Here is a 45366-nt window from a genome sequence, read left to right on the forward strand (position 1 = left end):
GGTGTTGGTGTTCGGCCGGTCTGTCGGTCTGTCGGTCCGGCGTGGGGAGCGGCTGGTCAGCCGGGTTCTACGGGGTAGCGTCGGAGTGGCCGGCGAGGATGCCGAGGCACGCGTGGTTCGCGTCGACCTCGGCCTCGGGGTCGGCCTCCCGTTGCCGGAGGACGAGGATCCCGGTCGCGGCGCCGTTCCCTCCCCGCCGGGGTCAGTAGTCGGTGTCGATGAACGAGCTGGCGTAGATGCTGAAGCAGGGGAAGTGGTAGGCCTCTTCGGTGTCCTGTTCGGTCTGGAGTTCCAGCTGTTGGAGGGCGAGGATCTCGGTCATGGGTGGGTCCCTTCGCTTTCGTGTGGGCGGGCGGGTTCCAGGGTGAACCAGTCGTCACCCGGGCCGTGGAGGGCTCGGTGCAGCGCCAGCAGGATCCCGGCGCTTCCGCCGGCCACGTCGGCGCTGTAGCGCAGCGAGCCCGTGCCGAGCCAGCGGACGTCGTCGCCGTGCGGGACGGCGTACTTGAGGAGCCCGGTCGCGAGCCGGACCGCGTTGTGGCGGTCGGCCTCGTCCTGGGTGGAGTCGGCGTGTTCGGCGAGCAGGTAGACCAGTCCGGCGTAGCCGTCGTGCAGGCCGGCCTGTACCGCGCTGACCTTGCGGGCGTCGGCCAGGACGCGGGGCAGGGCGGTGGTGCAGCGCTCGTCCGCGGTGGTGCCGGCGCCGGCGGCGGCGTAGCGCAGCAGGACGGTTCCGATCCCGGCGGACCCGGAGGCGAGGTAGGGCATGACCCGCCGGTTCACGGCGTTGTCGGCGAAGGAGAGGGAGCCGTCGGGCAGCGCCACGGCGCGGTCCAGTTCCTCGTGGAGCAGGGAGCGTCCCGCTGACAGGTAGCGCTGGTCCCCGCTCTCGCGGGCGAGGTGGTGGAGGAAGAGCGCCAGTCCGCTGCGGCCGTGGAACAGGCCGCGGGCGTCGTGTGCCCCCAGGGTCGGCCCCAGGTCCGCGCCGTGGTGCAGGATCGCGTCGCCGGCGGCGGCCGCCCGTTCCAGGTGGCGCGGGTCGCGGGTGCGCCGGTGCAGGGCGAGCCAGGCCAGGCCGACGCCGGCCCGTCCGCCGGCCAGCGTGGTCGTGGCGGCCGTCAGCGGATGGCCGTCGGCTGCGCGCAGCAGGTCGGTCGCCTCGTCGAGGTGCCCGGCCTCCGCCAGTGCCCGTGCGACGCCGGCCGAGCCGACGGCCAGTCCGGGGGGCAGCGCGTCCGCGGCGGCGAGCGCGTCCTTGCGCAGCCGCTTGCGGACGTCGTCGGGGACGGGGAGTCCGGCCCTGCCCAGGGCGTGCACCACGCCGGCCGTTCCGTACGCCATGCACACCGTGTTGGTGCGCAGTGCCTGGGGCGAGGGCGGGAACGCCCAGTCGGCCCGGTCGGTGTCGGCCAGGGCGAGCAGCCCCGAGGCGGTCTGCTCGGCGAGCCGTGTCAGGCAGCCCAGCGGATCGGCGTCGACTTCCTCGGGGGTGGGCAGCGTGGACGCCCGGTCCTTGCGGGGGCGTTGGAAGGCGGTGGCCCGCTGCCACAGGTCGCGCGGCAGCGGCGCCGTCGCCGCCAGGTCGCGTCGCAGCAGGGCGAAGTTGGCCGGCGTCAGCTGGGGCGCGTTGTGGAAGGGCGCCAGCAGGGTGAGTGCGAGGGCGGACAGGCCGTAGCGGTCGGCGAGGAGCGGGTCGGCGGGGTGGTCGGCGGCCAGGCCCGGGGGCGGTGCGAAGCCCGGGGTGCCCATCCGGGCGGGGCGGTCGTCCAGCCGGGTCGCGGACTCGAAGTCGACGAGCCTGGCGTCCCCGGCGGGGGTGACGATGACGTTTCCGGGGCTGACGTCGCCGAACCGCAGCCCCAGCGCGTGGAGCCGGCCCAGGGCCGCGTCCAGCGCGGCGAGGATGCGGCGGCAGTCGGCGTGGTACCGGTCGTAGTCCGCGGCGGGCCGGTCGGCCAGCAGGACGGGCGACGAGCGGTTGATCCACTTCACCAGCGGGAGTCCCTCGACGTGCTCCATGACGAGGAAGTCGTGCTCCCACTCGGTGAAGTGCTCCAGCGGCTCGGGACACGTGCCCGGAGCCGCCGCGTGCACGGCGGCCAGGGTGCCGTACTCCCGGCGCAGCCGCTTCCGGGCGCTCGCGCCGTCCCAGGTGTAGCCGTTGTGCGGGCGTGCCTCCTTGATGAGGACCAGGCGTCCGGTGCGGGTGTCGCGGGCCTGGTAGGCGCCGCCGGCGTTGCTCGGCTGCAGCACCTTGACGATCTCGTAGTCGCGGATGCGGATCGAGCCCTGGTGTGGGGCCGGCTCCTGGGCCACGAAGGGGTCGCTGACGCCCTCGGGCAGGACGAAGTACGCCAGCCGAAGGTCCGGCACGTCGTGTCCGCGGCCGTCGGTCAGCAGCGGTTCCGCGGTGCCGTCGGGCAGCAGGCGGCTGCGGCGGCCGAACGCGCCGTAGCGGTAGTGGACCGTCCGGGAGTCCCGGTAGCGGCGGTCGCTGAGGACGTAGGCGCCCTCCTCGCCGCGCAGGGCGTCGGCGAGGAGGGCGAGGAGCCGTTCGGCGGCCGGGGTGTCCGGCGGGTACACGGCGCAGAACTTGCCCGCCTGGGAGCGGGCGCCGTGCTTGTGGTGGAGGGCGAGGAAGAACAGGTGCGCCGACACGTGCTTGAACGGCGCTCCCTCGGCGAAGCACGTGTCCGCCACCGTGTCGAGGACGTGCTGGGCCCGCTCCAGGCGTGCCGACACGTGGATCTTCCAGCCCTGTTCGGTACGGCGCGCCCCGGGGCCGCTCCACGCCGTCCAGATGTCCCGATCGCCTGCGCGCCAGCCGGCCGCGACCCGGGCGGGCGCGAAGCGCCGACCGGGGTCGGCCATCGTGCCGAGCGGCGCGTAGAACTGCTCGTCGGCGAGGGCATCGGACATCGCGTCGAACAAGGGGTCTCCTCCACATGGTCGTGCGCCGCGATCCCGGGGCCGTCATCGGGCCGTGGGCCGGTAGCGGCCCGAGGTCCGTGTTCCCGCTGAGCGGGCCGCCGGTGCGCGACGAGCCGTTCAACGGGCATCCCCGGTCCGTCCGCACTCCCCGGAACGGCCATCGCCCCGACGGACAGGACGCTAGGCGCGGCGGGTTCGACAACGGTTCGGCCGCGGTATGGGAGCGCCTGTCCGGCCGGGGCTGCCGCTCGGCCTAAAAGAGGGCGCCCGGGTGTGCGGCGGAGCGGGTCCTGAAGACCGATCAGGAATCGAGAAGCCCCGGCTGCCGTGCAGCGCCTAGCGTGATGGTCATGGCAACCACCGCTTCTCCCGCAGCCCCCGCCGCCCTCGCGTCCGTCACCCTTGAGGTGGCCGACCCCGAGGCCGCCCGCCGCTTCTACAGCGCCTTCGGCGTGGACGCGCACGTGGGCCTGCGGTCCTCCGCGGCCCCCTCCACCGGCTTCCGCGGCTTCACCCTGGCCCTGACGGTGTCCGGCCCGGCCACCGTCGACGCCTTCGTCGCCGCTGCCACCGACGCCGGTGCCACGGTCCTGAAGCCCGCCGCGAAGTCACTGTGGGGCTACGGCGGCGTCGTCCAGGCCCCGGACGGCACGATCTGGAAGATCGCGACCTCCGCGAAGAAGGACACCGGCCCCGCCACCCGCGAGATCGACGAGGTCGTCCTGCTGATCGGCGTCGAGGACGTGAAGGCCACCCGGCAGTACTACGCCGACCGGGGCCTGACCGTGGCCAAGAGCTTCGGCGGCAAGTACGCCGAGTTCGCGCCCGGCCGCCCCGGCGCGGTCAAGCTCGCCCTCTACAAGCGCCGCGCCCTCGCCAAGGACCTCGGCGTCCCCGCCGACGGCACCGGCTCGCACCGTATCGTCCTCGCCGGCACCGCCGATGCCTTCACCGACCCGGATGGGTTCGCCTGGGAGGCTGCCCCCTCGCTCGCCCCCACGCCGTCCTGACCCCGGCGCCGCATTCCTCCTCCCGGCCCGGTACGAGAGGGGGCACGGGGGCCCGTCGCGGCGTATCCGGCGATCCGCAGGCGGCCGCCGCCCGGTGGCCGCCGACGCCCAGGGCAACGACCCCGGCCGCGGCCTCCCGCAAGACCGGCGAGCACCGTGCTCGCGACCGGCGAACACAGGCTCCGGGCTGACGTCCGGGACCTTCCCGGCCTGGCCGGGCACATGACCACCCGTCAACCGCACAACCACCCATGTACAAGGAGTACGACATGAAGGCGCACGTCAGCTCGATCCTCCTCGGTGTCCGGGACATGGACCGGGCCAAGGAGTTCTACACCGAAGGACTCGGCTGGAAGATCCAGAACGACTTCGGCGTCTCGGTGTTCTTCGCATCGGACGGCGCCTCGCCGGTCGGCTTCTACAGCCGTGAGGGCCTGGCCGCCCAGGTGGGCACGGACCAGGAGGGCAGCGGCTTCAGCGGGCTGGTGCTGACCTACGTCGTCCGCAGTGAGGCACGGGTCGACGAGATCATGGCGCAGGCCCAGAAGGCCGGGGCCACGGTCCTCAAGCCCGCCGGCGCTCTGCCGTGGGGCGGCTACGGCGGCGCGTTCGCCGACCCGGAGGGCTACATCTGGAGCCTCGGCTACAGCGCCCAGGGAACCGACCAGCCCTACGCCGAGTAGCCGCGCTCCTCCTCACACGCCGCGTCGGGGACGGCGGGGGAAATCCGGCGGTGGCTGAAGTAGCTGTTTCCCGGGCTGACGCCGATCAGCAGGTGGTCGCCGCGCCGCCAGATCCGGCGGCAGCGGTCGGAGAACGGCAGTGCCTCGAATTCCACGGGTGCGGGCGGTTCCGGGGTGGTGTCGGCGTGGTTCTCGCCGAGGGGGGTTCTGCGCATGATGGCCTCCGCGGTGCGGCCGGGTTCACCCGGCCGCACCGGATGTCTGTGGGGGGAGGCGGAGTTCGGCAGGGGAGGACGGCCGGGCAGCGTCGGCCGGGTCCGACCCCTGCCCTCGCCGATACGCTCGGTGCGGCCGGCGCGGGCTGCGGGGCCGGCGGGAGCTGCCTTGGGTCGCGGCGCGGACGGTGCGCTGCCGATCGGCCTCGCGGCGCAGGTCGGCCTCGCGGAGCTTGTGGAACGCGTGGTGCAGCATGACGGAGGTCCTTCAGGAGGTGGGGGTTCGTCCTGCCCCCTCAGGGTGGTGCGGCGGACCGCCCGGACGCATGGGGCACCGGCCCCGTTCCCGTCCTGGTTGCGGGGGGACCCGCCGCCGTCGGGCACGGGTCGCGATCGAGGGCGGGAGCCGCCCGGCGGCGCGGAGCGGGGGGCCTCGGTCCACGTCCCGGCCGAGGCTTCGCTCCGTCCCCGCACGGGAACCCCGTTCTCCGGAGGCCCTCTGACGCGGTGTCCGCTCGCGGCGGGCGGATCGGGTCCGGCCGGTGCCCCTTCGGCCCGGTGCGGACTGCCCGTTCGGTCGCGTGCGGACGGGCCCTGCGGCAGCTGTCGGCCGGTCCGGGAAGCGGTCTGCTGTACCGTCTTCGTCCAGGCGTCGTTCGTACGCCGGTTCGAGAGCAGTCGGGACGCCCGTCCCGGACGGCCGGATCGATTCTCCGGCCGTGTCCGTCGGCATAAGGGGATCAGTGACCGATCTGGGTCGGGGCTACGGCCCCCAGGGCTCCGAGTGGGATCCCGGCGATCCCGGGTACGGCGGTCAGCAGCAGATCCCCGGTCGGCAGGACGGACCGTGGCAGCAGCACCCGCCGTACGGCGGAGCCGACCAGGGCCGCCCGGCGCATTGGGCCCCGCAGGCCGTTCCGCCGCAGGGCATGCCGGCGCAGGGCATGCCGGCACAGGGCATCCCGCCACAGGCCGGCAGCGGGCACGGGTTAGCCGGCGGCCCGCAGCAAGTGCCCTGGGACGTGCCGGGCGGGCACGCGCCGCCGCAGCAGCACCTGCCACCACAGCAGCAGTACGCGCCGCCGCAGGCCGGAGCCGCGCAGGGCGGACCGTGGCAGCAGGAGGCACCCGCGCCCGTGCAGGTGGCCGGTCCCGGCCCGGACGGCATCGACTGGGAGGCCGAGGCCGCCGCGCTGGAGGCCGGTGGACACCCGGCCGACATCCGGCCCGGGTACGCCGACGAGCCCGGGGGAGCGGGCCCCGAGGAGGACGAGGCCGCGGCCGGCCAGGACGCGTCCGGCGAGCGGGACGGGCTCTTCGGCGACGGGGACCGCTCGCGCGAGGCCAGGCGCAGGAGCCAGGCGAAGGGCCAGAAGTCGAGGCGCCGCAACGGCGGTGCGTGCCTGGTGGTCGCGCTGGTGCTGATCGGCGCCACGGGCGGTGCCTGCTGGTGGGGCTACGGCGTCTACCAGGACCGCTTCGGCCCGGCGCCGGACTTCGTCGGGCAGGGCAGCGGCTCGGCCAGGGTGGAGATCAAGAAGGGCGCCGTCGGCAGCCAGATGGGCGCGGCGCTGAAGGAGGCCGGGGTGGTGAAGAGCGTCAAGGCCTTCACCGACGCGTGCGCGAAGAACCCCAAGTGCACCACCATCCAGCCGGGCACGTACCGCATGCCCAAGGAGATGTCGGCCGAGGCCGCCGTCGCGAACCTCGTGGAGGCCAACGGCGGGGAGAAGCTGATCATCCAGGAGGGGCTGACCTCCACCGCCACCTACGCGAAGATCGACGAGAAGCTGCAGTTGCCCAAGGGCACCACGGCCGCCGCCGCCAAGGCCCGGATCGGCGACCTCGGCCTGCCCGCGTACGCCAGGGGCAACATCGAGGGCTTCCTCTGGCCGGCCCGCTACTCGATCTCCGAGGGCATGAAGCCCGAGGAACTGCTCAAGGACATGGTCAAGAACGCCGTCGACCGCTACGCGGGCCTGGATGCGGAAGCCGCCAGGATCGGGCTCAAGTCCGGCTACGAGGTGGTCATCGAGGCGAGCATCCTCCAGGCCGAGGGCGACAACCCGGCGGACTTCGCCAAGATGGCCCGGACCATCCAGAACCGGCTGGCCGACAAGGGCAAGATCAACGGCAAGCTCGGCATGGACACCACGCTGCAGTACGCGCTGGGCCGCAAGGTGCTCAGCAGCAAGGACATCCACGACGCGTCCAACAAGTACAACACCTACTACAACCCGGGCCTGCCGCCGGGGCCGATCTCCAACCCCGGCGAAGACGCCATCAAGGCGACGCTGAACCCGGCGGACGGCAAGTGGCTGTACTTCATCGCGATGCCGCCGAACGGCACCAAGTTCGCCGAGACGGACGCCGAACACGCCGCCAACGTCGAGGCGTACTGCACGGCGAAGGGCCAGAAGTTCGACAAGGTGGCCATTCACTGCACGGCGAAGTGACCGCCGCCCGCCAGGGTCTGCGACCAGGTCAAGGGCTGGACCGGCCGACCGCGCCGGTGCGCTGAGGTCCGGGTCCGGGTCCGGGGCCGGAGAACGGTGGCGGTGGGCTCCCGTCGCGTGCGGCGAGGGCCACCACCGCCGGATCTCCGGGCGGCTTCCTGCGGGTATCGAAGGTGCCGACGGGTGCTGCGGTTGACGCACTGTCCGTGGGGCGCCGGGCGGCCCGGCATGCCGACGGCGACCGCGCCTACAGCGGGAGTTTGAACCCGTCGTGGCTGCGGGCGAAGCCCAGTGCTGCGTAGAAGCGGTGCGCGGCCTCCCGGCGCTTGTTGCTGGTGAGCTGCACCAGTCCGCAGCCACGCGAGCGCGCCCGTGCGATCGCGAGCACCATCAGGGTCCGGCCCAGCCCGTCCTCGCGCCGGTCCGCGCGGATCCGCACCGCCTCGACCAGCGCCCGTTCGGCACCGCCCTGGCCGAGCCCCGGAATGTAGGTCGCCTGGAGGCACCCGACCACCGTGCCGTCGCCGGCCACCAGGACCAGCAGTTCGTTGCGCGGGTCCGTGTCGATCGCCGTGAAGGCGCGTTCGTACGCCTCCGTCACCACCACCGTGGCCGGATCCACCACCGCGTCCTCGTCGGCGAGCAGCGCCAGGACCGCCGACAGGTCGGCACGGGTCGCGGGGCGCAGGGTGTGGGCGGGCGGCAGGTCGGTGACGGCAGACATGACACAGACCCTAACCGGTGCCCGCTCCGATGGACTTGGGGTGCCGTCCCGTGATCACTGCGGCCGATGCCGGTGGCCGTTCGAGGGCGGACAAGCTGATCGGTGGCACCGGCTCGGTCGAGGTCACCGTCCGGCTACTACCGGTACCAGGACGGCGACGCGTGGAAGGTGGCCGACGTCTCGCGCCAGAACCTTTCGATGCTGTTCGGCGCCGGCGGCATGATCTCCACCACCCGGGACCTGCACATCTTCGTCTCCGCGCTGAACAGCGGCCGGCTCCTGCCGCCGCCGCTCCTCGCCGAGATGCGCACGCCGCACGGGGAACTCGGCTACGGCCTCGGCCTGTTCGTCCAGGACCTGGGCCCCGACGGCGGAGGCACCGTCTACCACCACAACGGCGGCGCGCCGGGCGGCTACGGGGCGCTGATGTACAGCACCCCGGACGGCCGCAGGACCCTGACCGCCGGGCTGACCACCGGCGACGCCGCCGTCGACCCGGCCCAGGTGTTCCCGCAAGCGCTGGACAGGCTCCTCCGGCAGGTGCTCGGCAGCCGGCACCACGCGGGCTGACGGCCTCGGGCGCGGCGGACCACGGACCGCGGACCGCGGACCGCGGACCACGGACCACGGACCGCGGACCACGGACCGCAGACCACGGACCGCGGACCGCGGACCGCGGACCGCGGACCGCAGACCACGGACCACGGTCCGCGAGGGAATTCGGAAATCTTTGCCCGGGAGCGATGAGTTTCGGCGCCGCGCCCGGTCTGACCCTACGAAAGAACGCAACACCCCGATCAGTACAACGACAAGGGAGCACCCCATGCGCAAGATCACCGCCGGACTGTTCATCGCCGCCGACGGTGTGGTGGAGAGCCCGGACCAGTGGCACTTCCCCTACTTCAACGACGAGATGGGTGCGGCCGTCGGCGCCCAGGTGGCCGCGGCCGACACGCTGCTGCTGGGCCGGGTCACCTACGACAGCTTCGCCGGGGCCTGGCCGGCCCGGGAAACGGCCGGCGGCGAGGACGCCCCGATGGCCAAGGCGCTCGGCGACGCCCGCAAGATCGTCGTCTCGAACTCGGACCTGCAGTTCACCTGGCGCAACTCCGAGCGCCTCGACGGCGACCTGGTCGAGGCCGTCACCGCGCTGAAGCAGGAAGCGGGCGGCCCGATCGGGATCTCCGGATCGGTCTCGGTCGTGCGTGCGCTGCTCGCCGCCGCACTGATCGACGAACTGCACCTGCTCGTCCACCCGATCGTCGTCGGCCGCGGCACCCGCCTCTTCGACGAGGGAGCGCACCCGATCAACCTCAAGCTCCTGAGCAGCACCGTCTTCACCACCGGCGTCCTCCACACCGTCTACGGCCCCGCCGACAAGTGACGAGGAGCGCGCACACCTGACGGGCCGGAGCGGCACTGCGCTGCTCCGGCCCGTCCCTGCTTCCGCCCGGGTCGCCCTGACCGGCAGTCGGGTCGAGGGCGCTGCTCCGGCAGCATCGCGACGGCACCCGGCGTGCGCGGTACCCGTTCCGCTGCGCGGCGTCATACCCGGGTCGTACCGGCGGGTTGGCTCGCCGGTATGACGCCCGCACGCCACTGCGGCCCCTACGGTTCGGGTACGGAGCCGGCCGATGGCGGCGGGCCGATCAGGACGGGGAGCGCGAAGGCCATGCACAAGCGGGGACAGCGACAGGGACGGGGACAGGGACACGGACGGGGCCGAGGCCGGGGCGTGCGGACGGGGCTGGCCGCCGTCCTGGTGGCAGCAGCCGTGCTGGGGACGGCGGCGGTGCCCGCCGCGACGGCGGCACCTGCGGTCGCGGAGCGCCGCGCACAGGCCGGGCTGACCCAGCCCACCGGGCCCCACGCGGTCGGCACCACCTCGCTGCGGCTCACCGACGCCGCGCGGCGCGACCCCTGGCGGCCCGAGCAGTCCCGCGAGGTGATGATCAGCATCTGGTACCCGGCCGCCCCGGCCCGCGGTGAGCGCGCCCGCTACATGGAGCCGGCAGCCGCCGAACACTTCGGCGGCGCGAACGGCGCCGGCGTCTTCAACTACCGTACGGAACCCGGCAGTACCGACTGGTCACAGGTGCGCACGCACGCCCGACGGGACGCTCCCGCGCTGCCCGGAACGGCACCGCGCCCCGTCCTGCTCTACTCGGCCGGACTCGGCGACCCCAGGACCTGGGGCACCGACCTGGTCGAGGACCTCGCCTCCCGCGGCTACGTCGTGGTCACCGTCGACCACACCTACGAGGCCTCCGAAGTCGCCTTCCCGGACGGCCGTCTGGCCACCACCGTCCTTCCCGAACTCGGCTCCCAACCCGGCACCGACATCGGCGCACTGCTCCGCAAGGCGATGCAGGCCCGCGTCGACGACACCCGCTTCGTGCTGGACGAGCTGAGCGCGCTGCGCACCGACGGACGGCTGCCGGCCGCCCTGGCAGGCTCCCTCGACCCGACCCGGATCGGCATGGTCGGCCACTCCGCGGGTGGGTTCACCGCCGCCCAGACCATGCACGACGACCCCCGGATCAAGGCCGGGGTCAACCTCGACGGCCAGATGCACTACCCGGGCCCCGACGGCAGCGGCGTCCACCTGAGCAGCGTCGCCGAGGACGGCCTCGACCGGCCGTTCCTGCTGATGGGCACCGAGGGCGCGGACTCCGGCGACCACCGCAACCGGCCCGGCTGGGCCGCGTTCTGGCAGCACACCCGGGGCTGGAAGGGCGACGTCACCCTGACCGGCTCCCGGCACGGCTCCTACACCGACGCGCAGGCCCTGCTGCCGCAACTGGCCCGCCAGGGCGCCGTCTCCCCGGAGGCCCTGCGTGCGGACGTCGGCGACGTACGGCCCGAACGCGCGGTGGCCGCCACCCGGGCCTATGTGGCCTCCTTCTTCGACCGCTGGCTGCGCGGCTGTGACGACCACCTGCTGGACGGACCCTCGCGGCGCTTCCCGGAGATGCGCTTCACGGGGTGACCACCTGGGGCGCCCCGTGCGGCGCGCCGGCGATCAGGCCGACGGCTGGTCGAGGGGCGCGCGTGCGGGTACGGCGTACGGGCGCAGGGTCATGAGGCCGTCCTCCACCGTCGCCACCATGGCGAAGGGGAAGCGGTCGAGTTCGAGGCAGAGTGCCGCGTCGTCGGGGTGGGCCCCCTGCCGCACGCCCTGAGCGAGTTCGGCGGCGGCGCGCGAGTCGGCGGCGCGGCGGAGGAATTCGGTTGGATCCGTGGCGGCCCCGGTGGCCCTGCGGGCGATGTACTGGGCGCACGCCAAGTCCTCGTCGGCCTGCCCGTCCTCGCCGGTGATCACGAACGTGACGCTGTCGCGCCGGCGTTCGCGCAGGAGGCGAGCCGTCGCCTCCGCGACCACGAAGCCGGTGCACAGCACCAGCGACGCGTCCTTGACGGCGAGGGCGCCGACGGTGCCCGCCGTGGTCTTCTGCACGACGGTCCGGCCCCCGAGGTCGTGGGAGCGCAGCAGCCCCGGCGAGTTGACGGCGTCGAACCCGGGCGCGGGCGAACCGTCCTTGAGCGCCACCCAGTCCGGATGGCGGGCCTTGAGCGCGAGGGCCTCGTCCAGCGATCCGGCGAGAACGATCCTCTCCGCGCCCCGGTCGAAGGCCCACGCAGCCACCGTGTAGGCGCGCATGACATCGACCACGACCGCCACGGACGGGGTTTCGGTGAGCTCGGGTATACCGAGGAATTGGGCGTCCATCAGGTCATGGTCGCGGATGCCCGACCCGCACCGCTCGGGATTCTGCGCGCGCCACCGCGCGGGGTGACCAGCCATGGCCTGGTCGTAGCCCGCAATGACCGCGTCGGCAAGCTCGGTGCGATGGTCGTACGTGTCGCCTTGGTTGGGGATCTCCGGCTTGCCGTCGTCGGTGCACTGGGTGCTGCGGTCCGGGATGCCGGTGTTGGCCTGGTAGGAGTCGGTCACGACGGCGACCGTCGCCCCGCACAGGTCGTTGGTGATCTGTGCGCACTCCTCCGGGTCGAGGTCGGGACCCGGTCGGATCTGTACGAGCAGTCCGGTTCGGCTGTCGAGTTTGGTCATGTCGCGCGTCCCTTCCGCGCCCCTGCCCGCTTCTTCACCGGCCCACCATCGCCCCCTCTAGCCATCATTGTCCCGAATGCCCGGCTTGGCACCGGCTTCGGCGGACGGATTTCGCGGCCGATCCGGTTCTCCGCCCGTACCGCCGGGTCGGTGCGGCAACGCGAACGGTGGTCGCCTTTCCGGGACCGCGCGCACGAGCCCTCCGGACCAGGCCCTCGCGCTCGTCCGGCGCCGCTTGGCCGAGGTATCGACGGAGTCCGCAGCCGAGCCGGGTGCCCGTGGCGATCGCTCCGCATGTGTCCGTCGGGAGCGTCGCACCCGTCACCAACAGCCGCCGGGCGCGCGTCCTCGCGTCCGCAAGGACGGTGCCGCCGGGTCGGCCCGTCGGCCCGACCGTAGCAGCACTTTGCCGGCCCCGGTCGCCAGAAGCCGTTCCGACAAGTTCAGCTGACGGCGATTCCGCTGGCGGCGGATCTCTATGGACCGGGCCGTCCGGACTGTGGATGGTGGTCGGTATGCGACTTCTCATGCTCGGTGGGTCCGGATTCGTCGGACGCGCCATTGTCAACGAGGCCCTGTCCCGCGACTGGGACGTGACCCTTCTCCACCGTGGCAGCCGCCGTCCGCCGGCCGGTGCCACCGCTCTGCAGGGCGACCGGACCGCGCCGGACGGCCTGGCCGCCCTCGAAGGCGGCGATTGGGACCTGGTGGTGGACACCTGGTCCGCGCGGCCGTCGGCCGTCCGTGACGCGGCGGCGGCGCTGGCCGGGCGGGTCGGCCGGTACGTGTACATATCCAGCGGCTCGGTCTACGCCGACCCGGTCGACCACAGTGCGGCCGAGAACGGCGTCCTGCTCGACGGTTCGCCCGACGACGGCGACGTCCCCTACCCGCAGGCCAAGCGCGGCGGCGAACTCGCCGTCACCGGCGCGTTCGGTGAGGACCGTTCGCTGCTGGTGCGGGCCGGGCTGATCCTCGGCCCCGGCGAGGACGTCGGCCGCCTGACCTGGTGGCTGGGCCGGATCGCCCGGGGCGGGGACGTGCTCGCCCCCGGCCCCCGCGACCTGCCGCTCCAGTACGTCGACACCCGGGACCTCGCGACCTGGACGCTGGACGCCGCCGAGCGCGGCCTGTCGGGCCCGTACAACCTGGTCAGCCGCCCGGGCCACGCCACCATGGGCGAGCTCCTGGAGGCGTGCGTCGCCGCGACCGGTTCGGACGCGAAGCTGCGCTGGACCGATCCCGAGCGGATCGCCGCCGCGGGGATCGCGCCGTGGACGGAGCTGCCGATCTGGGCGCCGCCGGGCGAACTCCACGAGTACCTGTACAGCGCCGAGACCGGCAAGGCGTTCGCGCAGGGACTGCAGTGCCGGCCGGTCGCCGAGACCGTCGCCGACACCTGGGAGTGGCTGAAGGGACTGGACGTCACGCCGCAGCGCTCCGACCGCCCGGTCCTCGGGCTGTCCGCCGAGGCCGAGGCCGCCGCGCTGCGCGGCTGACGGTGCCGCCGGTGCTGCCGGGGACTCCCGGCAGCACCGGCACCTGACCCCTCTCCGCCCGTCCGGTCCCTCCGCCCGTCCGGCCCCTCCGCCCGTCCGGCCCCCTCCGCGCGGCCCCGCGCCGACGCTCCGCACACCACCACCGGGAGCACCACCATGCCCACCTTCACCGCGCCCGACGGCACCGAACTCGCCTACCGCATCCTCGGGGACCCGAGCGGCACCCCCGTGGTCTGCCTGCCGGGCGGACCGGTGCGGGACTCCGTGTACCTCGGCGACCTCGGGGGCCTTCCCGCGCACCGGCAGCTGATCGTGGCCGACCAGCGGGGCGCCGGACTGTCCGCGATACCCGAGGACCCGGCCGGCTACCGCTGTGACCGCCTGGTCGCCGATGTCGAGGCGCTGCGCACCCATCTCGGCCTCGACCGCATGGACCTGCTGGCGCACTCCGCCGCCGCGAACCTCGCGGTGCGCTACGCCGAGCACCACCCGCACCGCGTCTCGCGGCTGGTCCTCGTCACACCCGGCAGCGACGCCGTCGGCCAGGGCGTCACCATGGAGGACCGGCGCGAGGTCGTCCGGCTGCGCAGCGGCGAGCCCTGGTTCGCGGCGGCGTCGGCGGCCTTCGACGCCATCGCCGCCGGCACCCCCGAGGACGAGGACTGGCTGACCATCGCCCCGTTCCTCTACGGCCGTTGGGACGCCACCGCGCAGGCCCACCGGGCGGGGGAGGAGTCGCAGTGGAACTCCTCGGCGGCCGAGGTCTTCGGTGCCGAGGGCGCCTACGACCCGCCCGCCACGCGGGCCGCCCTCCGCGCGTTCGCCGCACCCGTCCTCGTCCTCGCCGGCCAGGTCGACCTGGCCTCGCCCCCGCACGTGGTGGCCCGCCTCGCCGAGCTGTTCCCGCACGCCGAGTTCGTCCTCCAGTCGGCCGCGGGCCACTACCCGTGGCTGGACGACGCCCACGCCTTCCTGGCGACCGTCGTGGACTTCCTGGACCGGCCTGCCGACCCCCGGTAGTCGGGTGTCGGGCCCGCGGGGGCCGGGTGGTTGATCGCCGCCGCCCGGGAGCCGGCGGGTCCACCGCACGGCCGGGCCGACCGGGCCGTCCGGGCCAGTCAGGCGCGGGCCGCGAGCAGCTCGGGCGGCAGGACGGGCAGGTTGCCCTGGGTCCAGGCGATGTGCAGGTCGGCCCGGGTCAGCCGCCAGCCGTCGGGGGTGCGCACCAGCTCGTTGACGGTCCGGCCGCCGGACAGGAACACGGTGTCGTCGTCGGCGAGGACGTGGGTGCTGAGCTGGTTGCCGTGGAGGGTGGCGCGATCGCCTTCCACCGCGATGACGTAGTTGGAGCCGAAGTGCACCGTGCGGTGGAAGAGCGCCAGCGCCGTACGGACGTTGCCGAGGATCGCCGCGCGCCCCCGGACCCGCCCGGCCGGGGTCTCGGTGGCTGCGTCGTCGGTGAAGAACGCCGCGGCCCACGCCTCGTCGAACTGCCGGTCGTCGAGGGAGCGCAGATAGCGGTCGAACAGGTCGGTGATCTCGGCGCGGTCGGTCAAGGCCCGGATTTCGCTGCTCAGCAGCTGTTCGGTGGTCATGCGAACGATACTCGCCGTTGAAGCTGACTTGAAGTCAAGGGGCCTTTTCGGCAGCCGGTTACCGGTCTGTGCCGACCGAACCCGGGAACCCGGCGGCCGCCCCGGGGCGTCCTGTCCCCGGGGTGGGCGGACGGCCCGCCGGGGGTGCGGACGACGACGGGGGCGGGGGCATGGACCCGGACATCCGCCGGGCGCTCATCAAGGCGCTCGGCATCCTGGGGGCGGGACTCGCCCTGTGCGCGATCGGCGTGTGGGGCACGGTCGCGGCGGGCTCCAACTTCGCGCTGACGGCCGGGATTTCCGGTACACCGGGACAGCTGTTCGCGCAGTTCTGCCCGCCTCCGCCGGAAGAGCCGACCGGGACCCTCTACTGCCAGGGCACCTTCCGCCCGGACGGGGACGCCCCGCCGGTCGAGGGGGTCAAGGTGTCGCGGCGCGTGGCCATCGACGAGGCGAGCGCGGTGCGCTGCGACGGCAGGGAGTGCCACGTGATCGACACGCCGACCGCCGTGGTCTGGGCGAGTCTGACGTTCGCCGCGCTCGCGGCGTTCGCCGGCGGCGGACGGCTGCTGCTCGGCCTCGCCCGCCCGGTGACCGGCACCCGGCGCCCGGAACGCCTCGCCCTGGGGACGGCGGTGGCCCTGGCCGGCTGCGCGCTGCTCGCCCTGTTCGCCGGTGTGGGCGTTGGGATCGCGGGCCTGTGAGCCGGGTGCTGCGGGCCGGACTGAAGGGCGCCTGGACGCTGCTCCTGACCCTCCTCGCCGCCGCCTGCCTGACCGGGGCCGGGGCGCTCGCCCTCTCGGCGGGCGAGGAAGTGGTGTACACGGTGCGGTTGGCCGGTACGCCCGGGCTGTTCGCCGTGGAGAGCTGCGAGGAGGGGGTACCGGACAACCCGGCGGCGCGGTGCGAGGGCAGCTTCCGCTCCGACGACGGGCGCGTCGAGAGCCGGCCCGCCTCCATCGACCTCAAGGCGGACCCGGGCAGCCGGGTGCCGGTGCAGTGCGAGGAGGGCGCGTGCCACCGGGTGGGCCTGGGCGCCACCCTCTGGGCGCTGACGCTGCCCACCCTCGCCCTGCTCGGCGCGGGCGGTGCCGGGTGGCTGCTCGTGGCGGCCTTCCGCGACTCGGGCCGGCTCCAGCTGATCGGCGCGACCGTCGGCCTGCTCGGCACCCTGGTGGGAATCGTCGGCCCGGTCGCGTTCGGCGGGCTGGCCGCGCTCGCCCTCCATCTGGGCTGGTGATCCCGCCCCGCAGGCCCGCCGGCCGCGGCCCGCTCCTAAACCGGATGAGCCGAGGGCCGGCCCGGGATACGCTGCATCCCGTCCATGGCTCCCGACGGCGCACCGCACTGGCGGCGCACCGTTCTGCCGCCGCCGAGCGGCCGTCCACCGGTCCGGTTCGTACCGGAGGCCTGTGCACAGGAGCCGCTCAGCAGCACATGTCCGCACGCGCGGGCACGGGGGAGTACCCACACGATGACCTTTGAGGAACCCGAGGACCTGACGGTCGAGAGCGTGCTGACGGCGGACGAGGCCGCGGAGATGGCCGACCTCATGTCCGACCTGCTCGGCATGATGCTGTCCGTGACGGTGGAGGGTGACCCGGCAACCGCCGGGCGCGCCGAGGACCTCGCCCTGCGGATCCGCACCGCGCTCGACGAGACGGACTGCCGGATCCAGGTGGAGGACGGTGGCCGCTCCGCCGTCCTCGGCCCCACCCGGCTGGACGCCCACGACCCGCAGGCCGCGCTCGACCGGGCCACCGCCGCCCTCGGTGGCACCGCCTGGACGGCACCCGTCACCACCGACACCGCGATGGGTCCCGTCCTGCACACCACATGCCCGGTCCTCGACGGCCCCGACGAAGCGGGCGCCGCCACCGTCCACCTGTGGGCCGGTTGCGCCTACGCCTTCCTGACGTACGCGGAGGACGTCGAAGCCGCCGCCGGCGACGAACCGGCCCCGGCCCCGGCCACCGGCTGACCGGCGGGCAGGCTCAGCAGGCTCGGACCTCGACCTTCCGGCCCCCGCCGGGGAGCTACCACGGGAAGGCGTCGTGTTCGGTCACCGCACACCGCGCCCTGATCCGGGGCCGTCCTCCCGGCCTGCCGCTGCCGCTCGGAACACCGCGCGACGCTTCGGCAGGCGTGCGGCAGGAGCCTTCGGATCCTGCGCCCGGACCAGGGCGTAGAGCAGCGCCCCCGCCACCTGCAGGACGGCGATGCCGGCCAGGTACGCGGGCGCGGCGCCGACGGTGGCGAGGCCGGCGAGGGCGGAACCGGCTGCGGCGGCGGAGATCTTCAGCCCGGCCCCGATGGTGAACACCTGGGTGCGCCACTGCGGCGGGGAGTGGTCGGCGCGCAGGCGGAGGGTCGCGGTCAGCACCAGGCCGTCACACGCCCCCGCCACGGCGAAGCCGGCCGCCAGGACCGGGACCGGGGGGACCAGCGCCGCGGCGCCGAGCCCCGCGCCGGTCCCCAGCAACCCGATGACGGCCAGGCGCTGCGGCGGCACTGCCGAGCGCAGCCTGGTGATCCCGAGCGTCCCGGCAAGGGCGCCGACCGCGAACGCGGTCATCAGGACGCCGCCGGCTTCCGGACGGCCCAGGCCGGTGGTGAGCAGGACCGTGGTCGTGGTCAGCGCACCCAGCCCGGTGAATGCCACGCAGGTCGCGGCGGTGATGGCGCGCAGTTCCCGGCGCTGCCACACGGTCCGCACGCCGTCCGCCAGGTCCTGGCGCAGCCGGGTCGGAGCGGCCGGTGGGTCCTCGGCGCCGGTGCCCAGCGGGAGCAGCGCGGTCAGGGCGCAGGCGCAGGCCGCCGCCAGCGCCAGGACGGGCATCGCCGTCCCGGGGGAGAGGGCCGACGAGAGGAGTCCGGCGGCGCCGGGGCCGGCGACGGCGGCGGCGTTGTAGACGACGGCGTCCCAGGAGTAGGCGCGATCCCGCTGCGCGCCGGCGGGCATCAGCCGCGTGACGAGGCTGGAGAGCCCGCCGGTGACGACCGGTCCGCAGCAGCCGCCGGCCGCGGCCAGCGCGAGGACCGGGATCGTCGGGGCGCGTCCGATGCAGGTCGCCAGTGCGGCGATCGACAGGGCGAAGCCGCCGAGGGCGCCTGCGTAGAAGACGCGGGGCCGGCGTGCGCGTGCTGCCACGGCGCCGGCGAGCGGGGCCGCGAGGACGTGGGGGGCCATCCAGGCCGTCAGGACGAAGGCCCCCTGTGCCGCGCTGCCCGTGCGATGGACGGCCAGCATGACCACCGCCACAGCCATGCCCTCGTCGGCCAGCCGGGCGAAGAACGCGGTCGCAAGGTAGCGCCGCATTCCCGATCGCTCCGACATGATCACCACCCCCAGGGAGTAACGGGATATCTCCATAAGACGTTACAGTGGGGAGCGTACAGGCAATCCGGCGCCGGGCCGCCGCCGGGGACGTGGAGCGAGGAGCAGACGTGAGAACCAAGGGATTCCAGGCCGCCCAGCGCCTGATCGACCTCGCGAACGCCGTGCGGGCCCACCCCGACCTGCCCCGCGACGTGGCGGTGCCGCTCCTCGCCCACCACGGCGAGGACCCGCAGGACCTGACCGAGGCGGCACTCTCCGACGCGGACCTGCGGGAGCTGAGGGACGCCGCCCTGACGATGGCCGGCATCCTCGGCGAGAGCGACGCCGACCGGGCGGCCGTCGCCCTCAACGAGACGCTGGCCGCCCACGCCGTCGCCCCCCGCCTGTCCCGCCACGACGGCCACCCCTGGCACCTGCACGTCGACCGCGAGGGCGCCGGATGGGCCGACTGGTTCCTGGCCTCCAGCGCCCTCGCCCTGGCCCAGATCCTCACCGAGAACGGCCGCCCCGCGTGGGGCGAGTGCGCGGCCCCCGACTGCCGCACGCTCTACCTCGGCACCGGCCCCGGCAGCCCCCGCCGCTACTGCTCCACCACCTGCGCCTCCCGCGCACGCGTCGCCGAACACCGCCGCCGCAAGCAGGCGCACACTTCGTCGGACACCTGACCGGCCACGCGGCACCGGCCGGCACCGGGGAAGCGGCGCGTGTCCGGCAGCCCGGGCCGGGCCAGGGCCGGGGATCGGGCACCGGGCGTCACGGCGGGCAGGTCTCCTGGTGGGGGAGGCCAGGGGCGTGGTCCTTCCACAGGTCCTCGGGGAGGCCGGAGCCGGCGATCCGGCAGGCGAGGGCGGTGGCGTCGGCGACGATCGCGGGCAGGTCGCCGAGGCGCCAGAGCTGGACGGTGCCGTTCCCGGTCCGGGTGACGGCGAGGTACCGGCCGTCGGGGCTGAAGCGGAGGTCCCGGCTGGAGCCGTCGGCGATGTGCAGCAGGGCCGCGCGGGCGGGGCGGGCGGGTTCGGAGACGTCCCAGAGGCGGATGCCGCCGTGCTCCTCGCCGACGGCGAGCAGGCTGCCCTCGGGGTGGTATGCGAATTGGGTGATTCGTGCGGCGGGGTCGTGCGGGACGGTGCCCAGGGGCTCGCCGCCGACACCGCCGCCGCCGTCGTCCAGGCGCCACAGGTCGATGCCGTCCCAGCCGTCCGTGGCCAGGATTTGCCCGTCGGGGCTGAACGCGGCCTTGCGCATGCCGGTCAGTGTGCGGAGCCGCAGCCTGCCGGCGGGGTGCGGCGCCTGGCGGACCCGGGCGGGGGCGGACGGGTTCGTGACGTCCCAGAGCGACCGGGGCAGGGCCAGCAGCCGCCCGTCCGGGCCGAACAGTGCAAGGCCGGACGAGATCAGCGGGAGGACGAGGCGGGGGTTCGGGGCGCCGGTGCCGGGGCCGCCGGGCTGGTCGGTGTCGGCGATCAGCCGGTCGAGGCGCTCGTACAGACCGAGCGAGGTCGGCACCGGTGCGCCGGTGTCCCAGAGGCCGAACCAGGTGTCGCCGAACAGTTTGGCTCCGGTGGCGGCCAGGGTCGCGGTGCGGGGGCTGAACGCCAGTGCGCCCACCGCGGAGGGCACGGTGATCGCGGCGAGTCGGCGCGGCCGGTCGGGCTCGGCGACGTCCCAGAGCACGATCTCGCCGGTGGTGAGGGCTGTGTCGGCGGCCGTTCCGGCGGCCAGTACGGTGCCGTCCCGGTTGAACGCCAGTGCTTCGACCGGCCGCCCGTCCTGGCCGGGCAGCGGTGCCAGCGGGCGGGGGCGGGCCGGGTCGGAGACGTCCCACCGGTGGACGCCTCCCTGGAAGCCGCCCGCCGCCAGGGTCCGGCCGTCGGGGCTGAAGACGGCCTGGGAGAGGCGCGGGTCGCCGGTCGGCAGGACGGTCGTGGGCGCGGGCGCGGGGCGGGGTTCGGCCCGCCAGCGCGAGAGCGACTCGTCGCGGTCGACGGCGACGACGTGGGTGCCGTCCGCGGTGAACGCGACCGCGACCGCGTCCGGGACGCCGGCTGCGATGTCGGGCGCGGCGGCGGGCCGGGCGGGGTCCGTGAGGTCCCACAGGCGCATCCGGCCGTCGGCTGCGGTGGTGACGAGGCGTCGGCCGTCCGGGGCGAAGGCGAGGGTGTCGACGTCGGTGGGGTGGTCGAGGAGGGCGAGCCGCCGGGGTGCACCACCGGTCGTGACGTCCCACAGGACGACGTCCCGTCCCCTGCGGACGGCCAGCAGCGGGGCCGTCCCGCCGGTAGCGAGCAGGCCGTCGAAGAGCGGCTGCCGGGACACCGCCCGGGGGTGCGCGGGGTCGGCGACGTCCCAGAGCTGCCAGCCGGAGCCGTGGATGATCGACTCCGGGCGCAGCGAGCTGTCCTCGGCCTGGAGCACACCGGAGGCGGTGACCAGGGTGCGGCCGTCCGTGCCGAACCGGACGGTCTGGGCGTCGGTGGTGGCGGTCGGCCCGGAGAGGCGGTGCGGTGCGGCCGGGTCGGTGACCTCCCACAGGGTCAGGGTGCCGGCGCCGCGCCCGGCGACGACCGCGAGCGTGCGGCCGTCCGGGCTGAAGGCCGTGCCGCTCGCCTCCTCGATGCGGCCGGGGAACGGCAGCCGCCGGGGCCGCGCCGGGTCCGTGAGGTCCCAGAGTGAGACTTCGTAGCTCTGCGGGTGGCGGATGCCGTCCCCGGTGACGACGGCGAGGCGTCGGCCGTCCCGGCTGAGGGAGATCGCGGCCACGTCGGCGCCGAAGTCCGTGACCGTGGCCAGCGGGCGCGGGTGCGCGGGGTCGGCGGTGTCCCACAGGGCCACGAACCGTCCCGGTGCGGCGGCGGGCGCGGAGGCGCCCGGGCCGCTGCCGGGCTGGTGCCCGGGCGGCCGGCTGCCGGACCTCCCGAACGCTCCGGCGGTGGCCATGAGCCGGCCGTCGGCGGAGAACTCGACGCCGGTGTCCACCGGTCCGAGCACCCGGCCGGGTGATGCGCCGTCGAAGCGGGTCTCCCGGAGGGTGGTGAGCAGGCCCTCCCTGGCCTGGGCGGTCGGATCGACCCGCAGGGCGGCGAGGCTGAGCCGGAGCGAGGTCTGCGGGTCGTTCTCCCGCAGGTTCTCGGCCTGGGCCCGGAGTGCACTGCCCACCGCCAGGCGCCGCTGCTCCTCGGCCTGCACCCGCTGCTGGTCGGCGCGGCGGCTCTGGTGCTGTGCGACGAGGGTGCTGGTGCCGGCGAGCAGGGACAGCACCACCAGCAGAGCGAGGGCGGTCCGGCGCAGCGCCGTGGTGCGGCGGGCGCTGCGGACGGAGGCGTCCAGGAAGTCCGAGGCGGTGGCGCCGAGGCCGCTGCGGCCGGTTCTCGCCGCCCAGCCGCGGGCGGCCTCCAGCCGGCTGCCGCGGTGGAGGAGGGCGCCGTCGCGCCCCTCCTGCTCCCAGGTGCGGGCGGAGTCCTCGATCTGCTGGCGCAACAGGTGGTCGGCCCGGCCGGTCTCCACCCAGTCCCGCAGCCGGGGCCAGGCGCGGAGCAGTGCCTCGTGGGTGATCTCGACGGTGTCTCGGCGCCGGGTGAGCAGCCGGCGCTCGGTGAAGCGGGCGAGGACGGCCCGGGCGGCGCCGGGGTCGACTCCCTCGGCGAGGGCGTCGGCGGTCATGGCGCGCCGGGTGTCCTCGGTGCCGTCGCCGATCCGGACGAGGCGGCGGAACACCACCTCGGCGGCCTCCCGGCCGGGCCGGTCCAGTCGGCGGTAGGCGGCTTCGGCGCTCTCCGCGACGGCGCGGTGGATCCGGCCGGTGGCGGTGTAGCCGGCCACGGTGAGGACGTTGCCGTGCCGCTGCTGCCAGGTCACCCGCAGGGCGTGGGCGAGCAGCGGGAGCCGGCCGGCCTCGTAGCCGCCGCCCGGCGCGTCGCCCGCGGCGTCGGCGCTCAGCTCCGCGTCGTCCGTGCCGTTGCCGTCCGGGCCGTTCGTGGCCTTCGCGCCGTTGGCGCCGTTCGCGGCGTCCTCGGCGGCGGGGACGCCGAGGTCGGCGAGCAGGAGTTCGACCAGGCCCTCCTCCAGGTCGAGGCCGACCGCGCGGGCCGGATGGAGCACCGCCTCGCGCAGTTCCGTACGGGTCATCGGCCCGAGGAGGACCTGCCGGCGCTCCAGTGCCTCGCGCAGCGGCCGGTACGCGCCGAACCGGGTGTAGAAGTCGGCGCGCAGCCCGTACACGACCAGGGCGGGGCCGCCGGGCGCGGCCAGGTGGTGGAGGGCGGTGACGAACCGCTGCCGTTCGGCCTCGTCCGCCCCGAGGGTGAACAGCTCCTCGGCCTGGTCGACGACCAGCACCAGCCGGTCGGCCCCCCGGTCGGCGAGCGCGGCGCGCAGACGGCAGGCCAACCGGCCCGGGTCGCCGACGAGTTCGGGTGTGATGTCCTCCGGGTCGGCGCCGGTCAGCGCCGCCAGGTGCATGGTGAGCGCGACGGTCGGCCGCGCGGTCGGGTCGAAGACCAGGGACGGCCAGGACCGGGAGCCCGGAAGGGCGCCCCGGGCGAGGTCGGGCACCAGCCCGGCCCGCAGCAGCGAGGACTTGCCGGCCCCGGAGGCGGCGACGACGGCGACCTCGCCGCCCTCCCGCAGGCAGTCGTCCAGCAGGGCGGTCAGCCGGGCGCGGATCCGGTCGCGGCCGAAGAACCACCGCGAGCGGTCGACGCCGAACGCGGTCATGCCGGGGTAGGGGCACTCGTCCGAACCCTCCGCGCCGTCCTGCCCGGGGACGCTGCGGCGGACCCGGTGGGTGCCGTCCCAGAAGTGCAGGTGCAGGTCGCGCGCGGTGACGTACTGGCTGCCCGCCGCCAAGTAGATGGTGCCGGAGCCGGAGGCGTACGCCTCCATCCGGACCTCGGGCCGGGCGGCTCCGGCGGTCACGACCCGCCGATGTGCATGTCACCGCCGGACATGTAGAGCCTGGCGTGGTCCGACGCCGTGCCGTGCATCTCCACGCGTGCCGACAGGGCCGCGTCCGGCGGCGTGCCGAGCTCCGCCAGCAGGGCGCGCAACTCGTGTTCGAGGGCCGGGTCCGCGGCCAGCAGCCGGCGCAGCCGGGCCCGCCACTCGGCCGTCAGATCCTGTTCCGCCTGCTCGTCCCCGGCCCGGCGGGCGGTCAGCAGCTCGGTCCGGGTGTCCACCAGCTCGGCTTCGACGGTCTCGGCCTGTTCCGGCCGGGCCCGGCGCCACAGCGCGGCGACGCCCTGCTTGGCGTGCTCCCAGCCGTCGGTCGCCAGCAGCCCGACCATCGTGGTCGCGGCGGACGATGCCAGTGCCACCAGTTCCGCATCCATGTCGTACCGTCTCCCCCTCGTCGGTCCGGCCTCCATTGTGCGGGGACGCAACGCCCGGCGACAGCCCCCCGTGCCCGCGGAGGTGTGCCCGTCGACGGCCTCCCGCGCTCGCGGCCGTCCGTCCGGGCCGGGCGGCCCGCTGCGCCCGGTCGTCCTGCAATCGGCCGATCGCAGCCGGACGCCCGCCGCACCGCGCCGTACCGTCAGGGGTATGACGACCGAGGGCACGACGACGGCGGTGGGGGTGCGCGCGGCGGACGAGGTGTTCGCCGCGCTGGAAGAGCTGAGCACGCGTCGAAGTCCCTGGACGCCCTACGAGCAGGGCATGCTGCACGCCTACCGGTGGGCGGTCGGGACCCGCGACGTCGCGCCGGTGACGGCGCACGAGGCGGTCGGGTCGCCGGGGCCGTGCCGTGCCCAGCTGCTCGCCGAGTGCCAGGCCGCGGCGGTGCAGATCCGTGCGGACGCCGGCCGGACGGGTGGGACGGACCAGGCGCTCGGCGCGTACGCGGCACTCGCCTGGGTGTGCGGGCACCACGACGAACGGCCCTGAACCAGGCCGTTCGCAGCACCCGGTGGGACAGCCCGACCCGGCGGCCCCGTCGCCGGCCCTGTCGCCGGCGCCCGCCCCCGCCGTCCTGCGCGGCCGGACAGGGCCTACGCGGCGAACGGACGGTCCCGGCGGGCGTCGTGGAGGACGGCGGCCCACCAGTGCAACTGGTCCAGCATGGTCTTCGCGGTGGCCTCGGGGCCCTCCGGCGCGAGGAGCGTCCCGTCCTGGGCGAAGAGCTCGTAGTAGCGCGGGAAGGAGACGTAGTCGCGGACTGTGTGGGCGTGCAGCTCGTTGAAGACCTGCCGCAGCTGCTCGATCGCCAGCAGGCCGCCGCTGGCGCCGCTGTAGCCGACGAAGCCGATCGGCTTGGCCTGCCACTCGGCGTGGTACCAGTCGATGGCGGCCTTGAGCGAGGCCGGGAAGCTGCGGTTGTAGTCGGGCGTCAGCACGACCACGGCGTCGGCCGCGGCGAGCCTGGCGGTGAGGCCGGCCATCCGCTCGGGACGGGGCAGCGCGGGGTCCATCGCGGGCGGGGTGGCCGGGAGGGCGAGCGGGACGTCGACCTCGGCGAGGTCGACCACGTCGACGGCGAAGCGGCCGTGCTCGGCGGCCCGGGCGGCGAACCAGTCGGCGACCACCGGGCCGAAGCGGCCCTCCCGGACGCTGCCGACGAGCACGACGAGGTTGAGCCGGTCACTGGACAGCCGGTCACTGGACATGGGGGTGCTCCTGACGGGAGATCGGGTGTTCCTGCGGCGGCCCCGGCGGGGGCCGTGCCACCAATCTGCCGCGCCGCCGACGCGCCAGGGAGGCCGGGCCGAGGGTGGTAGTACCAGGGCCACGATCCGGCGTCCGGGCCCTGTTAGCGTCGTGGCGTGAGCGACAACGAGTTGGGTCTCTTCCTCCGCCTGCGCCGCGAGGCCGTCACCCCGGCCGAGGCCGGTCTGCCGGCCGGGTCCCGCCGCCGGACGCCCGGGCTGCGCCGGGCCGAGCTGGCGACCCTGGCCGGGGTCAGCGTCGAGTACCTCACCCGGCTGGAGCAGGGCCGCGACCGCCGCCCCTCCGTGGAGGTGCTCTCCGCCCTGGGCGACGCGCTGCGGATGACCACCGCCGAGCGGGTGCACCTGCACCGGCTGGCGAAGGGGGCGGACGGCGCGTTCAGCTGTACGGGCGGGGCGGAGCCCGGCCGGGCGGTCCGGCCGACCGTTCGGGCCCTGCTCGACCGGCTGGAACCGACCCCCGCCCTGCTGCTCAACCGCCTCGGCGAGGTGCTCGCCAGTACCACCGGCTTCCGACGGCTCGCGGAACCGATCGGCCTGTTGGACGGAGCCCGGCCGAGCCTGGCGCGCTTCGTGTTCACCGATCCGCGGGCCCGGAGCGCCTTCCCGGACTGGGAGCACGTCGCCGACGAGCAGGTCGCCGCGCTCAAGCAGGGTCCGGGTCGCTCCGACCCCCATGTCTCGGCCGTGATGGACGAGTTGGCGGTGGCCGCCGGAGCCGAGTTCACCGGCCGGCTGGAGCGCCTCGCCGGCCTGCCCCGGTCCAACGGCGTGACCCGCCTCGTCCACCCGGAGGCCGGTCCGCTCCGGTTGGCGTACGAGACCCTGGACCTGCCGGCCGACGACGAGCAGCGGCTGCTCGTCCACCTGCCCGCCGACGAGGCCACCGCCGCGGCACTGGACCGCCTGACCGGCCGCCGGCCCGGGGCGCTGCGCGCGGTCTGAGCGCGGTCCGGGGCGGCGTTTCCGGGGCGACCCCGGGCGATGCTTTCGGGGCCTCGGCTACCGTCGGCCCCGCCGGGAGGGCCCGGCGGCCCGGCGGTCGAGTGCGTCCCGGGTTGTCCGATAATGCTCCGGTGAGCGAGATATCCGCGGCCCCGCCGTACCGGAGGGCCGCGGTGGCCGCCCTCCGGCGCGAGCTGCTGACCCTGCGTCCGACCCCCCTGCCCCCGCTGACCTGGCCCCGCAGCCTGCGCCGGCTGCCACAGGCCCTGGTGGTCCTGGCGGCCGTCGCCTTCTGCCTCACGGGCGCGGACCTCACCGCCCGGATCCTCGCCTGCGTCCACGCCGCCGCGCTGCTCGTGGCGCTGAGCCGGCCCGCCGCGGCGTCCTGGCTCTCCCTCGCCCTGCTCACCGTCATCGCCCTGGCCCATCCGCCCACCCACGACAACACCATCTGGGCCTGGCTCGTGCACGCGGGCGTGCTCCTGCTGCTCGCGCTGCGCATCCCGCTGCTCCCGGCCGCCGTGGCGGCAGTGATCGGCGCAGCCGTCGGGGCGGCGCTGAAGCTGGCGGGGTGTCCGGTCGGGTCCTGGCGGACGGTGCTGGCCGCCTGCGCCCTGTACGTCCTGGCCGTCGTCCTCGGGGCGGTGCGGCGTGGTCGGCGCGAGGACCGCGCCCGGTTGGCCGAGCAGATCACCGCCACCGCCCAGGAACGTGCCCTGCGCACCGTCCTGGAGGAGCGCGCCCGGATCGCCCGCGAACTCCACGATGTGGTCGCCCACCACCTGTCGCTCATCGCGATCAAGGCCGAGGCCGCACCCTACCGGGTCCAGGACCCGCCGCCCGCACTGGCGGCGGAGCTCACCGCGATCCGGGCCGGCGCACGGGAGGGACTGGCCGAACTGCGCAACCTCCTGGGGGTGTTGCGCCCCACCCCGGCGGGCTCTTCAGTCCTCCTCCCCGGGCAGCCGGTCGCCCCCGCCCCGCCGCAGCCCTCGCTCGCCCGGCTCGACGGCCTGCTCGACCAGGTGCGCGCAGCCGGGCTCCCGGTCACCGCCAGGATCGTCGGACCGCCGCGGCCGCTCCCGCCGGGCGTGGAGCTGTCGGCGTACCGGATCGTCCAGGAGTCGCTGAGCAACGCCCTGCGGCACGCCCCCGGCGCCGAGACCCGCGTGGAGCTCGGCTACGGCCGGGAGGCGTTGCGCCTGCGGATCACCAACCGCCCGCCGGCCCGCACCGCGCCCCCGTCGCCGGGAGCCGGCCACGGCCTCACCGGGATGCGCGAACGCGCCGCGATGCTCGGCGGCGACCTGATCGCCGGCCCCGCACCGGACGGCGGCTACGAGGTCGCCGCCGAACTGCCCGCCCCACCCGGCGGGCCGGCCCGCCCGGGCACGGACCGGGGCAATGACCAGCCCCGGGACACCGACCGGACCCGGCACCCGGACGAGACCCGGCACAGGAACGAGGACACCCCCGTATGACGATCCGTGTGATGATCGCGGACGACCAGGCCATGGTCCGCGAGGCCTTCTCCGTCCTGCTCGACGCCCAGCCCGGCATCGCGGTCGTCGCGACCGCCGCGGACGGCACGCAGGCCGTCGCCCTGGCCGACGAGCTGAACCCCGACGTCGTGGTGATGGACATCCGGATGCCCGGACTCGACGGCATCGAGGCCACCCGGCGGATCACCGCCCGCCCCGGGTCCCGCACCAGGATCCTCGTCCTGACCACCTTCGACCTGGACGAGTACGTCTACGAGGCGCTGCGCGCGGGGGCCGGCGGCTTCCTGCTCAAGGACGCCTCCGGCCTCGAACTCGCCGAGGCCGTCCGGGTGGTGGCCCGCGGTGAGGCCCTGCTCTCGCCCGCCCTGACCCAGCGGCTGATCACCGAGTTCGCCCGTCTGGGCCACGGCCCGCGGCACGCCGGCGAGGTGACGGTCGACCGCCTCACCACGCGGGAGACGGAGGTGCTGCGGCGGATCGCGGAAGGCCTGTCCAACGCCGAGATCGCCGAGCGGCTGACCGTCGCGGAGGAGACGGTCAAGACCCACGTCGGCCGGATCCTGCACAAGCTCCAGCTGCGCGACCGCACCCAGGCCGCCGTCTTCGCGTACGAGAGCGGGCTGGTCACCCCCGCCTCGCCGCCCGGGTAGCGGAACGGGGGCGGGGCGGGGCGTCCCCCTCAGGAGCTACCCCCGAGGACGGCTCCGGCGGGGGACGCCGGACGGGGGCGCAGGGCGCGAGAGTCGTGGTGCGCCCGGGCACCACGGTCCGGCCGCGCATCCCCGGCCCACGCCGCCTACGCACTGGAGCGTCACCGTGCCCAACCTCCCGGACACCGAACCCGACCGGCCCGGCGGGTCCGCGCACTCCGCCGAGCCCGCGCACTCTGCCGAGCCCGCCGAGCCCGCCCGGTCCGCGGAGCCCGCAGTCGCGCCGGCGCCCGGGCCCGCAGCCGAGCCCGCACCCGCGCCCGTCCGGTGGCCGCGCAGGGCGCTGCGCCTCGTCCTCGCGCTCGTCGGCTCGCTGACGGCCTTCCTGACGGCCGCGATCATGCTGGGCGCGTACGTTCCCGCGATTCCCAAGGCGGGTGTGATCGGCCCGGTCATCGGCGGCCAGTACCCGTTCCACACGGCCGCGCTCGCGCTGTTCGGCACGGCGCTCGGCGTGCTTGCCCGGCGCTGCGGGCTGGTCCGCTGGGGCCGGACGCTCACCGCGGTGACCGCCGTGGCGGCCGCCGCCGCGCTGGTCGTCGCCGGGGTCCAGTTCGCCGACGCCCGGCGCACGGGGGTGCGGGTCTCCTTCGGTGACGTCCTCACCGAACTCGCCTACCCGGACGTCCGGCCGGACACCACCGCCACCTACGCGAAGCGCGGGGACCAGGCGCTGGAGGCGGACCTGTACCTGCCGGGAGGGCGCGGCGCGGGCCGGGCGCCGGCCGTCGTCCTGGCGCACGCGGGCGGCTTCCACACCTTCGACCGCAGCGACCTGCGCGGTACCGGCCGCTGGCTCGCCGACCACGGGGTCGCCGTCGTCGCGGTCGACTACCGGCTGGCCGCCCCGGGCGCGCCCACCTGGGACCAGGCCCCGCAGGACCTGGCGACCGCGCTGCGCTGGGTGCGGGACCATGCCGGCGCGTACGGCATCGACCCGGCCAGGGTCTCCCTGGGCGGCATGTCGGCCGGCGGCACCCTGGCGCTCAACACCGCCTACCGGCTGCGCAACGGCACCCTGCCCACCTCCGACGGCGCCGCCCCGCAGCCGCCGCACTCCGTCGTCGGCTTCTACCCGGGCACGGACGTCGCCGCCATGTGGGACCACGACGTGGCGGGCACCCGCGACGCCGCCGAGCTCTTCACCGGCGGCACCCCGCAGCAGTTCCCCGAGCGCTACCGGTCGGTCTCCCCGGTCGAGGACGTCCGCCGCGGCCTGCCGCGCACCCTGCTCGTCGTCGGGGACCGCGACCGCAGCGCCCTCCCCGGCTCCGTCCGCGATCTCGCCGCCCGGCTCCGGGCCGAGGACGTCGACACCACGGTCAAGGTGCTCCCCTTCGCCGAACACGCCTTCGACGACGCCTACGGCAGCCTCACCTCGCAGACCGGCCGCCAGGTCCTGCTGGACTTCCTCCTCCCGAAGGGCGACGGCGCCCGCTGAGCCCTCCGGCCCCGCCCCGCCCCGGCCCCGCCCCGCCCCGGCCCCGTCCGGGCCCCGGCCCCGTGCCGCGCAGGCCGGTCGCTCGGTCGGACGGCCTGCCTTCTCAGGTGGTTTGTCAGGTGGCTTGTCAGACGGCCTTGACGGCGACGCCGGCGGCTTCGAAGGCGGCGAGCTCGTCCGCCGGGGCGGTGGTGTCGGTGACGAGGGTGTGCAGGAGCGCGGCGGGGCCCGCGTGGGCGAAGGCGGTCCGGCCGAGCTTGCTGCCGTCGGCCGCGGCGACGGTCCGGCGGGCGGAGGCGATGACGGCCTTCTTCACCGCGGCGTCGTCGAGGTCGTAGGAGGTCAGGCCGTCGGCCGCACTGAGGCCGCAGCAGCCGACGACGGCGGTGTCGAAGCGCAGGGCGGCCAGGGAGGCGAGGGTGAGCGGACCGGTGAGGGCGCCCTCCGCGGCGCGGGGCCGCCCGCCGGGGACGATCAGGGTGGCCGGTCCGGGCGCGTCCCCGAGCAGGTGGACGGCCTGCAGGGACAGCGGCATCACGGTGACCGGGCGCTCGCGCAGCAGGCGGGCGACCTCCAGGCAGGTGGTGCCGCTGTCGAGGACGACGGTCTCGCCGTCGGCGATGAGCGAGGAGATCGCGGCGGCGATCCGGCGCTTGGCGTCGACGGCCTCGCGGGCGCGCAGGGCGAAGGGCGGCTCCTCGCCCCTGAGCAGCCGGATGCGGGCCCCGCCCCGGAAGCGTTCGAGGACGCCCTCGGCGGCGAGGGCCTCCAGATCGCGGCGGATGGTCATCTCGGAGGCGCCGGTCAGCCCGGCGAGTTCCGGGACGGTGGCGCTGCCCGCGCTCCTGACGGCCTGGACGATCAGGGCGTGCCGATCCGAGTTGCTCATACCGAGATTGAACCGCACTTCCGATCGAACAATCAACTTGTTCGATCGGCTGTCTTTCAAACATCCGAGCTGTTCGTTATGGTCGAACGCATGGAACGTTCGCTCCGGGCCGCCCGTGTGGCGACCTACGTCTACTTCGTCCTCAACGGCACCCTGGTGGGCGCGTGGGTGGTGCACATCCCCGCCGTCGAGACCCGGGTGGGCATCGGCCACGCCGCGCTCGGCGGCCTGCTGGTGCTGCTGGGCCTCGGAGCCTTCGCCGGCATGCGGGTGGCCGGCCGCCTGGCCGACCGCCTCGGCGCCCGGACGGTGGTGCCGGCCTCCGGAGCCCTGTGCGGCGCGACCCTGGTGCTGCCCGGCCTCGCCCCCGAACCCTGGACACTGGCCGGCGCGCTGGTGGTCTTCGGCTTCGCCAACGGCTGCCTGGACGTGAGCATGAACACCCACGCCGTCCACGTGGAGAAGGCCTACCGGCGTCCCGTCATGTCCGGGTTCCACGCCACCTTCTCGGTCGGCGGCGTCCTCGCCGCACTCGCCGCCGCCGCGGCCACGGGCGCCGGCCTCGGCCCGGCCGCGACCCTCGGCGCCCTCGGAGCCGCGGGCATCGCCACCGCCCTGCTGGCGGCACGCAGCCTCCTGCCCGCGCCCGCAGCCGCGCCCACGGCTGCGCCCCCGCCGTCCGCCGCGTCCGGGGACGGCGCCGAAGCGTCCGGGACCGCAGCCGACGGCGCAGCCCGCAGGCGGATCCGGGTGCTCGCCGCGCTGGCGCTGATGGTCATGCTCAGCGAGGGCGCCGCCAACGACTGGAGCGCCCTGCACCTGAAGGACGTCCTCGGCGCCCCGGCGGGCACCGCGGCCGCCGCGTTCGGCACCTACGCAGCGGCGATGACCGTCGGCCGGCTGCTCGCCGACCGGGTGTCCGCCCGGTACGGGCCGACGGCGGTCCTGCGCCACGGCGCGGCGACGGCCGCCGTCGGCATCACCCTGGCGGCCCTGACGCCCTGGGTCTGGGCGGCGTTCGCGGGCTGGGCCCTGTTCGGCCTCGGTCTGTCCGGATGCGTTCCCCAGCTGTTCAGCGCCGCGGGCCACGCCGACCCGGCCGCGGCGGGCGCCAACGTCTCCCGCGTCGCCGGCCTCGGCTACGTCGGCATGCTGGCCGGCCCCGCCGTCATCGGCTGGCTGACCCACCTGACCGCGCTCAACCACACGTTCCTGCTGCTCACCCTGCTGTGCACGGCCACCGCCGCAGCCGCCGGCATCCTGCGCACCGCACCCGTACCCGCACCCGCACCCGCACCCGCACCCGCAGGCCGTGCCGACATCGACCGCACCGCACCCGCAGTGGCACACAGCCGCCCCTGACCGCCCGGCCGCCCACCGCCAGCACCCGCCCACCACCGCCGGACCGCAGCCCCGAGGAGCCCCCGATGTCCCGCACCGACACCCGCGCCACCCGCCACCGGGTCGGAGTCCTGCTCCCGCGCGACCTGCCCGCCCGCGAGGTGGTCCCGTACGCGCGCCGCGCCGCCGACCTGGGCTTCGACGAGCTGTGGGTGGTCGAGGACCTCGGCTACCGCGGCGGGATCGCCCAGGCCGCGACCGTGCTCGCCGCCACCGACCGGATCACCGTCGGTATCGGCATCATGCCCGCGGGGGCCCGCAACGTCTGCTTCGCAGCGACGGAACTCGCCACCCTCGCCCAGCTCCACCCCCACCGGCTGATCGCCGGCATCGGACACGGCATGCCCGACTGGATGCGCGCGGTCGGCTCCTGGCCCGCCAGCCCGCTCACCCTGCTGCGCGAGTACACGACCGCGCTGCGCACCCTGCTACGCGGCGAGCCCGGACCCGCCGCCGGCCGGTACGTGCAGTGCGAAGGCGTGGCGCTGACGGAGGGCCCGGACGTCCCGCCGCCGGTGGTGCTCGGCGTGCGGGGCCCCAGGTCGCTGGCGGCGGCGGGCGAGGTCGCCGACGGACTGCTGCTGGCCGAACCCGCCAACCCCGCCTACATCACCGCCGCGCTCGCCCAGTTCGGCGCCGGCACCACCGCCGACGGCCCGGTAGTCGTCACCTACGATCTCGCGGCCGTCGACGACGACGAGGACGCGGCGCTCGACCGGGCCCGCACGGGTCTGGCCGCGATCGGCGAGCCCGACTGGGCCCCGCACATCGAGCCGCTGCCGTTCGCCGCCGAACTACGCGCGCACCGCGCCGCGAGCGCCGACGGCGACGTGTTCGCCCGGACCATGCCCGCCGAGTGGGTCCGCGCCCTGAGTATCGCCGGGACCCCCGACCAGGCGCGCGCCGCCATCGCCGCCCGCCACGCCGCCGGCGCCACCAGCGTCGTCCTCGCCCCCGCCGGGCCCGACCCCACGGCCGCCCTCGGCCCGCTCGCCCGCGTCCTCGACCGCCGCCCCTGACGACCCCCGGAGAGTTAGTACATGTCCGCCCGACGCATCGTCCTGTTCGACCTCTTCGGGGTCATCGCCCTCCACCAGCGCCCGGGTGCCCTGGCGGCGATGGCCGCCCGCTGCGGCGCCCCCGCCGACGACTTCGCCCACGCCTACTGGTCCGCCCGCGCGCCCTACGACGCGGCACACCGGACCGCCGCCGAGTACTGGAGCACGGTCCTGCAGCAGCTCTCCCGGCCCGCCGACCCCCGCACGATCGAGGACCTGCGGCTCGCCGACATCGACAGCTGGTCCCGCGTCGACGAGCACATGGCCGCCTACGCCCGGTCGCTGCGGGGCCGCGCCGAGGTCGCCCTGCTCTCCAACATCCCCGCGGACCACGCGGACGCCTTCCTCGCCGCTCAGCCCTGGCTGCAGGACCTCGACCACCTCGCCCTCTCCGGCAGGATCCGCGCCGCGAAACCGGACCCGGCCGCGTTCCACCACTGCGTGGCCGCCATGCACGCGGCCCCCGCCGACTTCCTCTTCGTCGACGACCGGGAGGAGAACGTCCGTGCCGCCCGGGCCCTCGGCATGGACGGACACCTCTTCACCGGCCTCGACGCCCTGCAGACGGCCGTCGACACCTGGCTCCCGCCCGGCCAGGCGTGAACCCGGCGGCGCGGGACTCGCCGCCGTTCCGGGCCCCGGCAACGGTCCCGCCGTCACGCGTCGCGGGTCAGCCCCGCCAGGCGGGAGCGGCGACGACGGCCTTGAGCTGCGCCAGGGAGAGCGCGGGCGTGCCCGGGCGGGCGGAGGGCCGGGCGGCGAGCCCGCGCGGTCGGTCACCGGTACGCAGCACGTGGGCAGGCTAGGCCCACTTGATGGAGCAGCCCATGCTCGGCCGGTGCGGTTCCGGGACGGGGCGGCCGGCCAGTACCAGGCCGACGGCGTGCCGCAGCAGGTCCCCGGTGACCGGTCGGCCGTTGCCGGGCGTCGAGTCGTCCAGCGCGCCGCGGTAGGCCAGCTCGCGGGCGCCGTCGTAGAGGAAGAAGTCCGGCGTGCAGGCCGCCCGGTACGCCCGGCCGACGGACTGGTCGGCGTCGACGAGGTACGGGAAGCTCCACCCGGTGCGCGCGATCTGGGCGCGCAGGCCGTCGGCGTCGTCCGCGGGCGCGACGGCCGGGCTGTTGGTGCAGATCCCCACGACCGCGAGGTCCGGGAAGCCGCCGACCAGCTCGCCGAAGGCCTGCTCGACGTGCCGCACGTACGGGCAGTGGTTGCAGAGGAAGGCCACGAGCAGGGCGGGGGCGGCGGCGAAGTCGTCCCGCGCCACGGTCGGGCCGTCGATCGCCGGCAGCGAGAAGTCCGGCGCGGGTGTCCCGAGCGGGACCAGGGCGGAGACGGCGGCCATGGGACTCACTTCCTCCGGGTGGCGGCGGTCGTGCGTGCACCACCATGGTCGTCCCGTACGGCCGGCGGTGGCGAGTCGCCCGCGGACGCCGGCTCCCGGCCGCCGAGCGGTGGTCGAGGAGCGGCGCAGCGGTGCGTGCGCGGGCGGGGACACAGCGCGGCGGGCCGGTCCGCGATGTGTCCCCTTCGACCCGGGGCGGGATCATGGGTGTATGGCCAGAGACACGGGCCCCGACCCGCGGCCCCCGCACCGATCGGACGGCCGTCGCGGGCGGCGTCGCCCGCGCCCGGGCTCGCCGGAGCCGTCGGCGCGGAGCCTGTGGTCGGCGATGAGCATCCGCAGCGTCGCCGGTCAGATGTTCGCGCTGCAGGTGTTGATCGTGCTGCTGCTCGTCGTCGTGGGTGTCGTCGTGCTGCTGATCCAGTCCCGCAGCGACCGGTTCGCCGCGGCGCGCGACCGCTCGCTCGCCGCGGCCGAGTCGTTCGCCCACAGCCCCGGCCTGGTGTCGACGCTGGAGGGCCCCGACCCCACCGCCGTGCTCCAACCGCTGACCGAAGCGGCCCGCGAGGACGCCAAGGTCGACTTCATCGTGGTGACCGACCGCAACGGCATCCGCTACACCCATCCCCAGCCCGAGCAGATCGGCAAGCAGTTCGTCGGCACCATCGGGCCGTCGCTGGAGGGGCAGGTCACCATCGAGCACGTGAACGGCCCGCTCGGCGAGGAGTACCAGGTGGTGGTCCCGGTGGAGGACCCCGGTGGTGCGGTGGTGGGCATCGTGTCGTCCGGGATGAAGGTCGACAACGTGAGCAGCGCCTTCAACCGCCAGCTGCCGGTCGTGCTCGGCGCCGGCGCGGTCGCGCTCGGCCTGGCCACCACCGGTACGGCGCTGGTGGGCAGGCGTCTCCTGCGGCAGACCCACGGTCTGGGGCCGGAGGAGATGACCCGGATGTACGAGCACCACGACGCGGTGCTGCACGCCGTGCGGGAGGGCGTGGCGATCGTCGGCGGCGACGGCCGGGTCATGCTGGCCAACGACGAGGCGCGCCGACTGCTCGACCTGCCCCCCGACGCGGAGGGGCGCCTCGTCACCGACCTCGGCCTCGCCCCCCGGACGACTGAACTGCTGCTCGCCGACCATGCGGTCTCCGACGAGGTGCTCCCGGTGGGCGACCGCCTGCTGGCCGTCAACAGCCGCCCCACCGACAGCGGGGGAGGTCCGGCCGGCAGCGTGACCACCCTGCGCGACTCCACCGAACTGCTGGCCCTCGCGGGGCGGGCCGAGGTCGCCCGCGGCCGGCTCCGGCTGCTGTACGACGCGAGCGTGGCGATCGGCACGACCCTGGACGTCCGGCGCACCGCGGAGGAGCTCACCCAGCTGGCCGCCCGGGACTTCTGCGACTACGCCACCGTCGACCTCGCCGAGGAGGTCCTGCACGGCGACGAGCCGCGGACGCTGGCCGCCGGCGCCCCGGTGGAGCTGCGGCGGGTGGCGCTCACCGGCCCGCGGGACGACTCGCCGCTGTACCCGCCGGAGGAGCAGGTCAGGTGGGCCGCGAGCACCCCGCAGGCGGCGGGCTTCCTCAGCGGGCACTCCGCGATCGTCTCCGAGCTGGCGACCGACGCCGGGTGGCGGATGCAGGACGCCGAGCGCACCCGGGCGGTGCTGGAGTTCGGACTGGCCTCGCTGATCGCCGTTCCGCTGACGGCGCGGGGCGTGCTGATGGGCATCGCCGGGTTCTGGCGCGGCAGGGACCGGGGGGCGTTCGAGGAGGATGACCTGTCCCTGGCCGAGGAACTGGCCGCGCGGGCCGCCGTGTCCGTCGACAACGCCCGCCGCTTCACGCGCGAGCACACGATGGCCGTCACCCTGCAGCACAGCCTGCTGCCCCGTGCGCTGCGCGAGCAGAGCGCCCTCGACGTCGCGCACCGCTACCTGCCGGCCCAGGCGGGGGTGGGCGGCGACTGGTTCGACGTGATCCCGCTGCCGGGCACCCGGGTCGCGCTCGTCGTCGGCGACGTGGTCGGGCACGGCCTGCACGCGGCCGCGACCATGGGCCGGCTGCGCACCGCCGTCCAGAACTTCTCCACCCTCGACCTGCCGCCGGACGAGCTCCTCGGACACCTGGACGAACTGGTCAACCACATCGACCAGGAGACGGCCGCGGCCGAGGGGGAGCCCGCGATCACCGGCGCCACCTGCCTGTACGCCATCTACGACCCCACCACGGCCGTCTGCACGCTGGCCCGGGCGGGGCACCCCCCGCCCGCCCTCGTCCACCCGGACGGCACGGTGCAGGTCATCGACCTGCCCGGCGGTCCGCCGCTCGGCCTGGGCGGGATGCCCTTCGAGGCCCTGGAGGTGCGGCTGCCGCCGGGCAGCAGCCTGGTCCTCTACACCGACGGCCTCGTCGAGGACCGCACCCGTGACATCGGCGTCGGCCTGGACGTCCTCACCGCCACCCTGGCCCAACCCGACCGGTCGCCCCAGGAGGTCTGCGACGCCGTCCTCGACGCCCTGCTGCCCGACCGCCAGACCGACGACATCGCCCTCCTGGTCGCCCGGACCCGTGTCCTGGAACCCGATCGGATCGCCGAACAGGAGGTCGCCGCGACCCCCGCGGCCGTCGCCCGGGCGCGTGCCGACGCCACCCGGCAGCTCGCCGAGTGGGGCCTGGACGAGGCCGCCTTCGTCACCGAGCTGGTGCTCAGCGAACTGGTGACCAACGCCATCCGCTACGCGACCGGCCCGATCAGGGTGCGCATGCTGTACGACCGCACCCTGATCTGCGAGGTGTCCGACACCAGCAGCACCGCGCCGCACCTGCGCTACGCCGCCGACGAGGACGAGGGCGGCCGCGGCCTGTTCCTGGTCGCCCGGCTCGCCGAACGCTGGGGCGTCCGCTACACGCCCGAAGGAAAGATCATCTGGGCCGAGCAGTTCCTGCAACCGAACACCGCACTGGCCTGGCCCCTCGACGAGTAGCCGCCGACCGGGGCTGCCGTCGATCGGGGTGGCCGCCGCCCGGGCCGCCGCCCGGGGGTGCGGTGCGGGGCTGCCTGCGGGGGTGCGGTGCGGGGGCGTGGTGCGGGGCTGCCGTCGGGGGTGCGGTGCGGGGGCGTGGTGCGGGGCTGCCGTCGGGGGCCGGTCCGGACGACGGCCCCGGACACGGTCCGGCCACCCGGTCCGGACCCGGCCGTTGATCTATCGTGGGCGCGAGTGCCGGTGCCGCTCCCCGGCCCGGCGGCATGAGCAGGGCACCGTGCTGCGCGCTCGACGACCCGCCGGCACGTGCTCTTCGAGGAATCGGGAGTGGCACATGGGCCTCATCCACATCGAGATGTTCGCGACCCTGGACCTCGTCGGCCAGGCGCCCGGCGGCCCCGACGAGGACCCGGAGGGGTTCCCGTTCGGCGGCTGGCAGGCACCCCTGCTGGACGAGGTCACCGGGGCGCAGATCGCCGCCGCGTACGAGGGCACCGACGCCCTGCTGCTCGGCCGGCGCACCTACGACATCTTCGCCGCCTACTGGCCGCACCAGGAGGGCGGCGAGGACGGCGACTTCGCCGCGCTCTTCAACCGCATCCCCAAGTACGTGGCCTCCCGCGGCAGGCCCGACCTCCCGTGGGCCGGCTCCACGCAGCTCGGTCCGGACCTGGCCGCCGCCGTACGCGAGATCCGCGACCGGCACGAGCACGTGCGGGTCGTCGGAAGCCTGAACCTGGTCCAGACCCTCCTGAGCGAGAAGCTCTTCGACCGCCTCGACCTGTGGGTGCACCCGATCGTGCTCGGCGTAGGGAAGAAGGTGTTCGACAGCGGCGCGGTGCCGACGAACGTCACCCTCCTCGAAGCGCCGGCAGCGGGCCCCACCGGCACCGTGTACCTGCGCTACGCACGCGCCGACGGCACGCCCGCCACCGGCGACATGAGCGCGCCCGACCGCGGCCTCGCCCAGGAAGGCTGAACCCGCCCCGCGCCGGGCGGGCCCGTGACGCCGCCCGGCTCTCCACCGCGCACGCGGGGGACTCGGTTTCGACGACCGCCCGGGCGACGGGTGCACCGTCCGCCCCTCCTGCCCCACGGTGCGGGCACGGCGCCCCGATCCGGGTGAATCGCAGGACGGTTGTGGCCGATCCGGCGCCGGGCCGTTGACCTCCGGGGGCGTCCCCGGGTTGGCTCGGGTCGGGGGCCGCCGCAGGCTGCCGCGGGCCGCCGGATGTCGCCGGGGAGGCGGCAGCCCGGCCGTGCGCGCCGGGCGGGGGAGATGAGCCGGACAACCAGGGGAGGAACCGGCATGCGCCGTACGGAACGATCCGACCGAACCGGGCGAGCCGACCGCAGGGGTCGGACCGGGACCGCACGGGTGCGCCGCGCCGCCGCGGTGGCCGCCGCAGCAGTGGCCGGCGTCGCGGTGCCCGCCCACGCCGCCCCGGCTGCGCCCGCTGCGCCGGCCGGGCCGCTCCGGACGACGACCGAGCTGGTCAGCGCGACGCCGGCCGGCACCGTGGCCACCGGGGGGTCGGCCGGCTCGGCGGTGAGCCCGGGCGGCCGCTACGTCCTGTTCGACTCCGACGCCGCCGACCTGGTCCCCGGCGACACCAACGCGGCAACGGACGCCTTCGTCCGCAGGCCAGCCCTCCGCTGACGCCCCGCGTCACCCGCGGCCGGCAGGTGCGGCGCACCGTCAGCTGCTTCGCACCCCCGGTGCCGACCGCCACACACGCTCTGTCACTCCAGGATGTCCCACAGCTGGGTGGCGATGTAGGCGCACGCCCACTGCTGCGCCCGGGCGCCGTCCGCGAGGCTGCTGTCGGCGATCTCCAGGCAGCGCAGCGTCTCCTCGTTGTAGATCATCCACGCGCCGTCCTGCGGCTCCACGTACCAGCGCATCACCGGCAGGTTCTCGCACGCCCACTGCTGTGCCCGCGCACCGTCCTCGTAGCTGCCGTCCGCGATCTCCAGGCACTTGCCGCTGTTGACGTTGACGATGCGGTAGGTGTTGCCCCCCTGCCGCTCGATCCGCCACCGCATCGTTTCCGCGCCCCCGTCGCACAACCACTGCTGGGCGCGGGCTCCGTTGGCGTGACTGATCCATGGGGGGAGCGTGGCACACCCGGGCCGGGACCCGTGCCGAGGTACCCGAACAAGGGCCCGGCCGATCCGCGGGCTGTCGCCGTGGGGTGGTTGCCGCGCCCGGGAGCGTGCCGCGTACGGTCGGCACATGCACGATCAGCGACAGCAGGCGCAGGGCAGCGGCGATCCGGAGCGCGGGTCGGCCGCCCGACCCGTGGATCCCGTCGACGCGGGCACTGCGACGGACGCGCTCGTGTTCGTGTGCGGGACGTGCGGCGTCCCGCTGACGGGGGCGCTCACGCGACTGCCTGCGGTTCCCGAGGCTCCGTACCACCCGTGGTGGGAGACCGACGAACGCGGTCCGTCGCCGGCGACCGTGCCGTCGGGACACTACGCGATCGAGACGCAACCCTACGGCCCGCCCCTGGTCGTCGCCGAGGTCCGCGGGCCGGTGATGCCGCGTCTGGGGGAGCGCTTGAGCGAGGGCAGGCCGCTCGTGTCGCGGGGCCCGCGAGGCAACATCGTCATCAACCCGGACGACGCCCGCGGTCTGGAACTGCAGCACGCGTCACCCGCCTGCTGTGGAGCGACCCCGAACGGCGGCATGAACCAGCTGTGCGCCTGCGGAACCCTCGTCGCGACCCTCTGCTCCGACTGCTGCCTGCCGTACGAGCTCCACCTGTCGGCCGACCACGTCCGCGCCGTTCGCAGCTGAGTCCGCAGGTGCTCGGCGTGCCGGAGCCGGAACCTGCGGTTCCTGCGGGTCGAGTGCATCAAGCGGACCGGCGAACTCTCCCTGACGGGCGCGGCCGGCCTGCCCGGGCTGCAGACCCTGTGGATCTACGACGGCCGGCTGACCGACACGGCCGAACTGGCCGCCGCCGAACGGCTGGAAGAGATTCGACTGGTCGGCGCGAAGACCCCGACCGTGGAGTTCGCCGCTCGACTGCCCCGCCTGGAGCGGCTGGTGCTGGAGAACTGCGGCCCCCTGGACTCCCTCGCCCCGCTCGCGGGCCACCCCTCCCTCGTCGAGGTGGCCGTCGTCGGGGACACCGTCGTCCAGGACGGCGACCTGCGCTCGCTCGCCGACAACCCCCGCCTGCGCGTCGTCGCCGTGGAACGCGGCGCCGCCCACTACAGCCACACCCCCGCACAGGTCCGCCGGGCAGTGCCGCCGGCCGCGCCGTAGGCGGGTGTTCCGACATCGGCCGCGGGGCGAGCTGCGCCCCGGCGCCACCGCGCGGCGGTCGGCGCCGCGGCCTCGCGAACAATGGCGGCGCGGAGGCTGAACCGCGGGGTGGGGTCGGAGCGTGTCCATGGGCGTGACCGTTCTTCTGATGGCCCGAGCATGTCCGGTCGGTGTGCTGCCCGCGCGTGCCGCGATACGCGGCTGCCGTGCGCGGTGGGCCGGGTGAAGGCGCCGGCCCTGAAGGGGCGGGCGGGGTATGCCGCGATCGCACTGGCGGTGGTGGTCGCCGTGGTGGCGGGGCTGTTGTGGTGGCGGCCGTGGGCCGAGGAGGGGCCGAAGCCGTTGGCGTTCACGACGGCGGCCGGCGGCTCGGAGCGCTTCGGGAGCGGTGGGCAGCTGTTCCGGTACAAGGTGCGGGCGGAGGACGGGATCAAGGGGGTGAGCCCGGCGCAGTTCGCCGCCGAGGTGGACCGGATCCTCGGGGACACCCGTCGCGGGTGGGCCGCGGACGGCACCCGGTCGTTCCAGCGGGTGGCCGCGGATCCGGTGGACTTCACGGTCTACCTGGCCAGTCCGGAGTCCACGGACCGGATCTGCGGCCAGTACGGGCTGGACACCGGCGGCTGGGTGAACTGTGCGGCGGGCCGGCAGGTCGTCATCAACCTCAAGCGCTGGACGGAGCTGTCGGAGTTCTACGTCGGCAAGCCCGAGCTGTACCACGCCCTGAGCGTGAACCACGAGGTCGGGCACTTCCTCGGCCAGGGCCACGTCGAGTGCCCCGGCCGAGGTGCCCCGGCGCCGGTGATGATGCAGCAGATCAAGGGCCTGCACGGCTGCGTGCCGAACGGCTGGCCGTACGCGGAGGATGGCACCCTGCTGACCGGCCCGCCGGTGCCGCCGCCCGCGCCCGCCGGCACGCCCTGACGCCGACCGTGACAGCAGCCCCCGTGCCCGGCCGGGCACCGACCCGCATCAGCGGTGGCTGAGGTAGGTGAGCACGGCGAGGACGCGGCGGTGGCCGCTGTCGGCGGGCGACAGGCCGAGCTTGGCGAAGATGTTGCCGATGTGCTTGTGGACGGCGTTGTCGGTGATGACGAGTCGGGTGCCGATGGTGGTGTTGTCGTGTCCTTCGGCCATCAGGGCGAGGACCTCGCGTTCGCGCGGTGTGAGGGCCGCGACGGGGTCGCGGGTGGGGCGGGTGAGGAGTTGCCCGATGACCTCGGGGTCCATGACGGTGGCGCCGGCGGCGACCCGCCGCAGTGCGTCGGTGAACTCGCTCACCCGGCTCACCCGGTCCTTGAGCAGGTAGCCGACGCCGCCGCGCCCGTCGGAGACCAGCTCGCCGGCGTACTGCTGCTCGACGTACTGGGAGAGGACGAGTACGGGCAGGCCGGGGTGGCGGCGGCGGGCGTGGAGGGCGGCATGGATGCCCTCGTCGCGGAAGGTCGGCGGTAGGCGTACGTCGACGATCGTGACGTCGGGGCGGTGCTCGGCGACGGCGGCGAGGAATCCGGCGGCGTCCTGGGTGATCGCGGCGACGTGGAAACCCTTGGCGGTGAGGAGCAGTTCGAGTCCGCCGGCGAGCAGGACGTTGTCCTCGGCGATCACGACGCGCATGCCAGGCTCACCGTCATCGTGGTGGGTCCGCCGTGCGGGCTGTGGAGGCGGACGGTGCCGTCGAGTGCCCGGACGCGGTGGCGGATCCCGGTGATGCCGGTGCCCCGGGTCTCGTCGGCGCCGCCGATTCCGTCGTCGGTGACCTCGATCGACAGCCGGTCGCCGGTGCGTGCGACGCGGACGGCGGTCCGGGTGGCCCGGCTGTGCTTGGCGGCGTTGGTGAGCGCTTCGGCGACGGTGAAGTACGCGACGGCCTCGACGGCGGCGGGGACGGCGCCGAGGGTGCCGATGTCGAGGGTGGTGTCGATCGCGGACCGGGCGCCCAGTGCGGCCAGTGCCCCGGCGAGGCCGCGGTCGGCGAGGATCGGCGGGTAGATCGTCCGGATCACGGCACGGAGTTCCGCCATGGCCTCCTCGGTGTTCTCCTGTGCCTCGGCCAGGAGTCCGGCCACCGTCCGGGGGTCCTCGTCCAGCAGTTCGCGGGCCACGCCCAGCCGGATCGCGGCGGCCACCAGGCGGGCCTGGGCGCCGTCGTGCAGGTCGCGTTCGATCCGGCGCAGTTCCGCGCCGTGCGCGTCCATCGCGCCGGCCCGGGTCTCGGTCAGCGTCTCCACGCGCTGGGCAAGCCGGTCGGCGGCCGAGGGGGACAGCAGCGCGACGCAGATCCGGGCGTGCACGCGTGCCAGCAGGGGGGCCAGCCAGTACGTCAGGGCCGCGAGGACCAGGAACTGTGCGGTCCCCAGGGTCAGCGCGGTGCCCCACCCGGTCAGCGGGACACCGGCGGCGAAGCCGCCCGCGCGGGTGCCGGCGGGCAGCGCCCACCACAGGGGCACGGTGACGGCCGTGGTCACCGCGTTGCCCGCGCACAGCACCGTGACGAGCCCGAACGCCAGACCGGTCACCACGGATGCGCCCAGCCACCCGAGGGCCCGCCACGGACCGACCCGGACGGGAGCGGACGGCGGACGGCGCAGTAGCCGCTCGGCGCGGCGACGGTGCCAGGACGCGTAGGGGCGGGCCGCCGCCGGGACGAGGAGTACCGGCAGGGCGAGCAGGGTGAGAGCGGCGGTGCCCAGGTTGGCCAGGAGGTAGCCCAGGGCGCGCCGGGTCGCCGGGGGCCGGCCGGGTCGGAGGTGGTTCATCCGGCCAAGTCTGCGGCACGGCCGGGGTGCCTGGCACTACAGCCCACTACCCCGAATTTCCGGCGGTGGGCGGTACCGCGCGGTCGCCCCGACCCGGCCTAGCGTCACTGCCCATGACGAACTCTCCGATGCATTCACCGCGGCGGCGCGGCCGGTCCGTGCGGCGGCACCTGGCACTGGCCGCCGTCGTGACCGTGGCCCTGTCCACCGGCGGGCCGGCCGCGACGGCCGCCGGGCAGCACGACGACCGAAGCGGGCTCCAGCACGAGGACCGGAGCGGGTTGCAGAGCGACGACCGAGCCCGGCTGCAGCGCGGTGCCGATGCGGTCACCGCGCTCGGCGTGACGGGGGTGCAGGTCCGCCTGGTCACCTCCGACGGCCGGAACCTCACCGCCACCAGCGGCGTCGGCGATCTGACGGCCCGTACGCCCGTTCCTGCGGACGGCCACTTCCGGATCGCCAGCGTGACCAAGACCTTCGTGGCCACCGTGATCCTGCAACTCGTCGGCGACGGCAGGATCGCCCTGGACGACCCGGTCGAGCGATGGCTGCCCGGCGTGGTGTCCGGCAACGGCAACGACGGGCGCCGGATCACCGTCCGCCACCTGCTCCAGCACACCAGCGGCATCCACGACGACTATCCGGACTACACCTCGGCCGAGGACTTCCGGCAGCACCGCTTCGACTCCTACACCCCCGAGCAGACCGTCGCCCGGGCGATGGACCACCGCCCGGACTTCCGGCCCGGCACGCGCTGGAGCTACGGCAACACCGGGTACGTCCTGCTCGGCATGATCATCGAACGGGTCACCGGGCACCCCTGGCACGAGGAGGTGCGGGACCGGATCGTGCGGCCGCTCGGCCTCGACCACACCTTCCGGCCGGCTCCCTCACCCGCGCTGCCCGAGCCGCACGCCCGGACCTACCAGCGGTTCGGGGCCGGGGAGCCGCTGGTGGACGTCACCGAGCAGGTCGGCCAGGGCATCAACGGCGAGGCCGGGCTCGTCTCCACCACCGAGGACCTCAACCGCTTCTTCCGGGCTCTGCTCAGCGGCCGGCTCCTGCCGCAGGCGCAGCTGGAGCAGATGAAGCGGACCGTCCGGGTCGGCAAGGAGTTCGAGAAGTTCATGCCGGGGGCCCGCGACGGGCTGGGACTCTTCTCCCGCCCGCTGTCCTGCGGCGGGGTGTACTGGGGCCACGAGGGCGGCGATGCCGGCTGGATCACCGCCACCGGCGTCACCGCCGACGGCCGGCGCAGCGTCATGGTCTCGCTGTCGGGCGTCGTCGCCGCTTCCACGGACGACATCCTGCGCGTGGCGGAGGCGGAGAGCAGGCTGGTCGACGACGCCCTCTGCGGGACTTCGCACCCGGACCGCCGCCCGAACTGAGGCACCCTGTACTGGGGCCCTCCGCACTGAGGCACTCCGCACTGGGGCCCTCCGCACGCAACCGGGGACGGGGCACCTGCGCGCCGCACGGTCCGGCAGCCGCAGGTGCCCCGGCCGGCCCGGGCGGTGACGCGGGCGCGGGCGCGGGCGCGGGCTATGCGGCGCTCTCCCAGGTGTAGCCGTCGGGGTCGGTGAAGGTGTCGGCGGTGCCGGTGAGGACGATGCGGTGCGAGCCGGTGCCGTCGGCGGGGACGTTGAGGTCCTTGGCCAGGCCGCGGCGCTTGTAGAGGGCCAGCTTGACCTGGCTGGACTGGCCGGGGGTGAACTCGGCGTACTTGCCGCCGAAGCTCTTGGCCACGGTCAGGCCCCGGTCGACGTAGTACTGGCGGGTGGCCTTCACGTCCTCGACGCCGAGCAGCAGGACGACCTCGTCGATGTCGCGGGTGGCGGGGCCGGTGTCCTTCTTGGCCGGGGTCGCGAT

General features: G+C 75.1%; 42 protein-coding genes and 1 pseudogene. 27 read left to right on the forward strand and 16 right to left on the reverse strand.

Going from position 1 to position 45366, the window contains the following annotated elements; all coding sequences use genetic code 11:
* Nucleotides 1-318: 318 nt before the first annotated feature.
* Nucleotides 319-2931 carry a class III lanthionine synthetase LanKC gene (lanKC, locus tag ACWGB8_RS19210; RefSeq protein ID WP_452214697.1) on the reverse strand — a complete coding sequence of 871 codons (2613 nt, stop codon included), beginning with the start codon at nt 2929-2931 and terminating at the stop codon, nt 319-321.
* 344 nt (nt 2932-3275) lie between these two features.
* On the opposite strand from lanKC, the gene ACWGB8_RS19215 reads away from it, so the two are divergent.
* Together ACWGB8_RS19215 and ACWGB8_RS19220 are read left to right on the forward strand one after the other, a co-directional pair.
* Nucleotides 3276-3941 (forward strand): glyoxalase, encoded by a 666-nt coding sequence (locus ACWGB8_RS19215; RefSeq protein ID WP_452214737.1) that lies wholly within the window; start codon nt 3276-3278, stop codon nt 3939-3941.
* A 269-nt stretch (nt 3942-4210) separates the two neighbouring features.
* Nucleotides 4211-4624: a VOC family protein gene (locus ACWGB8_RS19220; protein ID WP_452214698.1), complete on the forward strand. Its 414-nt coding sequence runs from the start codon at nt 4211-4213 to the stop codon at nt 4622-4624.
* Here ACWGB8_RS19220 and ACWGB8_RS19225 read toward each other — a convergent pair.
* Complete coding sequence (locus ACWGB8_RS19225; RefSeq protein ID WP_452214699.1) at nt 4612-4839, reverse strand: tRNA-dependent cyclodipeptide synthase; 228 nt, start codon at nt 4837-4839, stop codon at nt 4612-4614. The two genes, ACWGB8_RS19220 and ACWGB8_RS19225, sit on opposite strands and share 13 nt — an antisense overlap.
* A 743-nt stretch (nt 4840-5582) precedes the next feature.
* Between ACWGB8_RS19225 and mltG the strand changes: the two genes are divergently transcribed.
* Nucleotides 5583-7295, forward strand: a complete 1713-nt coding sequence (gene mltG / locus ACWGB8_RS19230; protein WP_452214700.1) for an endolytic transglycosylase MltG — start codon at nt 5583-5585, stop codon at nt 7293-7295.
* A 247-nt stretch (nt 7296-7542) separates the two neighbouring features.
* On the opposite strand, the gene ACWGB8_RS19235 is transcribed toward mltG, so the two are convergent.
* A complete protein-coding gene (locus tag ACWGB8_RS19235) occupies nt 7543-8019 on the reverse strand; it encodes an N-acetyltransferase family protein (protein WP_452214701.1) in 477 nt (158 codons plus the stop codon).
* Nucleotides 8020-8121: 102 nt separating this feature from the next.
* Between ACWGB8_RS19235 and ACWGB8_RS19240 the strand changes: the two genes are divergently transcribed.
* The 3 genes from ACWGB8_RS19240 (at nt 8122) to ACWGB8_RS19250 (ending at nt 11008) form a co-directional block, all read left to right on the forward strand.
* On the forward strand, nt 8122-8589 hold the full coding sequence (locus ACWGB8_RS19240; protein ID WP_452214702.1) for a serine hydrolase: 468 nt from the start codon (nt 8122-8124) through the stop codon (nt 8587-8589).
* A gap of 253 nt (nt 8590-8842) precedes the next feature.
* A complete protein-coding gene (locus ACWGB8_RS19245; protein WP_452214703.1) occupies nt 8843-9403 on the forward strand; it encodes a dihydrofolate reductase family protein in 561 nt (186 codons plus the stop codon).
* Between the two features lie 351 nt (nt 9404-9754).
* Nucleotides 9755-11008 (forward strand): alpha/beta hydrolase family protein, encoded by a 1254-nt coding sequence (locus ACWGB8_RS19250; protein ID WP_452214704.1) that lies wholly within the window; start codon nt 9755-9757, stop codon nt 11006-11008.
* Nucleotides 11009-11041: 33 nt separating this feature from the next.
* Here ACWGB8_RS19250 and ACWGB8_RS19255 read toward each other — a convergent pair whose 3' ends face one another.
* On the reverse strand, nt 11042-11749 hold the full coding sequence (locus ACWGB8_RS19255) for a 2-phosphosulfolactate phosphatase (RefSeq protein ID WP_452214738.1): 708 nt from the start codon (nt 11747-11749) through the stop codon (nt 11042-11044).
* Between the two features lie 857 nt (nt 11750-12606).
* Here ACWGB8_RS19255 and ACWGB8_RS19260 point away from each other — a divergent pair.
* Together ACWGB8_RS19260 and ACWGB8_RS19265 are read left to right on the forward strand one after the other, a co-directional pair.
* Nucleotides 12607-13590: an NAD-dependent epimerase/dehydratase family protein gene (locus tag ACWGB8_RS19260; protein WP_452214705.1), complete on the forward strand. Its 984-nt coding sequence runs from the start codon at nt 12607-12609 to the stop codon at nt 13588-13590.
* 156 nt (nt 13591-13746) lie between these two features.
* Nucleotides 13747-14610 carry an alpha/beta fold hydrolase gene (locus tag ACWGB8_RS19265; RefSeq protein WP_452214706.1) on the forward strand — a complete coding sequence of 288 codons (864 nt, stop codon included), beginning with the start codon at nt 13747-13749 and terminating at the stop codon, nt 14608-14610.
* Between the two features lie 98 nt (nt 14611-14708).
* On the opposite strand, the gene ACWGB8_RS19270 is transcribed toward ACWGB8_RS19265, so the two are convergent.
* Nucleotides 14709-15185: a nuclear transport factor 2 family protein gene (locus ACWGB8_RS19270; RefSeq protein ID WP_452214707.1), complete on the reverse strand. Its 477-nt coding sequence runs from the start codon at nt 15183-15185 to the stop codon at nt 14709-14711.
* Nucleotides 15186-15355: 170 nt separating this feature from the next.
* Between ACWGB8_RS19270 and ACWGB8_RS19275 the strand changes: the two genes are divergently transcribed.
* The 3 genes from ACWGB8_RS19275 (at nt 15356) to ACWGB8_RS19285 (ending at nt 17166) form a co-directional block, all read left to right on the forward strand.
* Complete coding sequence (locus tag ACWGB8_RS19275) at nt 15356-15889, forward strand: hypothetical protein (protein ID WP_452214708.1); 534 nt, start codon at nt 15356-15358, stop codon at nt 15887-15889.
* Nucleotides 15886-16425, forward strand: coding sequence for a hypothetical protein (locus tag ACWGB8_RS19280; protein ID WP_452214709.1), 540 nt, complete (start codon nt 15886-15888; stop codon nt 16423-16425). Before ACWGB8_RS19275 ends, ACWGB8_RS19280 begins: the two co-directional genes overlap by 4 nt.
* Before the next feature lie 234 nt (nt 16426-16659).
* The gene (locus ACWGB8_RS19285; RefSeq protein ID WP_452214710.1) at nt 16660-17166 is read left to right on the forward strand and encodes a hypothetical protein; all 507 of its coding nucleotides are present in this window, start codon (nt 16660-16662) and stop codon (nt 17164-17166) included.
* 81 nt (nt 17167-17247) lie between these two features.
* Here ACWGB8_RS19285 and ACWGB8_RS19290 read toward each other — a convergent pair whose 3' ends face one another.
* A complete protein-coding gene (locus ACWGB8_RS19290; RefSeq protein WP_452214711.1) occupies nt 17248-18522 on the reverse strand; it encodes an MFS transporter in 1275 nt (424 codons plus the stop codon).
* A 110-nt stretch (nt 18523-18632) separates the two neighbouring features.
* On the opposite strand from ACWGB8_RS19290, the gene ACWGB8_RS19295 reads away from it, so the two are divergent.
* A complete protein-coding gene (locus ACWGB8_RS19295; protein WP_452214712.1) occupies nt 18633-19190 on the forward strand; it encodes a CGNR zinc finger domain-containing protein in 558 nt (185 codons plus the stop codon).
* Between the two features lie 88 nt (nt 19191-19278).
* Here the strand turns inward: ACWGB8_RS19295 and ACWGB8_RS19300 are convergent, their stop codons facing one another.
* Nucleotides 19279-23439 (reverse strand): nSTAND1 domain-containing NTPase, encoded by a 4161-nt coding sequence (locus ACWGB8_RS19300; protein WP_452214713.1) that lies wholly within the window; start codon nt 23437-23439, stop codon nt 19279-19281.
* Nucleotides 23436-23852, reverse strand: coding sequence for a hypothetical protein (locus ACWGB8_RS19305; RefSeq protein WP_452214714.1), 417 nt, complete (start codon nt 23850-23852; stop codon nt 23436-23438). Before ACWGB8_RS19305 ends, ACWGB8_RS19300 begins: the two co-directional genes overlap by 4 nt.
* 211 nt (nt 23853-24063) lie before the next feature.
* Here ACWGB8_RS19305 and ACWGB8_RS19310 point away from each other — a divergent pair, with 211 nt between their 5' ends.
* Nucleotides 24064-24405, forward strand: coding sequence for a hypothetical protein (locus ACWGB8_RS19310; RefSeq protein ID WP_452214715.1), 342 nt, complete (start codon nt 24064-24066; stop codon nt 24403-24405).
* 104 nt (nt 24406-24509) lie between these two features.
* On the opposite strand, the gene ACWGB8_RS19315 is transcribed toward ACWGB8_RS19310, so the two are convergent.
* Entirely contained in the window at nt 24510-25124 is a 615-nt protein-coding gene (locus ACWGB8_RS19315) for an NADPH-dependent FMN reductase (RefSeq protein WP_452214716.1), read from the reverse strand.
* A gap of 156 nt (nt 25125-25280) precedes the next feature.
* On the opposite strand from ACWGB8_RS19315, the gene ACWGB8_RS19320 reads away from it, so the two are divergent.
* The 4 genes from ACWGB8_RS19320 (at nt 25281) to ACWGB8_RS19335 (ending at nt 29782) form a co-directional block, all read left to right on the forward strand.
* Nucleotides 25281-26129 (forward strand): helix-turn-helix domain-containing protein, encoded by an 849-nt coding sequence (locus ACWGB8_RS19320; protein ID WP_452214717.1) that lies wholly within the window; start codon nt 25281-25283, stop codon nt 26127-26129.
* Between the two features lie 131 nt (nt 26130-26260).
* A complete protein-coding gene (locus tag ACWGB8_RS19325) occupies nt 26261-27610 on the forward strand; it encodes a sensor histidine kinase (protein WP_452214718.1) in 1350 nt (449 codons plus the stop codon).
* Nucleotides 27607-28281, forward strand: coding sequence for a response regulator (locus ACWGB8_RS19330; protein WP_452214719.1), 675 nt, complete (start codon nt 27607-27609; stop codon nt 28279-28281). The genes ACWGB8_RS19325 and ACWGB8_RS19330 overlap by 4 nt, the downstream gene beginning before the upstream one ends.
* Before the next feature lie 166 nt (nt 28282-28447).
* Nucleotides 28448-29782 carry an alpha/beta hydrolase gene (locus tag ACWGB8_RS19335; RefSeq protein WP_452214720.1) on the forward strand — a complete coding sequence of 445 codons (1335 nt, stop codon included), beginning with the start codon at nt 28448-28450 and terminating at the stop codon, nt 29780-29782.
* A 127-nt stretch (nt 29783-29909) separates the two neighbouring features.
* On the opposite strand, the gene ACWGB8_RS19340 is transcribed toward ACWGB8_RS19335, so the two are convergent.
* Nucleotides 29910-30671: a DeoR/GlpR family DNA-binding transcription regulator gene (locus tag ACWGB8_RS19340; RefSeq protein WP_452214721.1), complete on the reverse strand. Its 762-nt coding sequence runs from the start codon at nt 30669-30671 to the stop codon at nt 29910-29912.
* Between the two features lie 90 nt (nt 30672-30761).
* Here ACWGB8_RS19340 and ACWGB8_RS19345 point away from each other — a divergent pair, with 90 nt between their 5' ends.
* From ACWGB8_RS19345 to ACWGB8_RS19355, 3 genes are all read left to right on the forward strand, one after another.
* Nucleotides 30762-32033 (forward strand): MFS transporter, encoded by a 1272-nt coding sequence (locus ACWGB8_RS19345; protein WP_452214722.1) that lies wholly within the window; start codon nt 30762-30764, stop codon nt 32031-32033.
* Between the two features lie 65 nt (nt 32034-32098).
* Complete coding sequence (locus tag ACWGB8_RS19350) at nt 32099-33091, forward strand: LLM class flavin-dependent oxidoreductase (protein ID WP_452214723.1); 993 nt, start codon at nt 32099-32101, stop codon at nt 33089-33091.
* A gap of 21 nt (nt 33092-33112) precedes the next feature.
* Nucleotides 33113-33733, forward strand: a complete 621-nt coding sequence (locus tag ACWGB8_RS19355) for an HAD family hydrolase (protein WP_452214724.1) — start codon at nt 33113-33115, stop codon at nt 33731-33733.
* A gap of 67 nt (nt 33734-33800) precedes the next feature.
* Here the strand turns inward: ACWGB8_RS19355 and ACWGB8_RS19360 are convergent, their stop codons facing one another.
* The gene (locus ACWGB8_RS19360) at nt 33801-33923 is read right to left on the reverse strand and encodes a hypothetical protein (protein WP_452214725.1); all 123 of its coding nucleotides are present in this window, start codon (nt 33921-33923) and stop codon (nt 33801-33803) included.
* A 9-nt stretch (nt 33924-33932) separates the two neighbouring features.
* Nucleotides 33933-34475: a thioredoxin family protein gene (locus ACWGB8_RS19365; RefSeq protein ID WP_452214726.1), complete on the reverse strand. Its 543-nt coding sequence runs from the start codon at nt 34473-34475 to the stop codon at nt 33933-33935.
* Between the two features lie 328 nt (nt 34476-34803).
* On the opposite strand from ACWGB8_RS19365, the gene ACWGB8_RS19370 reads away from it, so the two are divergent.
* From ACWGB8_RS19370 to ACWGB8_RS19380, 3 genes are all read left to right on the forward strand, one after another.
* The gene (locus ACWGB8_RS19370; protein WP_452214727.1) at nt 34804-37461 is read left to right on the forward strand and encodes a SpoIIE family protein phosphatase; all 2658 of its coding nucleotides are present in this window, start codon (nt 34804-34806) and stop codon (nt 37459-37461) included.
* 334 nt (nt 37462-37795) lie between these two features.
* On the forward strand, nt 37796-38440 hold the full coding sequence (locus ACWGB8_RS19375; protein WP_452214728.1) for a dihydrofolate reductase family protein: 645 nt from the start codon (nt 37796-37798) through the stop codon (nt 38438-38440).
* Between the two features lie 399 nt (nt 38441-38839).
* Nucleotides 38840-39121, forward strand: coding sequence for a hypothetical protein (locus ACWGB8_RS19380; RefSeq protein ID WP_452214729.1), 282 nt, complete (start codon nt 38840-38842; stop codon nt 39119-39121).
* Nucleotides 39122-39204: 83 nt separating this feature from the next.
* Here ACWGB8_RS19380 and ACWGB8_RS19385 read toward each other — a convergent pair whose 3' ends face one another.
* Nucleotides 39205-39699: an RICIN domain-containing protein gene (locus ACWGB8_RS19385; protein WP_452214730.1), complete on the reverse strand. Its 495-nt coding sequence runs from the start codon at nt 39697-39699 to the stop codon at nt 39205-39207.
* Between ACWGB8_RS19385 and ACWGB8_RS19390 the strand changes: the two genes are divergently transcribed.
* The 3 genes from ACWGB8_RS19390 (at nt 39698) to ACWGB8_RS19400 (ending at nt 41662) form a co-directional block, all read left to right on the forward strand.
* Nucleotides 39698-40264 (forward strand): hypothetical protein, encoded by a 567-nt coding sequence (locus ACWGB8_RS19390; RefSeq protein WP_452214731.1) that lies wholly within the window; start codon nt 39698-39700, stop codon nt 40262-40264. The two genes, ACWGB8_RS19385 and ACWGB8_RS19390, sit on opposite strands and share 2 nt — an antisense overlap.
* A 213-nt stretch (nt 40265-40477) precedes the next feature.
* A complete protein-coding gene (locus tag ACWGB8_RS19395) occupies nt 40478-40738 on the forward strand; it encodes a hypothetical protein (RefSeq protein ID WP_452214732.1) in 261 nt (86 codons plus the stop codon).
* Nucleotides 40739-40960: 222 nt separating this feature from the next.
* Nucleotides 40961-41662, forward strand: coding sequence for a DUF3152 domain-containing protein (locus ACWGB8_RS19400; protein WP_452214733.1), 702 nt, complete (start codon nt 40961-40963; stop codon nt 41660-41662).
* A 48-nt stretch (nt 41663-41710) separates the two neighbouring features.
* Here ACWGB8_RS19400 and ACWGB8_RS19405 read toward each other — a convergent pair whose 3' ends face one another.
* The gene (locus tag ACWGB8_RS19405) at nt 41711-42355 is read right to left on the reverse strand and encodes a response regulator (protein ID WP_452214734.1); all 645 of its coding nucleotides are present in this window, start codon (nt 42353-42355) and stop codon (nt 41711-41713) included.
* Nucleotides 42343-43497 carry a histidine kinase gene (locus ACWGB8_RS19410; protein WP_452214735.1) on the reverse strand — a complete coding sequence of 385 codons (1155 nt, stop codon included), beginning with the start codon at nt 43495-43497 and terminating at the stop codon, nt 42343-42345. The genes ACWGB8_RS19405 and ACWGB8_RS19410 overlap by 13 nt, the downstream gene beginning before the upstream one ends.
* Nucleotides 43498-43691: 194 nt before the next feature.
* Between ACWGB8_RS19410 and ACWGB8_RS19415 the strand changes: the two genes are divergently transcribed.
* Nucleotides 43692-44885 carry a serine hydrolase domain-containing protein gene (locus ACWGB8_RS19415; RefSeq protein WP_452214736.1) on the forward strand — a complete coding sequence of 398 codons (1194 nt, stop codon included), beginning with the start codon at nt 43692-43694 and terminating at the stop codon, nt 44883-44885.
* Nucleotides 44886-45039: 154 nt separating this feature from the next.
* On the opposite strand, the pseudogene ACWGB8_RS19420 reads toward ACWGB8_RS19415, so the two are convergent.
* Nucleotides 45040-45366: pseudogene (locus ACWGB8_RS19420) on the reverse strand (glyoxalase); the annotation flags it as partial.

Source organism: Kitasatospora sp. NPDC054939 (assembly GCF_053610105.1).

Coding starts and splice junctions, on each gene's coding strand:
- ACWGB8_RS19410 (WP_452214735.1), bottom strand. CDS start 43,497: ATGAACCACCTCCGACCCGGCCGGCCCCCGGCGACCCGGCGCGCCCTG.
- ACWGB8_RS19220 (WP_452214698.1), top strand. CDS start 4,211: ATGAAGGCGCACGTCAGCTCGATCCTCCTCGGTGTCCGGGACATGGAC.
- ACWGB8_RS19260 (WP_452214705.1), top strand. CDS start 12,607: ATGCGACTTCTCATGCTCGGTGGGTCCGGATTCGTCGGACGCGCCATT.
- ACWGB8_RS19405 (WP_452214734.1), bottom strand. CDS start 42,355: ATGCGCGTCGTGATCGCCGAGGACAACGTCCTGCTCGCCGGCGGACTC.
- ACWGB8_RS19315 (WP_452214716.1), bottom strand. CDS start 25,124: ATGTCCAGTGACCGGCTGTCCAGTGACCGGCTCAACCTCGTCGTGCTC.
- ACWGB8_RS19270 (WP_452214707.1), bottom strand. CDS start 15,185: ATGACCACCGAACAGCTGCTGAGCAGCGAAATCCGGGCCTTGACCGAC.
- ACWGB8_RS19345 (WP_452214722.1), top strand. CDS start 30,762: ATGGAACGTTCGCTCCGGGCCGCCCGTGTGGCGACCTACGTCTACTTC.
- ACWGB8_RS19355 (WP_452214724.1), top strand. CDS start 33,113: ATGTCCGCCCGACGCATCGTCCTGTTCGACCTCTTCGGGGTCATCGCC.
- ACWGB8_RS19340 (WP_452214721.1), bottom strand. CDS start 30,671: ATGAGCAACTCGGATCGGCACGCCCTGATCGTCCAGGCCGTCAGGAGC.
- ACWGB8_RS19365 (WP_452214726.1), bottom strand. CDS start 34,475: ATGGCCGCCGTCTCCGCCCTGGTCCCGCTCGGGACACCCGCGCCGGAC.
- ACWGB8_RS19375 (WP_452214728.1), top strand. CDS start 37,796: ATGGGCCTCATCCACATCGAGATGTTCGCGACCCTGGACCTCGTCGGC.
- ACWGB8_RS19330 (WP_452214719.1), top strand. CDS start 27,607: ATGACGATCCGTGTGATGATCGCGGACGACCAGGCCATGGTCCGCGAG.
- ACWGB8_RS19305 (WP_452214714.1), bottom strand. CDS start 23,852: ATGGATGCGGAACTGGTGGCACTGGCATCGTCCGCCGCGACCACGATG.
- ACWGB8_RS19290 (WP_452214711.1), bottom strand. CDS start 18,522: ATGTCGGAGCGATCGGGAATGCGGCGCTACCTTGCGACCGCGTTCTTC.
- ACWGB8_RS19225 (WP_452214699.1), bottom strand. CDS start 4,839: ATGCGCAGAACCCCCCTCGGCGAGAACCACGCCGACACCACCCCGGAA.
- ACWGB8_RS19245 (WP_452214703.1), top strand. CDS start 8,843: ATGCGCAAGATCACCGCCGGACTGTTCATCGCCGCCGACGGTGTGGTG.
- ACWGB8_RS19285 (WP_452214710.1), top strand. CDS start 16,660: ATGACCTTTGAGGAACCCGAGGACCTGACGGTCGAGAGCGTGCTGACG.
- ACWGB8_RS19255 (WP_452214738.1), bottom strand. CDS start 11,749: ATGGACGCCCAATTCCTCGGTATACCCGAGCTCACCGAAACCCCGTCC.
- ACWGB8_RS19235 (WP_452214701.1), bottom strand. CDS start 8,019: ATGTCTGCCGTCACCGACCTGCCGCCCGCCCACACCCTGCGCCCCGCG.
- ACWGB8_RS19370 (WP_452214727.1), top strand. CDS start 34,804: ATGAGCATCCGCAGCGTCGCCGGTCAGATGTTCGCGCTGCAGGTGTTG.
- ACWGB8_RS19215 (WP_452214737.1), top strand. CDS start 3,276: ATGGTCATGGCAACCACCGCTTCTCCCGCAGCCCCCGCCGCCCTCGCG.
- ACWGB8_RS19310 (WP_452214715.1), top strand. CDS start 24,064: ATGACGACCGAGGGCACGACGACGGCGGTGGGGGTGCGCGCGGCGGAC.
- ACWGB8_RS19385 (WP_452214730.1), bottom strand. CDS start 39,699: ATGTGCCGACCGTACGCGGCACGCTCCCGGGCGCGGCAACCACCCCAC.
- ACWGB8_RS19275 (WP_452214708.1), top strand. CDS start 15,356: ATGGACCCGGACATCCGCCGGGCGCTCATCAAGGCGCTCGGCATCCTG.
- ACWGB8_RS19265 (WP_452214706.1), top strand. CDS start 13,747: ATGCCCACCTTCACCGCGCCCGACGGCACCGAACTCGCCTACCGCATC.
- ACWGB8_RS19390 (WP_452214731.1), top strand. CDS start 39,698: ATGCACGATCAGCGACAGCAGGCGCAGGGCAGCGGCGATCCGGAGCGC.
- ACWGB8_RS19350 (WP_452214723.1), top strand. CDS start 32,099: ATGTCCCGCACCGACACCCGCGCCACCCGCCACCGGGTCGGAGTCCTG.